Here is a 45051-nt window from a genome sequence, read left to right as displayed (position 1 = left end):
CTCCACCTCCCACCCCGCCACCTTCCCGGAGACGTAGCCTCCCGGCGTGCCCGTGAGCCGCGCCTCCACCTCCGGCGTCAGCCTGGGGGGCGCATGCGCGCAGCCGCCGCCCAGCGCCGCCAGCAGTCCTCCCGCCAACAGCGCCGCCGCCCTCCGGCCCGGCTTCATGAACCCGAGCCTCCCCGGGCCGCCGCCGCCTTCTCCTTCTCCACGTTGATTTCGGTGATGCCCTTGCTGTCGATGGACAGCAGGAACAGCTGCTTCACCGCCTCGCGCTTCTCGTTGAAGGAGGTGCGGCCGGTGGCACCGTCGAAGTCCTTCAGGTTGGCCAGCGCGTCACGCATCTCGCCGCGGGTGCGCGGCGCGCCCTGCTTCGCGTCGATGAGCTGGCGCAGCATGCGCGCCGAGTCGTAGCCGATGGCCTCCAAGAGGCCCGGGTCCCTGCCCGTCTCCTGCTTGTACTCCTCGCGGTACTGCTGCACGAAGCGGCGCGTGGCCGGGCGCTGCGAGTCCACGAAGAAGCCGTCCACGTACACCGAGCAGGTGACGAACTTGCCGCCGCGCTCCACCAGCTCCGGCAGGCCCGAGCGCCCCTTCGGGCTGCTCCACTGGTTGGCGCCGAAGAGCGTCACCGTCTTCAGCTCCTTCTTGCCCGTCGTCTTGCGGATGCGCTCCAAATCGCGCGGGTCGCACGCGTTGGTGACGATGTCCTCCACCGCCAGCGCGGGGGCCACGAGGCTGACGCGGCGCCAGTCGTCCGGCATGAAGATGGCGTCGAAGTCGACGATGGGCTCCACGCCGGCCTTCACCTTCTCCAGCGCCTTGCGGCGGCGGTAGGCGTCCAGGTTCTCCCCCTGGATGTCGCGCACGCCGCCCACGTAGTCGCCGCGGTCCTCCAGGTAGTAGCGGCCCACCAGCTTCTTGGCCTCGTTGGTGAAGGTCGTCTGGTCGTGCGAGTAGCGCTCCGCGCCGCGGATGGCGCCGCCGCGCGAGGTGACCTCGTCCCAGAAGGTGTCCGCCAGCTCCACGCCGTAGGGGATGTTCGGGTACAGCAGCGCGAAGCGCTTGTAGCCCTTCACGTTCATCGCGTAGTCGGCGATGGCCGTCGCCTGCGCGGAGTTGGTGAGCATGTTGCGGAAGACGTACGGACCCATGTCCGTGATGCCTTCCTGGCGGCTCATGGTCAGCAGGGGAATCTGGAGCTCCTCGGCCACCAGCGCCGCGCGCTTGGAGTCGTCCGCCAGCAGGGGCCCCAGCACGGCGATGGCGCCCTCGTCGAAGGCGAGCTGCTCCATGGCCTGGCCCGTCTTGTTGACGTCGCCCTGCGTGTCCTTCACCACCAGCTCGATGTTGCTGCCCTCCAGCCCCAGCTGGATGCCGCGCAGCACCGCCTCGCCAATGGGCTGGTAGCGGCCCGTCATGGGCAGCAGCACGCCCACCGTGCGCGGCTTCGCCTCCACCCGGCGCGTGGCGCGGGCCAGCAGCTCGCGGGCCTGCGGCGCGAAGGCGTGGTTGGGGGCCTGGGCGAGGAAGCGGTTCAGCGTCTCCTCCAGCCGCGTCCAGTCACGCAGGTGGTAGTAGACGCGCGCCAGCTTGAAGGTGATGACGGGCCAGGCGGGGTTGGACGGGGACAGCCCCTCCGCCACGCGGGCGATGTCCACGAAGTCCGCGCGGCCCTCCACCAGCGACTCCACGCGGGCCACCGCGGCGGCCTGGGCCTCGGGGCCCTGGGCGCGGCCGGCCTCCTCCACCGCCAGCGTCAGCGCCTGACCGTACAGGCCGGCACCCTCCGCGGCGCGGGCGGCCTCGGCCTGCAGCTGCGCCTTCTCGGCGCCCTCGGCGCGGTCGGCGAGGCTGGACAGCGTCTGGTACGCGTCGCGGTAGGCGCCCACCTCCATGGCGGCGACGGCCAGCTTGTGCTTGGCGTCATCCGCGCGGGGGTGCAGCGGGTTCTCGAAGAGCAGCTCGTTGAAGGACTTGCGCGCGTTGACGAAGTCCTTCGACTCGAAGAAGAGGACGCCGGCCTGGTAGAGCGCGTCCTGGCCCGCGGTGGTGGCGGGGTACGCCTTGCGCACCGCGAGGAAGGCCTCGGCGGCCTTCTTCTTGTCCGGCTCGGCCCGGGCCGTCTGCACCGTCTGGGCGAGCGCGGCGTCCGCGGCCGCGTCCTTCTTCGCCTCCACGGAGGGGCGCTTGGGGAACGGGTCTCCCGTGGGGACGTCTTCGCCGGTGTCTCCTCCGGCGGGAGGACGGGTGGACCGGTTGGGGCAGGCCGTCAACGACAGGGCCAGCGCGACGGCGAGCGAGCGGCGCAGGATGGGAAGGACGTCCATGGCAGGGCGGTGCATAGCAGTGGGGTGCGCCTCCGTCGACAACGGAGCGGGGTGAAGATTCCACCGGGAAACCCCTCCCCCGTGCACTGCCCGTACCCGTGCCCGCCCGGCGTGCGGGCGTTGGCTGCTTCACGCCCGCGCGGCCAGGGAGCCACGAGGCGTGGCCCCCGGCCCACAGGGCGTTCTCAGCCGAACAGCTCCTTCACCTTGGCGAAGAAGCTCTTGGACTGCGGGTGCGACTCCTCGCCGGCGGCCTCGGCGAACTTCTCCAGCAGCTCGCGCTGCTTGGAGGTGAGCTCGGTGGGCGTCTCCACCACCACGCGCACGTGCTGGTCTCCGCGCTGCTGGCTGTGCAGGTGGGGGATGCCCTTGCCCTTGAGGCGGAACACCTTGCCGGACTGGGTGCCGGAGGGGATGGTCATCTTCACCTTCCCGTCCAGCGTGGGGACGTCGATTTTCGCGCCCAGGGCCGCCTGGGTGAAGGAGATGGGCACCTCGCAGAAGACCTCGTACTCCTCGCGCTGGAAGAGCGGGTGCTCCTTGACGATGACGGTGACGTAGAGGTCTCCCGGCGGGCCGCCGCGGTCTCCGGGCTCGCCCATGCCGCCCAGGCGCACGCGGGTGCCGTTGTCCACGCCGCCGGGGATGGCCACCTCGATGACCTCTTCCGAGGGCACCTTGCCGCTGCCCTTGCAGCGCTGGCAGGGGTCCGGCACCACCGCGCCGGTGCCGCCGCAGTCACCGCAGGGGCGGGACACGGCGAAGAAGCCCTGCGTGTAGCGCACCTCGCCGGCGCCGCCGCACGTGGAGCACGGCCGGGGGCTCGCGCCGCTCTTGCTGCCGGAGCCGGTGCACGTCTCGCACTTCTTCGGGCGCGGAATCGTCACCTTGGGCCGGCAGCCGAAGGCCGCCTCCTCGAAGGTGATTTCGAGGTTGTAGCGCAGGTCCGCGCCACGCGAGCTCGTGCGGCGTCCACCCCGGGCTCCCCCGAAGATGTCGCCGAAAATCTCGCCGAAGATGTCGTTGATGTTGACGCCCTGGAAGCCGCCGCCCCCGGCGCCGCCGAACCCCTCGAAGGGGTTGCCCGCGTGGCCGAAGCGGTCGTACTTCGCCCGCCGCTCCGGGTCGCTCAGCACTTCGTAGGCTTCCGAGGCCTCCTTGAACTTGTCCTCGGCGTCCTTGTTCCCCGGATTGCGGTCCGGGTGGTACTGGAGCGCCACCTTGCGAAACGCGCTCTTGAGCTCCTGCGCGGAGACGTTCTTCTGGACGCCCAGGACCTCGTAATAGTCGCGCTTCTGCTGACCGCCTGCCGCTGGCATTCGTTACAACCCCTGGAAATTGCTGGTCTTTTCGCTGACGCGTGGAACTCTAGGCCACTATAACGCAGCGAAACGCACCAGCAATCCAGGGGGTGTGGATCAGACGGTCCACACGCGGTTGGCCGTCAGCTCCATGCGGGCCAGCCGACGCTTGAGCCCCGGGTCGACCGGTCCATTGGCGGCCCACTTCGGGACGACGAAGTGCAGCTCCGCGTTGTACAGCTTCGCGGCGCTGGCCAGCAGGCTCCAGCGGTTCTCCGCCAGGGGGTCGTCCACCATGTGGGGTGTGACGATTTCCAGGATGATGGGCGTGCGCGCGGAGTCGGACTGGCGGCAGGTGAAGTCGGGCCGGTGGTCTTCAATGGTGCCCGACAGGATGGGCGGTGGCATGAAGCCGGGGAGGCGGGCCTTGATGTCCGTGTACCCGATGGTCCGGAAGTACTCGGCCATGAGCCACAGCAGCCGCCGGCGCTCCTCGTCCTCCACCACCGGCTCGCAGCCCGGATTGAACAGGGCCTCTTTTTCGTTATTGGTTTCCATGGCTCCCATGAAGCTGTCCGCAGGGATGGAGGGGAGCAACGGAACTGGCCTGCTCGCCTTCGGTGGCCGGTGGCAGGGCAGGCGGCAGGGCATGAAGAAGCAACCGCCACTGGCCTTGGACGTCGCGGCGACTCGGTGACAGAGTCCGCCGCCGAACAGTGGCTCCCCGACCTTCTCCTCACGTCTACCGCCGACTCCTCGGCTACCTGCGCCCGTACCGCCCGCTGCTCGTGGCGGGCGTGAGCGCGTCCCTCGTCGCCGCGGCGGCCACGTCCGCGTACGCGTGGGTCGTCGGCCCGCTCCTGCGCGCCGTGCTCACCGGCGACCCCATCACCGTGGCCGGGGTATCGCTGCCAGGGGATGCGCTCCTCGAGCGGCTGCCCCTGCTGGTGGTGCTGGTGGCGCTGGTGAAGGCCACGGCCCAGTTCCTCCAGGGCGGGCTGATGCAGCGGCTGGGCCAACGCGTGATGGCGGACCTGCGCGGCTTCCTCTATGGCCGGCTGCTCGGCCAACCGCCCGCGTTCTTCGAGCGCCGTCACTCGGGAGAGCTGCTCACGCGCTTCACCTCGGAGGTTCCGATGGTGGAGTTCGCGGTGACCCAGGCGCTGACATCGTACATCAAGGATGGGCTGCAGATTGTCGCGCTGCTGGTCACCTGCTTCCTCATCGATGCAAAGCTTTTCCTCTTCACGTTCATCGTGGTGCCCGTCACCGTCCTGCCAATCAACCGCTTCGCCCGTTCTCTGAAGAAGGTGGCCGCGCGCTCGCAGCAGCGGCTGGGGGCGCTGACGGCGCTCACGGCCGAGCAGCTGCAGAACCTGCCGGTGGTGCAGGCCTTCGGTGGACAGGCGCGGGCGGCCGAGGCGTTCGACGTGGAGGCGGAGCGCTACCTGGCGGAGATGCGCCGCTCGCTCTTCCTGCGCGGCGCGGTGAGCCCCACGGTGGAACTGCTGGGCATCGCGGGCGTGGCCATGGCGGTGGCGTGGGGCGCGCGCGCGGTGGCGGCGGACCCGGCGCTGGCCGGGCGGCTCCTGTCCTTCATGGCGGCGGCGCTGCTCCTGTACCAACCCGTGAAGTCGCTGAGCGGCACGCTGTCGCAGGTGATGACGGGGCTGGTGGCGGCGGAGCGGCTGTTCGCGCTCGCGGACGAGCCGGCGCCGCCGGACGTGGGCGAGCCGGCCGGCCCGCTGTCGAAGGCGCTGGTGCTGGAGGGCGTGCGCGCCACGTACTCCGACGGGCGCGAGGCCTTGCGCGGGGTGGACCTGGTGGTGCCCGCGGGCGCGCGCGTGGCGCTGGTGGGGCCGTCCGGCGCGGGGAAGACGACCCTGTTCTCCGTGCTGCTGGGCTTTCTGCCCGCGTCCGGCGGGCGCGTGCTGTGGGACGGCGCGCCGCTGTCGGGGCTGAAGCCGTCGAGTGTGCGCGGCCAGGTGGCGTGGGTGCCCCAGGAGCCCGTCCTCTTCTCCGGGACGGTGCGCCACAACCTGCGGCTGGGGAAGCCCGAGGCCACGGACGAGGAGCTGTGGGAGGCCTTGCGGCTGGCGCACGCGGAGGACTTCGTGCGCTCGCTGCCGGGCGGGCTGGATGAGCCCGTGGGCGAGCGCGGCGGCCGGCTGTCGGGTGGACAACGTCAGCGGCTGGTGCTGGCGCGAGCCTTCCTGTGCCGGCCGTCGGTGCTGCTCCTGGACGAACCCACGAGCGCGCTGGACGCGGCGAGCGAGGCGGCGGTGGGCGCGGGGCTGACGGCGCTGATGAAGGGGCGCACGGTGCTCGTCATCGCCCACCGGCTGTCCACCGTGCGCGACGCGGACGTCATCGCCGTGGTGGAGGGCGGCCGGGTGGTGGAGGCCGGCACGCACGCGGAGCTGCTCGCGCGGCGCGGGCGGTACACGCAGCTGCTGGGCGAGGGCGCCGTCGCCGCGTGAGCACGGCGGGAAACCCGGCCTTGCCTCCCCGCCGCCGCTCTGACAGCGTCGGGGCCGTCCCATGCGTTACCGGGAGCCCCTGTCCCTCAACGCCCTGCTGCTCGTGCCCGCGCTGGTGCTCGCGGGCGTGGCGTGCGTGGCGGTGTCGGCCCGTCAGGTGACGCTGGCCGCCACGGCCACCGTCACGCTGCTGCTCGTCCCCATCGTCTTCCGCCTGTGGACGCGCACCTGGTACCGCGGCCTCGTGCTGCGGGGGCTGGGCGTATTCCTCATGGGCATGCACGTGCCCCTCCTGCTGGGCGGCGCGCTCGCCTATGGCCGCATCGGCTGCGCCGAGGGTGGGTGTCCCCGGCTCTACCTGCTGGGTGTGCTCGTGTCGCCCGTGGTGGGTGCCCTCTCCAGCGTCATCTACTGGCTGGTCGGTCGTCCCCCAGTCTGAATTCACAGACTTACCTGGAGAGACTACTCTCTCTGGAAATGCTCGTTCCTCTCCGGCTCCGTCTCGCGCCCGGGCTTTCCGTGGCGGCGGCCGTGCCCATCACGGTGTTGCTGTGGTGCTTCACACTCGCACCACTGATGCGCGGCTCGGTCGAGCTGGCGCGGACGGTGGAGGCCGCGGGGCCCTTCGCCGCGGTGGTGGCGCTGGCGCTGCTGGTGGAGCTGCCGCTGTTGTCGCTGGCGCTGGCGAGCACGGGCATGGAGCGGCGGGTGCCGCTGGCCGTCATGCTGAGCATGGCGACGCTGCCGTGGATGCTGGGCCTCTTGGGCACGGACGTGCTCGCGGAGCGGGCGATGGCGGCGCTGCCGTCGGGGGACGCGGTGGAGGCGGGGCTGGCGCGGGCCGTCAGCACGGGCCACTCCATGGCGCCGCGGCTGTTGGGCGCGTGGACCAGCGTGGCGCTGCTGCTGGGGCTTTCGCTGGGGCTGGCGCTGGCCCGGTTCGACCCGGGCTGTCTCCGGGCGGTGGGCGGGCCCCACCGCTCGCGCGGCCTGCTGCTGGCGAGCGGCGTGTGCGCGTCGCTGGCGTCGGTGGCGCTGGTGGGGGTGCTGGAGGCCCGGCACCTGTTCGAGCTGCTGACGGGGCTGGCCCGCGCGCCGGAGTCGCAGCGGCTGGAGCTGATGGCGGCGGGGCTGGAGGTGACGGAGCGCCTGCGCATGCTGCGCTGGGGCTGCACCGGCGTGCTGGCGGTGCTGGGCTTCACCCTCCTGGCGTGGCGGCCCGCGGGGAACCGGTACTCCCCGCTGGGGTGGTCCGCCCGGCTGGTGCCCGCCGCCGCGGTGACGGTGCTGCTGGTGCTGGACGCGCACCCGGTGCGCGCCATCGAGCGGCCGCCCGTGGCCATCCCGGCGGGCCGGGGGGCGCTGCCGCGTCAGCCCAGCAGGATGAGCACCAGCATGCCCAGGCCCACCAGCACCCCGAGCGCGAGCACGGCGAGCATCACCAGTCCCTCGGACTTGCGCACCACCGGCGGCGGCACCTCGTCCGGCAGCGGCTTGCCGAACGCGAGCTGAACCGGGGCCGGGGCCGGGGCCTCCGCGGGCGGCACCGCCGGCAGCGTGGGCTCCGACGGGCGCTGCGCGCCGTGAAAGAGCGTGACGCCCTCGGCCATCTCCAGCCCCTCGCGCGCCAGCGCCAGCACGCGCTGCATGTGGAGGATGTAACGGTCCTGGCCCGTGTACGTGCCCATGGCCATGGCCGCGCGGAGCAGCCGCTGCGGGACGAGCTGCGGGTCCGCCTTCACCACCACGGCGGGAGCCGCCCTGTTGCCACCTCCGGAGCGCTCCAGGCTGCCGGTGCGCACCCCCTGGCCGCTGGCCCAGATGTAGTGGTCCTCCAGGAGCGTCAGCTCCTGCCGCTGCACGCGCCCGTCCGAGTCCACCAGCGACAGCAGCTCCGCGCCGTCCGGACACAGGTGCCACACGGTGCGCAGCCCGTTCTCCCCGGGCGGGCCCTCCACCGCGTGCACCCGATAGAGCGCCTGCACCGCCGTCTTCAACGTCTCCACGGAGCTGTCTGCCATGTGAGGGCGGAGACTAGGAGCGACGGGCCGGAAACGGAAGACGGGCCGGCCCTCGGCTGCCCGGCTCCACACGCTCCTCCGGCGCCGGACGCCTTCCTAGCTTGAATGTCGGGGCTGGAGCGCGTGCGGCAGCGGACACCTCGTCCGGGCCGGGGCTCCCCCCGGGAGCACACCCATGGCCATCATCATTCCCGACAAGCCCATCGAAGCGCCCTTCACCCTGCCCGCCAACCGCCGGGAGGTGACGGGAGAGGACACGGACGCCTTCGTGCGGGGCCACGTGAGCTGGGACGGCTACGGCACGCACGGCGGCGGCCACGTGCCCGAGGACTACGAGTGGCCCTCCAACCCCAAGGAACACCAGGACGAGCTGATGGGCGAGTGGCCCCGGGAGCACTGAAGCCGCGTGCGCCCGCTCGCCCGCCGGGATAAGCGTTCACCCATGAGCCGCTCACGTGACAGAGGTGCCGACTTCCAGCGCCAGTTCGAGGGTGCCGAGACGCTCGACGGGCTGCTGGACCTGGCGGGCAGCGCGCTGGACAGCGCCGGGGTGCTCGCCCGCATGCAGGCCGCCCAGGCCGAGGGCACGCCCTACAGCGCCCTCATCCCCACCCTCTTCGAGGACGAGCCGCGCTTTCCCTCGCCCGACATCGCCCGGCGGCTGTACCAGAACCTGCTGGGCCTCTGGGATTTGGTGGAGGAGGGCAAGTCGGTGCGGCTGGACGACGGCCCCCGGCCACCCCGGCCGAAGAAGGTGAAGCCCACGCCGCCCACGCCCTTCCACCCGAATGAGCCCACGGCCGAATTCGTGGAGGCCGCGTGGCGTTATCTGGAAGACGACGAGAAGGCGCGCACGCGCCTCACGCATTCCTTCGAGAACCGCCAGGACGCGCTCCTGGGCGCGCTTGACGCGGCGGGGCTCACGGACGAAGGATACGGCGTCGCCCGCCACCTGCTCTTCGAGCTCTTCGCCATGCTGGAGCTGGGGTGGCCGCCGGGACTCACCCCCGTGAATCCGGCGGCGCTGGAGGCGGACACGGACGCTCCACCGGTGCCCCAACCGCTGCGGGACTACGCGGACGAGGCGCTCTTCGAGGCGGAGCAGGACGAGGAGCAGCCCCTGTCCTCCGGGGAACTGGAGGCGGTGCGGCGTCTCGTCCGTCGCGGACTCGCGGCGCTCTGGAGCGCGCGCAAGGGGAGATGACGGATGGCCAAGGACAAGGACGACAACGGCGGCGGCGGCTTCTCCGGGAAGCGCAACAAGTCGTGGCGCGAAATCGACGCGCAGCGCGGCAAGGGCAGCAAGTACCACTCCCGCCAGGATGACCCGGCGCAGCAGCGGCTGGAGCGCAGCGCGAGCTACCAGAAGTACAAGGCCGCCGCGGACGCCCTTTTCACCGGCGGCGAGCTGCCCGAGGGGCTGGCGAAGACGTTCGACCCCGAGGGCAAGCGCAAGGCCCAGAAGCAGGCCATGCAGAAGGTGACGGAGTCCGAGACGCGCGCCGACTGGGTGAAGGCCGTGGTGGACTACCTGGAGAAGTACCCGGAGATGCCCGAGGACGCGTACTTCCTCGACAGCCTGCTGGACCACCCGCGCGAGCGCATCGTCGACAAGGCGCTGGCGAAGCTGGAGGTGCTGGCCGAGGAGGGCAAGCTCAAGGCGAAGGTGCCGCAGAGCCTGGACCAGCGCCTGAAGTCCGTGGAGCTGACCAGCATGGACCCCGACATGCAGGGCCGCGCCAAGGCGCTGCGCGAGAAGCTGCGCGCCTAGAGGCCGCCTCGGGGTTTGACGGCGGGCGGCGGCACCGCTGGGGCGGTCCGCCCCGTGCGGTACACGAGCACCACCGCGCGCAGCCCGCCTTCTCCCGGCTCGTGCACCACGCGCAGTTCCTCGCCAGCGCGCGTGTAGAAGCCCGACTCCTCCTCCGCGCGGCGCCAGCCGTGTCCCGCCAGCGCGCGGGCATAGAAGGCGTCCACGTCCGCGCCGGAGAGGGGCACGTGGAAGGCGAGCGTCCGCGCGCCCTCCCCTCCCACGCGCAGCACCTGACGCGCGCCGGGGGGCAGGGGCGCGAAGTCTCCGTCGGCGATGGGCTCGCGGCGCAGCGAGTGGTTGGCCTCACCGAGGTACAGCGTGGTGGTGCCGTCCTCCAAGGGCTGCATGACGGCCGTGTACGTCACGCGGCGGCGCGCATCCACGGCGGTCAGCATGATGGCGCCGCTGGCGAACTGGGGCTGCTCCCTGCCCGGGGGCACATAGAGCCCACCGTCGCGGAACGCGTCCGCGAAGCGCTGAATCAACTCGGGCAGGCGCTCCTTCACGTGCACCGCGCGCAGGGCGACCGGGACGCCATTGGCGTCGACGATTTCGCTCGCCTCCACGTGCGCGAGGACGTTCAGCCGGGGCCACGCGAAGCGCGAAGGCGTGGCGTCCTCACCGGGGGAGGGCGCCGCGTTCGCCACCGAAGCGACCGAAGCCGCGTGACGTGACGCCGGGCGCTCCACCGGCGCGCCCTTCGCGGTGGCCTGGGAGCCCGCGGTGTTCGCTGCCCCGGGCGCCGCGCCGAGCAGGAGCACCGCCGACACCGCGAGCACGACACGCCTCACTGGGGCACTCCGAGGAAGTGGTTCTCCCGGTAGGCGTTGTAGCGCGGGCCGTTGGGCGCGACGAAGGGCGTCACCTCCCAGCGCGACTGACCGCCCGCGTGCGTGGGGCCGATGTTCTCCTCGTAGTCGTCCTCCGCGCCCCGGAAGCTCATGAAGAACTGGTCCTCGTTGACGGAGTCCGCCCCCACGACGTTCGCGAGCTCGGACCCGGCGCTCCAGGGGCCCCTGTTGGCGCGGTAGACGCGCTCGGCCCACAGGTAGTAGTCCCGGTTGGCGCAGGGCGCGCCATTGTCGATGCTGAGCGGGCAGGCCCGCCCCTCCTGCACACCCGCCAGCCCCCAGTCATCCAGCAGCAGCCCGAAGCGGCCGGGGCACCTGTCCCCCGACGCACGCCCGGCGGCGCAGACGGTGAAGGCCGCCGCCGCGCGCTGGTGCGCATGCCGGAACCGGCCCTCCAGGAACCCGCCGATGCGCGCGCCCCTCAGCCGTGACGACGCCGTGCACGCCATGCCCTGCGTGCCCACGTTCATCGCCGCGTCCAGGTCTGGCCCCGCCGCCGCCGGGGACAGCCCCGGCACCTGCCCGGGAAGCTCCGCGTCGCACCGCACCTGGATGGGCTGCGCCCTCGCGATGGCCTGCTGGATGGGCATGCCGGTGTCGCCCATCCGCTCGCGCCCGTCGAAGTCCCTGTAGCGCGTGGTGGCCTCCTGCTCCGTGTCCGCCACCGCCCCGCGCCGGCCCCACTGGCCCTCCGCTGGGTCATGCAGCACGCGTCCGGTGGCATCCCAGAGGGCGAAGTTGGCGGCCTCCTGCACCTTCAACGACAGCGCCCCCACCTCCGCGAAGTAGATGCCGAACACCAGGATGGTGACGAACACCATGAGCCCCAGCGCCGTCTCCACCAGCGACTGTCCCCGTGCCGCGCGCGAGCGCATCAGTCGTTCCCCCGGATGGGCCCGCCACCCCGGAAGCCCTCCTGCCTCAACCTTCGCAGCACGGCCGCATGGTCCGTGAAGCCCGCGCGTGACAGGCTCTCCATGGGCCTGTCGTCGACGGAGCCCTCCACGCTCACCAGCGTCGCGCGCCAGAAGGGGTTGAGGAAGTTGGGAGGCTCGCGCCAGCCGCCGCCCGCCGCCGCGGGCCGGGGCCGGTGGTAGTAGGCGATGCCCGCCGCGATGGCCACCTGGTTGCGCCACACGTCCTCACGTCCCGTGGGGCGCACGCGGCCCAGCGGGCTCGCGTTGTCGAACTCCGTGTGCTGCGCCTCGTTGAAGTACCGGAAGCGGAAGAAGAGGTTCCACGGGTCCGGGTTGTTGCGCCGCTGGGCGCTGGCGTAGTCCCGGTGCAGCAGCGTGTACAGCTTGGGCTGGCCGTAGTGGTTGGCCGCCCCCCGGTCCACCTCCGCCACGTTGTAGGCGATGGAGAAGGGCCAGATGCCGGGGCACGTCACGCACTCGCCCAGCGTGTGCGACTCGTGGACGGGCTCACCATTCTCCGCGGCCTGGCCCGGCGGCAGGCGCGCGCCGTACACGTGCTGGTCCTCGTGCGTCTGCCGCTCGTCGGACATCACCCACGCATCGCTCGCCAACGCGGGCACCGGAGGTTGCGAGCGGCACTGCGTGGGCACCACGGACCGACCATGGTCATGTCCCCACGAGTTGCGTCCGGAGACCGTCATGTACGTGGACGAGTCCATCGCCGCCGCGCTGTTGTAGTGCTGGAAGCCGGGGTTGTTGGCGGCGACGCCGGAGCCGAAGCCCGCGCTGCCTCCCGGCCGGTTGTGCACCCACGTCCAGCCCAGGCTGCCCATGGTGGCGTTGAGGCTGGCGCGCCCCGCGCCCCCGACGGGACACACCGCGCCGGAGCCCACGCCGCATGCCACCCCGCCGCCGCGCATCGCGTCCATCAGCGCGCCGTGCTCCGGCACCTCGTTGCTGCCGTTCAGCTCGGAGAAGGCCTTGGCGGCGCCCTCCGGCGTGGCCTGCAGCTCCGGGTTGGCGGCCTGGGCGATGCGCAGCGCGAGGTTCTGCCCCGCCACGTGGTCGGTCAGCAGCCGCGCGTAGATTTGGAGCCCGGCCCGGTACAGCGAGCCCGCCTTCCCCTGCAGTTGCTGCACCTGCTGGCCCGCGGCCATGTCCGCGTCGTGCCACTCCTGGGGCTGGATGTCGCCCGGGCACACCACGCGGTGCGCCGCGTACACCTGGCTGCTGTGGCTGATGAGCGCCTGGGTGCCGGCCATGGCCACCATGTGCGCCACCTGCGCGCGGTTCATCACCGCGATGCCGTTGAAGGTGCGCGCCGTGGCCACCGCCTGGCTGTAGGCCGCGGCGTCCGCCGCCATCTGGATTTCCACGCGCTCCTTGGCGCGCACGCCGAAACCCAGTGTCATCAGCACCATCAGCGTCAACAGCAACAGCGTCATCGCGAAGAGGACCAGCGCCTGTCCCCGCCGCGCGCGCGTCCTCAGCCGTGGGGATTGCATGCGGGACCTCCCTGGAAGTGCTCGGAGCGCACGGGCGTCATCATCCGCATCGCCGCGCTGACCTGGATGGGGAACACGTAGTGGCCCCGCTCGCTCCACCGCAACATGCGCTGGCCCAGGTCACCACCCGGCCACCCGTCCCGCCCCAGCGTCTCGCTCGTCTCGCCCCACCACGCCGCGCGCCGCTGCACCGGCATCAGCGGGTTGGCGGCCGTGTAGCGCTGGAGCGCGAAGTGGGCCAGGAACATGCGGCTCATCACCCAGTTCGCGAAGGGCACGCGCATGTAGTACCAGGCCACCATGCGGATCTCCAACGTGCGGGCCCGCAGCGCGCCCGCGTCGTCCGTGGGCTGGTCGAAGAGCACGTCCTCGCCGCCGTCCAGCCCCGCCGCCCACTCCGCGTCCGGCGACTCGCGCACGATTTCGATGATGGGCTCGTTGAACTCCTCGCGGGTGAGGGTGCTGCGCACGTGGAAGTGGTTGTGACGCCGCGGCGAGAAGGCCTCCACCAGCGCCTCGGCGCTGTCCGTGCGCGTCACCGTGGGCAGCATCGTCACCAGCGCCGAGTGCATCATCGGCAGGCACTGCCCGTGGTTCAGGCTGCCCGCGCGCACCGCCCGGTACGCCGCCACCTGGGCCAGGATGCGCGCCTGCAACATCATGAAGAGCTGCAGGGTGCCCAGCACCAGGAACACCACCAGGGGCAACGTCAACGCCGCCTCCACGGCGGCCTGTCCCGACTGACTTCCCCTACCTGGGCTGCCCCGGTGCGCCATGACGCCTCCGAATTCCCTGTTTCTGATTGATTGGGGAATCGGTCAAGTGGCCCAGCCCCGCGCGCTCACAGCGCCACTGTCGCAGGCGCAACCGGGCTGTCCGGACCCAGGGGCATGGCGGCCCCCGGTATCCACTGGCGGACGCTTGACGCGTCCGCGAAGGCGTCAGCGGTTGATGACGAAGCCACAGGCGGAGTCGAGCACCACTTTCGCACCCGCCAGGGCCTTCAGCAACCGCTCGTAGTGGGAGCGCTCGGCGTCGAGCTGCGCCTGCACCGCCTCGGAGGACAGGCCCTGGTGGGCGAGCGACAGACGCAGGCGCTCGGCTGCCGCGTCCCGCTCGGCTTCAATGGCCTTGCGCGCCCGGGTGGCCAGCTTCGTCAGCTCCGCCTCGGCGGCCTTCTGGCCCACGGGCACGGCCGCGTCCACGAAGGGGCCGAAGCCCGGGAAGGCGCGCGAAATCTCGTCGCCCTTGAGCGCCTTGCCCTCGGCCTCCAGCGCGGGCAGCACGGTGGTGTCCGCCTTGGGGCCGCTGTCGCCCGCCACCACCGCCACGTGCACGAGCGTGCGCTCCAGGAAGCGCGCCAGCTGGCGGCTGGGCACGCGCGCGCCCGGCGAGGTGTCCTCCGGCTCCGGCAGCTGCACGTGGTAGAGCAGCTCCACCCCGCGCGCCTTCAGCGGCCCGCGCTTCTCGATGAAGCGGAACGCGCTGCGCCCGTAGGGGCCGTCGCGCAGGAAGCCGAAGAGGGCCTCCACCAGCGAGTGGCCGGTGGCGAAGTACTCCAGTTCCTCCGCCTCCACCGCCGTGTCGCGCCAGAAGGTGCCCAGCACCGTCCGGTCCTCCATCACGTCGATGCCCGGCAGCCCGTCCACCTTCAGCGCGTGGCCGAACTGGAAGGCCACCTGGAAGGCCTCCACCTGCTCGTCCGTGTCCACGCCGATGCCCACCCGGCGCGCCAGCTCGGTGACGCTCTCCTCCAGGCGCTCGTCGAGGTCTCTCGCCACGCCCCACAGGCCGTCCTCGACGCTCGGCGCCTCGCCGTCCTCCTCGTCCTCGTCGGCCTCGATGCCCATGCGCTCCTGGGCGCGCTTCACCAGCCGCTCCACCGCGGGCTTGTCGAAGCTGCGCACGTCCAGCAGCGGGTCATACGCGCGCTTCACCTGCGCGCGCGCCGCCTCCACCTTGGCCTTCAGCTCCTGGGCGTACGCCACCCGCGCGTCGCGCGGCAGCAGCGCCAGCTCCGCCAGACGGACCTCCACGTCCTCCAGCACCGCGTCCAGGCCGCCCACCGTCTCGCCGAAGACGCCGACGGCATCCGCCAGCAGCATCAGCACGTCCGACGCCAGCGTGCCCGCCGGGTCGAAGACGTGAATCTCCACCGGGTGCGTCTGGCCGATGCGGTCCAGGCGGCCGATGCGCTGCTCCACCGTGGCCGGGCTCCAGGGCAAATCGTAGTGCACCAGGTGGTGCGCGAACTGGAAGTTGCGGCCCTCGCCGCCCACCTCCGTGCACAAGAGCACCTGGGGCCCCTCCGGGTCCCTGAAGCGCGCCACCTGCCGGTCGCGCTCCACCAGCGGCAGGTCGCCGTGGTAGCCCAGCGCCTCCACGCCCTCGCGGCCCAGCTCCGCCTGGAGCATGTCCAGCGTGTCGCGGCTCTCCGTGAAGACGAGCACCTTCGCCGCGGGCTCGCCCTTCCAGATGCCGCGCAGCACGCCGAGGAAGGCGCTGAACTTCGCGTCGCGCGCGGGCAGCTTCAGCGCGTCCGCCTTGCCCTTCAGCACCGGGTTGGCCTTCACCGCGCCCGCGAAGGCGGCGGGGCTGGACTCCAGCCGGCGCAGCACGTTGCCCAGCGGCGCGCCGCGCAGGGTGCCGGCCGCCAGCGCCGCCAGCGCCGCGTCGCGCACCTTCAATTCCTCCGCCGGCAGCTCCACCGGGTGCCGGTGCAGCCGGCGCGTGGAGAAGCCGCCCACCACCGCGCGGCGGTTGCGCACCAGCCGGTCGGAAAGGCTGTACGTCTCCGCGAGGTGCTGCAGGAGCGCGTCCCGGTCCTTCAGCGACGCCAGCTTCGCGTCCTCGGGGAAGCGCTTCGCCAGCGCCTGCACGGCGGCGGCCGGCTTGCCGCCCTCCATCAGCGCGCGCACCGCGGAGGACAGCTCCTCCTGGCGCTTGAGCCGCTCCTCGAAGCCCGCCACCGTGGGCGCCGTCGCCGCGTCGATGAGAGTGAGCAGCCCGTGGTACTCCGCCGGGTCCAGCTGCATGGGCGTGGCCGTCAGGAGCAGCAGGCCCCACGAGTTGCCCGCCAGCACCTTCGCCGCCTCGAAGGCCTTCTCGCCCTTGAGGTGGTGCGCCTCGTCCACGATGACGAGGTCCCAGAAGGCGTCCTCGGCGGCCAATTCGCGCCGGTGTTCCGCGCTGCGCGACAGGAGCTCCAGGCTCGTCACCACCAGCGGGAAGCGCGCCCACGGGGAGACGCCCGGCGCCTCCTTCAGGGACTGCTCGTACCGGTCCGAGTCCATCAGCGTGAAGAGCTGGTTGAACTTGTGGAACAGCTCCACCAGCCACTGCACGGTGAGGTGGCTGGGCGCCACGACGAGGCACCGGCGCGCCAGCCCCGACAGGCGCAGCGCGCTGAACACCATGCCCGCCTCAATCGTCTTGCCGAGGCCCACCTCGTCCGCCAGCACGAAGCGCGGCCGGCGCGCGGACAGCACGCGCTGCACCACGCCCACCTGGTGCGGCTTCACCATGATGCGGCTGGCCAGGAGCGCGCCCAGCGCGTCGCAGCGGCGCTCGTCGTCCAGCACCAGCGCCTGCTTGCGCAGCGTGAAGGCCTTCGCGTCGCCCACGCGACCCTCGCGCAGCGTGGACAGCAGGTCCGAACGCGGCGGCAGCGCGCGCACCTCGGACTCGGGCAGCTCGTCCTCCTCGCCGGTGTCCGCGTAGCGCAGCACGTAGCGGCGCAGGCCACGCGCGCCCGGCTCCTCGCGCACGACGAGGGCCAGCCGCCCCTTGTACGTCAGCACCGGCTCGCCCGGGGGCAGCGGGTACTGCACCAGCGCCCCACCCTTGGTGGACACCAGCACCGGCGCATCCTCGCGGGCCGGGAAGGAGACGAGCGCCTTGGCGCCCTCCTCCTGAAAAGACATCAGGTGTCCCACACCCCATTCGGGCTGCGGGAGGTAGCGGACCTTCGAACCTTCGACGAGGGACATGGGCAGCTGGGAAGCAAGGCCCCCGAAAATGGGGGGTACGCCTCATAACCCCGCGCAATCTCGTTGGCCATTCCGTGTACGCCTTCTGGCTCCCTCCAGGGCGACCAGGGTGGGTCTTTCGCGCCCCGTGGGAAATCACGACTCGCCTGGGGTCACTCCGCCCCGTCCACTGGGGCGATGTTTTCAATGCTTCACATCTGGAATGCTGGCTTCGCCTGCTGCACGCGTCTTCCGGTGCAGCTGGGGGGGAGTGCCACATGATGCGCCGTTGGACGTTCGCCCAGCGAGTGGGCGCGGGTCTGTCCGCCTGCCTGCTGTCCGGTTTGCTGCTCTTGGGGACGCTGCTGTCCGCGCTCCACGCGCAGTTGCTCACCGACGACGCCGCGGCGCGGGGCACGCTGCCGCAGGCCCTGCTCGCGGGGCTGCTGGGGCTGGCCGGCGTGGGCGCGCTGGGCTTCGTGCTGCACCGCGCGCTGGCCCCCCTGCACGCCCGGCACGAGCACAGTGAGCAGCAGTTGCAACAGCTCATGGATGGCGTCACGGACTACGCGCTGTGCTTCCTGGACCGCTTCGGCCGCGTCACCGCGTGGAGCGCCGGGGCCGCGCGCCTGTCGGGCTGGACGGAGGAGGAGGTGCTCGGCCGCGACGCGGACCGGCTCTACCCGGAGGACGAGCTGGCCGCGGGCGTGCCGCGGGCGCACCGGGAGCGCGCCGCGCGCGAGGGGCGCCTGTTGTCGGAAGGGTGGCGCCGCCGCCGCGACGGCTCGCGCTTCTGGGCGGAGACGCTGCTCACCGCGCTGCATGACGGGCGCGGCCGGCTGCAGGGCTTCGCCGAGGTGACGCGGGACATCACCGAGCGCCGCCGCATGGAGCGCGCCCAGGCCCTCTTCGCCGAGGCCGGCCGCGTCCTCCAGCCGCTGTCCGGCGCGCGCGAGGTGGGCGAGGCCCTCACGCGCCTGTGCGTGCCGGAGTTCGCCGACGCCTGCATCCTCTTCACCCCCGCCGAGGACGGCACCGTGCCGCCCCAGGCCGTGGCGTGCGCGCAGCCGGAGACCGCCCGCCGCCTGTGGGAGCCGCTGCTGCGCTGCCCCGAGGACGGCGGGGTGGGCCCCGCCAGCGTGGCGCGCACCGGCCGCAGCGAGCTGCTGCCCGAGCTGGACGCGGCGCGCCCCCAGCCTGCGCTGGAGGGCACCGCGTACGGCGAGCTGCTGGCCACGCTGGGCGTGACGTCCGCCCTCACCGTGCCCCTGGCCGTGGGCGGCCGCGTGCTGGGCGCGCTGTGCCTCCTGTCCACCGGCCCCCACCGCCGCTTCGGCGAGGTGGACCGTGCCTTCATGGAGGAGCTGGCCGCGCGCGCCGCGCTCGCGCTGGACAACGCGCGCCTGCTGGCCCAGGCGCAGGACGCGCTCGAGCTCATCGGCGTGGCCGCTCATGACCTGGGCAACCCGCTCAGCTCGCTGCAGCTGAAGCTGTGGCGGCTGCGCAAGCTGGAGGGCGCCCGCGAGCCGCGCATGCGCGACGGGCTGGCCGGCGCCGAGGCCGAGACGCAGCGGCTGGGCAAGCTGGTGCACAACCTCCTGGACCTGTCCCGCCTGTCCGCCGGCCGCATGGTGCTGGACACGGGAGCCGTGGACCTGGCGGAGCTGGCGCGCGAGGTGGCCGACCGCCACGTCGAGCAGGCCGCCGCCGCCGGCTGCGCCCTCACCCTGCGCGTGGAGGATGGCGCCACCGGCCAGTGGGACCGCGAGCGCCTGGACCGCGTCGTCACCAACCTCGTCGGCAACGCCCTCAAGTTCGGCCGCGGCCGCCCCGTCGAGGTGCGCGTCCACGCGGATGCCCACCACGCCCGCCTCACCGTGAAGGACTCGGGCATCGGCATCTCCCCCGAGGCCCAGCAGCGCCTGTTCCGCCGCTTCCAGCGCGTGCACTCCGGCGTCCACCAGGTCCCCGGCACCGGCCTCGGCCTCTACATCGTCCGCCAGCTCGTCGAGGCCCACGGCGGCACCATCCACGTCCACAGCCGCGCCGGAGAGGGCTCGGAATTCACGGTTGAGCTGCCCCGAGTTCCCTGCGCCCCCGCCTGCCTGCCCGCTGAAGCCGCGGCATAACCCTGAAGGAGGAATGCACCCCGGGTGGGGTTTCTATCTACCTGATAACACTGCGGGTTCGAACCTGGGTGAACTTTTCGCCCCAGAGTTGAGTAAGTCTGTCCATTGCAGATAATCTTCGTACGGCTAAAAAGGCTCGAACCGGGGAAACCCGGTAACGGGAGAGTCCCGGCCCGCCTCACCCCCCGGTGAAGGGCTACAGGGGCCACTGGCCAGGGCGCCAATGGCGGCGTCCTCTTCCGAACGTACGAGGAGAGTCACGATGGGCGCTCTTGGAGCCTCCCCGGCGGGCCGCGACGAGTCTGTCTCGCGCAAGGTCCCCTCCCTGGCCCTGGGCCGTGCAGCCGTGCTGTCGTCGCTTCTGGGCGGCCTGCTGCTCGGCTGCGGTGGTGAGGAGGTCGCGGACACGCCCGTGGACGTGCAGGCCCAGGAGCTGGAGGCGTCGTCCGAGGACTTCGGTGCGCCGTCCAACCGCCCGGTGGGGTTGGCGCTGGAGGTGGAGAACGGCGTGGGGCGCCCCCTGCGCGTGCGCGCGGGCGGCACCTTCTACGTGAATCAGATCGACATCCGCGCGGTGGTGAAGGCCACCACCGACGAGGGCCTGAAGACGCTGCGCACGAACAGCGACTTCGCCGGCCTGGGCTGGTTCGGCGTGCGTCAGGCGGACCAGGAGTCCATCGGCGCGCCGGGCCCGTACACCCGCCGCCGCTTCTACCGCGACGCGGCGTGGATGGACGTGACCAGCTTCTTCACCGTGGAGCCGGTGGACGCGTACGGCCGCCTCACCGGCTTGCCCGTCATCGTGAACGCCGGCGGCGAGTACCAGCGCCGCACCGAGCGCGACGACTTCTTCATCCGCCGCTTCCGCGCCATCCAGACGGCCACCGGCTGCGCCACCGCCACCGACTGCTCGGCCTCCACCAACTACGAGGAGGAGGCCCTCGTCGAGCTGCGCAACGCGTATGACCACGCGAAGGCGCAGAAGCTCACCTTCCGTTCCAGCACCCGCGCCCTGCGCCTGCGCTGGAGCCTGCGCCCGGCCGCTCCCTACGTCATCCCCGTGGAACAGGTGCAGAACCCCGAGTACGCCTATGGCTTCGGCATGGACATCACCCCCGTCACGCCGCCCCGGCCGGACGGCACCTATGCCCCAGGGTCCGAAATCACCTTCCAGCTCACCCTGAAGGACGGGGCGGGCAAGCGGCTGCACCCGGAGGGCAGCCTGCCGACATACAATGAGGTGGCGCCCGACGGGAACGAGGCCGGCATCAACTACTATCGGGCCTTCTTCGATGCGACGACGACGTACTACCGCCGCAAGCACCGGGAGCGGATGCTGATGACGCAGATCATCGGACCTGCGCAGGACATCCAGCCCATCCGCTCCATCGTCTCGATGGACGCCTTCCTCGACCCGGCCGTGGACGAGCAGGTCGTCGCCACCCCGGAGCGCGACGGCGTCTTCTCGCAGTTCGCCACCCTGCCCTTCGCCAACGTCCTCTTCCGCGGCGCCTTCTTCCCCACCGAGGGCCTGTGGGACCGGCCCAACTCGGACAAGTGGCAGTACACGATTCCCGCCAACGCCGAGCCCGGCACCTATCTCGTGACGGTGAAGGGCCGCCGCACCTACCTCGGCGAGGACATCCCCGGCTCGCGCACCATCGAAATCCAGGTGGGCACGACGCAGCGCACCCAGGCGCCGATGACCACCGGCCCCTGCAACAGCTGCCACAGCCAGGGCGGTGAGCTGTCCCAGGTGCTGCACGCCAACGACAACCGCGCCGCCTGCGCCGGGTGCCACGCCCCGCTCGCCTTCGAGCTGGAGGGCCCCATCTTCGTGCGCACCCACTTCATCCACTCGCGCTCGAACCGGTTCGACGCGCCCCTGGAGAAGTGCTCCTCGTGCCACCTGACGAAGGAGAGCATCCAGCGCACCAGCCAGGCCGCCTGCCTGTCCTGCCACAAGAGCTACCCGGACAGCCACGTGGCGAAGTTCGGTCCCATCGAGAGCATGTACGTCGGCGGCGGCGAGGAGTCGTTCCAGCAGTGCACCGGCGCCTGCCATACTCAGCACCCGGGCAGCGGCCTCTAGCCGCCCGCCCGTTCAAACCCAGGAGGTCCTTCATGGCTCAAGTGAAGATGCAGACGGCGCGCACCACGCTGAAGGAGCCGGATGCCGCCGCGGAGGACCTCCTCAGCCAGCTGGGTGGCGGCGCCGCGCCGAAGCTGGTGACGATGTTCGCCTCGCGCGAGCGCGATCAGCTCGCGCTCAACCGAGCCATCCGCGCCCGGCTGCCGCCCACCACGCGCCTCGTCGGCGCCACCACCGCGGGCGAGCTGGACAACACCGGCATCCACGAGGGCAGCGTGGTGCTGGGCGCGCTGTACGGTGACCTCGAGGTGGGCCTGGGCCTGGGCAGCGGCCTGTCCGTGGACGCCATCGGCGCCGGCGCCGCCGCCATCAAGCGCGCCTGCGAGAATCTCGGCGTGCGCCAGCAGGACCTGGACCCGCGCCGGTACGTCGGCCTCGTCATCGACGACGGCTTCCGTTACAAGAAGGAAGAGCTGCTGCTCGGCATCCTGGAGAAGAGCCAGACGCTGGTGCTCGTCGGCGGTGGCGCCAGCGACCACAACCGCGACCCGGCCCGCCAGTCCGCCCTCATCCACGTGGACGGCGAGGTGGCCAGCGACGCCGTCCTCGTGGCCCTCTTCCGCACCAACGCCCCCTGGGCCGCCCTGCGCTCGCACTGGTACGTGCCCACCGGCGAGAAGCTCACGATTACGAAGGTGGACGAGAGCCACACCCGCGCGCTCGAAATCGACGGCCAGCCGGCCGCGAAGCGCTACGCGGAAATCCTCGGCGTGGAGGACGTCAACCAGCTGGAGTTCGGCACGCCCCACGGCTTCGCCGTGCGCCCCACCGCCCTGCGCGTGGGCCGCGAGTACTTCATCCGCGCCGCGTGGAAGCCCCAGGACGACGGCTCCATCCTCTTCGCCAACCTCCTGGAGGAGGGCACCGAGCTGGAGCTCATGAAGCTGGGCGACATGGCCGGCATGACGCGCAGCTTCTTCACCGAGGAGCTGCCCCGTCGGGTGCAGAACCCCCAGGCCGCCCTCCTGTTCCACTGCGGTGGGCGCATGTGGTACGCCAGCGCCACCAACACGGTGGCCCAGCTGGCGGAGACCCTGAAGGCCGCACCCACCGCCGCTGGGATGAACGTGCATTTTGAAATCTACTCGGGGTTCCACATCAACACCACGCTGACCACGCTGGTGTTCGGGGCGAACTGAAAGCCATGCCCAACTCGGAGACTTCGACGGAGACCGCCACGCTGCTCCTGGTGGGCAGCGAGCGGGAGTGCCAGCGGGTGGAGGAGGCGCTCGCCGCCGCGGGCGTGGAGGTGAAGACGGAGCGGGCCACCACGCCGGCCGCGGTGGAGACCGCGCTGTCGCGGACGTGGTCGCTCGTCCTGTGCGGCTCCGAGCTGCCCGGCATGGGCTTCGCCCAGGTGCAGGCGGTCTGGCGCAAGCACGGCAAGGAGCTGCCCTTCGTCGTCCTGTCGCGCGACTGGAGCGAGGAGACGCTGGAGGCCAGCGTGCAGGCCGGCGCGCTCGACTACGTCCCCGAGGACCGGTTCAGCCGGCTGGTCCCCGTGATTCGCCGCGAGCTGCGGATGACGGCGGACCGCCGCCGCCACACCGCCACCGCGGAGGAATTGCAGCGCACCAACTACATCATGGAGAGCATCATCGACGCGCTCCCCTTCGTCCTCTTCGTGAAGGACGCGGAGACGCGCCGGCTCGTGGTGGTCAACAAGACCTTCGCGGATGCCTTCAACGTGACGAAGCAGTGGCTGCTCGGGAAGCTGGACCACGACTACTTCCCCAAGGAGCAGGCGGACTCCTTCATCGCCATCGACACCGAAATCCTCGAGACGAAGAAGATGAAGTCCTTCGAGGAGGTGGCCCGCGCCGACGGCGTGGACCGCATCTTCGCCACCCGCAAGCTGCCGCTGGTGGACGAGCACGGCCACGCCCGCTACGTGCTCGGCGTCACCGAGGACATCACCGAGCGCAAGCAGCGCGAGGAGATGTTGCGCGCGTCGCAGGCGGAGCTGCTCGCCGCCAACAAGCAGCTGGCCGCCAGCCTGGAGGAAATCAAGCGCACGCGCGCCGTGTCCGCGCGCTCGCTGGCGTCCTACCAGCAGCGCGCGCTGCAGATGGAAATCATCCGCCAGCAGAACGAGGACCTGGACCGGCTGGCCCAGGAGCTGGCGGTGGCCAAGCGCAACGAGGAGGAGCGCGCCCGCGAGGCCGAGGCCGCCGCCCGCCTCAAGAGCGAGTTCCTGGCCAACTTCAGCCACGAAATCCGCACGCCGCTCAACGGCATCATCGGCTACTGCGACCTGCTCATGCGCGAGGAGGGCAACCGCCTCACCGCGCACGGCCGCAGGGACCTCAACGTCGTCAAGACGAACGCCAAGACGCTGCTCGCCCTCATCAACGACATCCTCGACCTGTCCAAGATTGAAGCGGGCCGCGTGGAGGTCGTCACCGAGGACGTGGACGTGCAGGAGCTGGCCGACGAGTGCATGGCCACGGTGAAGGAGTACCTCAAGGGCAAGGACGTGGCCCTCACCACGCACATCGACCCGTCGGTGCGCGTGCTGCGCTCGGACGCGCTGAAGCTGCGGCAGATCATGCTGAACCTGCTCAGCAACGCCGCCAAGTTCACCGAGTCGGGCGAGGTGGCGCTCAGCCTCGTGCCCAACGGCGGCGAGGTGGTGATGACGGTGGAGGACACCGGCGTCGGCATCCCCGCGGACCAGCTGCCCTTCATCTTCGAGAAGTTCCGCCAGGTGGACGGCTCCACCACGCGCAAGGTGGGTGGCACGGGTCTGGGGCTGGCCATCGTCCGCGAGCTGTCGCGCGTGCTGGGCGGCACCGTGGCCGTGACGTCCACGCTGGGCCGCGGCTCCACCTTCACCGTGCGCCTGGCCAACGCGCTGGAGACGCCCGTCAGCGGCATGGTGTCCGTGCCCGTGGAGCCCGTCGCCGTGCCCGTGTCCGAGGTGGCGCAGCACGTGGGCGGCGTGGCCCAGCCGGGCGGCACCGTGCTGGTGGTGGATGACGACCCGCTCATCCAGCAGCTCGTGGCCGGCCAGTTGGAGCCCGCGGGCTTCAAGGTGGTGACGGCCGCGGACGGCATCTCCGCCCTCAAGCGCGCCCGCGAGCTGAAGCCGCAGGCCATCCTCCTGGACATCCACCTGCCCAAGCTGGACGGCTGGTCCGTGCTCAGCCAGCTCAAGGGCGAGCCGTCGCTGTCCGGCATCCCCGTCATCCTCATCTCCGTGGAGGAGCAGCGCGCGCGGGGCTTCTCGCTGGGCGCGTGCGAGTACCTCGTCAAGCCGGTGGAGCCGGACCGGCTGGTGGAGGTGGTGCAGCGCAGCCTCGGCCAGGTCGCCGGCAGCTCCACGCACGTGGGCGAGGTGCTGGTGGTGGACGACGACGCCGCCACCCGCGAGCTCGTCAGCCGCAACCTGCGCCGCGCCGGCTTCTCCACCAACGAGGCCCGCAGTGGCGAGGACGCGCTCCTGAAGGCGCGCGTCTCCCCGCCCGCGCTGGTGGTGTTGGATTTGATGATGCCCAACCTGGACGGCTTCGAGGTGCTGCGCCGGCTGCGCGCGGAGAAGCTCCAGGTGCCCGTGGTGGTGCTCACCGGCAAGACGCTCTCCCACGAGGAGGAGGCGCTCCTGCGCGACGGCTTCGCCGGCTTCGTGAAGAAGGGCGGCCACGCGCTGGAGGACGTCATCGCCCAGGCCAAGGGCCTCTTGCTCTCACAGCGGGCCGCCAGCGTGGGCAAGCTGCCGCGCATCCTCTACGTGGAGGACAGCGCGCAGAACCGCGACATCGTCCGCCGCTACCTCGGCGGGCTCTTCGAGGTCATCGAGGCGGAGGACGGCGAGCACGGCCTGGAGCGCGCCACCCGCGACAACCCGGACCTCATCCTGATGGACCTCTCCCTGCCACGCCTGGACGGCTGGGAGGTGACGCGGCGGCTGCGTGCCCTGCCGTCCGCGGCCAACGTCCCCGTCATCGCCGTCACGGCGCACGCGGGGCGCGAGTACCAGGACAAGGCGCACGCGGCCGGATGCACCGCGTACCTCACCAAGCCCCTTGATCGTGACCAGTTGCTCGAGATGATCCGCAAGCATCTAGGGAGAACCCATGGCTGATGAAAAGGCACGCGTCCTGGTGGTGGACGATGACCCGGACCTGCTCGACCTCGTGCAGCGCTCGCTGAGCGCCTATGGGTTCGAGGTGATTACGCACACCTCCGCGCTGGGCGTCTCCAACCTGGTGCGCCAGTCGGAGCCGGACTTCGTCCTCATCGACGTGAACTTCCCCGCCCTCAAGGGCGACAAGGTCGTCAACCTGGCGCGCCAGTACGCGTCGTCGAAGACGAAGTTCATCCTCTACTCCGCGTCCGACGAGTCCAAGCTGCGCTCGCTCGCGCTCGCCTCCGGCGCGGACGGCTACATCTCCAAGAGCGTCCAGGGCGAGGAGCTCGCCAAGCGCCTCCACGCGTTCCGCCTCAAGCCCCGGCCGCCCACGCCGCCTACCCCGGCGCCGGCCACCTGACGTCGTCCCCGTCCCCGGGCCGTGGCGGCCCGGGGACCGCCGTCCCACCTTCCGAAGTTCCCCCCGCCTCCGGAGGGCCTCATGCACACGGCTTCTGATTACAGTCACGCGGCAAAGTTACGGACCGAACTCTCGGCGCCCCTGTTCAACCCGCTGCTGAAGAAGTGGGTGGGTCGAGGGGAGCTGGACTACGAGGTCTACCTCAAGACACCGGAGCTGCTGTCCCTGCAGGTGGAGGAGGGGCAGCGCGTCGCGCACGACGAGCTGATGTTCCAGGTGGTGCACCAGGCGCAGGAGCTGTGGCTGAAGCTGGCCTCGCGCGAGGCCGTGGAGCTGGTGGCGGAGCTGGACGGCGACTCCCTGTGGGCGGCGTCCGCGCGGCTGGAGCGGCTGTGCCGGGTGCTGCGCACGCTGGGCACGGAGCTGGCGGTGATGGAGACGATGACGCCGGACACGTACCAGGTCATCCGGCGCAGTCTCGGCAACGGCAGCGGGCAGGAGTCTCCCGGCTACAACACGTTCCGGCACGCGGCGGCGGGGCTGGAGGCGGCGCTGGAGCGGCTGCTGGCGCGGCGCGGGCAGACGCTGAAGTCCGTGTACACCGCGGGCGGGCCGGATGACCTGAAGCGCATCTGCGAGCAGTTCGTGGACGCGGATGAGGCCTTCCAGGGCTGGCTGTACGCGCACTTCCAATTGGTGCGGCGGACCATCGGCGTGGACCGCGCGGTGAAGGCGCTGGACGGGCTGCCCACGCAGGTGCTCGCGGGGCGGATGACGCTGCCGCTGTTCCGCCAGCTGTGGGACGTGCGCGTGGAGCTGACGTCCGCGTGGCGGCGCGAGGGCGGTGTGGCCCCGGGTACCAGTCGCGAGGGCTGCATGCACGCGGGCGCGGCGGTGTACGCGGCGGCGCGGGCCGGTGGCTGCCCGGCGCATGCGGCCTTCCCGCCCGTGGAGCCGTGACGGGCTCGATTCGCCATTTCGGGCTTCGGCGGCGCTGCCTCGGCGCTGCCTCCGGCTTCTCGCGGTAGAGCGGCATCACCTCCGCTCGCCCGCACGTCCGCCAGCAGCTCCATCCTGGCATTGCCCATCCGCATCGGTGCCGGGCCGCCGCCACACACGGCGCCCGCGCTACGCCTCGGAACTGTTGGGCCGGGCTCGTCACCCGCGGCGCCCTCGTCATGCCTCGGGACTGGCGGGAGCGGGCTCGCCGCACACACCCTCGTTACGCCTCGGGACCGCCGAGCGTTGGGACGGGCTCGTCACCCACGGCACCTTCGTCATGCCTCGGGACTGGCGGGAGCGGGCTCGCCGCACACAGCGCCCTCGTTACGCCTCGGGACCGGCGGGAGCGGGCTCGGTGGAGATGTCGTCGGGATGCAGGAGGCGCCGCGCGCCGTGCTCCTCTGCTGCCAGTGCCTCGCCGGCCTCCTCCAGCGCCTGTCTCAGCTCCGCAGCGGCGTCCGCGTGGCCGTAGTCGCCGCGCTCACTCAGCAGTCCGCACACCCGGTCCTCCACCTCAGCCGCCGAGGAGAAGCGCTCGGAAGGGGCACGGCGTAGCAGCCTCGCGAACAGCGCCCGTACGGGCTCGCTGAGCTTCTCCGCCGCCCACGCCACATCCGCCGGCGTGAAGGTGGCGGCCCGCAGGACGATGTCGTCGATGCCCGGCTCGCTCCAGACGTCCTGCGCTCGCCCGATGGCGTGGCGCAGCCGCTCCTGCTCGGCCCCTGGCAGTGCCGTCCACATGTCTCGCGCCAGCAGGTCGGGCGGGTTGAAGAGGTGCCGGCCGGTGGCGAACTCCAGCAGCACCAGGCCCAGCACGAACAGGTCGGAGCGCGCGTCCTCGTCCTCGCCCAGGAGCGCTTCCGGAGACGTGTAATAGCCATCACCGCGAGGGCGCGGCAGCCGCACCGTGCGCCGTCCGGGCAGGTGCGCCGATGCGAGCCCGAAGTCCATCAGCTTCGCCTTGCCGCTCAGCTTCACGCGGATGCGCGTGGGGTCGATGGCCCGGTGGACGATGCGCAGAGGCCGGTTGCTCACGTCGCGCCGGCCGTGTGCGTGTGCCAGCGCTCCCGCCACCTGCGCGCCGATGTGGAGCATGAAGGACTCGGAGAAGTAGCGCCCGCGCCCGTGGGCCACCGTGAGGAGGCTCTCCAGCGAACGGCCGCTGACGGCTTCCATGATGACGTGCAGTGCGCCCTTCGTCTCTTGCAGCCCGTGGACGCGGGCGATGTGCGGATGCACGAGGAAGGTGGCGAGCTGCACCTCTTCCTCCAGCCGCTTGCGCGCCTCGTGCGTGCCGGGGGTGAGCGCCGGAAGGGCCAGCGTCTTGACGATGACCCGGCCCAGGTCCTCCCCGCGCTTGCCGCGTCGCCGGACCAGCCGCACGCGCTCGCCATGGAAGCCCGTGCCCAGGTCCTGCACCCACTCGTAGGCGATGCCATCACGACGAAAGAGGACGTTGCCCGGCGGAGATACCGGGGGACGTGAGAACACCATGAGGGCGGACTCCACCGCGCGCGCAGGTCGGGAGCAGCGCGCGAACATGGTGAAGAGGATGCCAGCAGGCTGGGGGGAAGCTGAAGGACGGCCAGGGGGGGACGCGGCGGCTGTCGCAATCCGATTGCGATTCCACCAAGGCCCGCCCGCGAGGCTGTGTTTGCAAAGCGCATTTACATCAAAGGCACACCATCACCGCAAAAGCGCGGAGCTGCCCGAACCGCCCGCGTTGAAGACACCCGGGCCGCCTCTCGCCCCGAAGCGTCCCGGGCCCACCCGTCTCAGGCGCGGCCTCCCCGGTGCCCGGGCCCCGCCCCGCCCTCGCGGAGCGGAACCTCCATTCCGGACCTGAATGACCCGGGAGCGACATGGTGGGGAAAGGACTTGAAGCGCTGGAGCCTCGACAGGCCCCACTCCGGCCCGCCCTCGCGGAGCGGAACCTCCATTCCGGACCTGAATGACCCGGGAGCGACACGGTGGGGAGAGGACTTGAAGCGCTGGAGCCTCGACAGGCCCCGCTTTGGAATGGACGTTCCGTCTGGGTCGCCTTGGATGGAATGATGCTCGGGGCACGCAGTCCTTCGCGGAATGGAATCTCCATTCCGGCGAGCGACATGGAGGGCCCCCAGCGATGGCGGCGGTCCGGCAGGCCACACGGAATGGACGTTCCGTTCCGGGCAGGAGCCGTTGAGGACGACAGGCCACGTGCCCCGGCGCATGAAGGGAGCGAGCCTGGTACGTCACTCGGAATGGAGGTTCCGTTCCCGACAGGCACAGGGGCTCGTCGGCCACTCGGAATGGACGTTCCGTTCCGGCGAACGGCGGCCAGCGGGAGCTGACGGGTCCACGCGGAATGGACGTTCCGTTCCGACGAGCGGCGGCCGGAGGGAGCTGACAGGTCCACGCGGAATGGACGCTCCATTCCGAGCTGGGGCTGAGGACGGGCCTGCCCTCGTCCCCCAGTTCCTCCGCGGACGCTCGACGTCTCATCTCGCTTCCGCGAGGCCAGGGGCTCCGCGGCGAACTCCTTCCGCGCCTGGATGCTCCGGGGCAACCGCTCCTGACTCCGGGCCTGGCCGAAGCACACGGGGACAGGCGCCGTTTGCTACCGTCCAACACAGGAGGACGTCACCGCGTGTCACCACTTCCCGGGTTGGTTCTGGCGCTGCTGTCACTGGTCGCCTGGACGGAGGCGGCGGCCCGGCCGCCCGAGGAGCGCACGCTGCGCGCCCGCCGCGTCGTCCTGTCCGGAGCCACCGTGGACGTGCGCGTGGCGCCCGGCGTGCCCACCACGCTGAACTTCGACGCGGACCTCGACCCGCGCTCCGTCGCGCTGGATGACTCGGTCCGCGTGAAGCTGCTCTCGGTCGCCGCGCGAGCCATCACCCTCGTTCCCTCGACCGAGCTCGACGGTCCGGTGACGCTGCGCGCGCGCTTCGCGGATGCGGGCCTGACGTTGGCGCCCATCTTCTCGCTGCGCGCGGACCCGGCGGAGGTGGACGCGCAGGTGATGCTCTACCGGGACACACGCACTCCGGAGTTGTTGCTGGCGCGGATGGCCGAGTTGGAGGCGCGCGCCGCCGCGTGTGAAGCGGAACTGGCCGCGCGGCGCGATGGCGCCAGCGCCACCGGGCCGGCCGCGATGGTGCTCGCGGGCAAGCTCGAGACAGGTGTCCGGGCCAAGAAGGGAATGTGCGTGACTCATGCCGGCACGGGCGCGCTGGCGTGTGAAGAGACCTGGAGCTATCTCGCGAAGGAATGGGTGGTGGTCACCATCCGACTGAGGAATCGGTCGGACCAGCCGGCGTGGAAACCAGGAAGACTGTGGCTGGTTGGGGAATCCAACCTGGAGCGCATCGAAGCGCGCGCTGTGAGCATGGCGGCTGAAGCACTGGAGCCTGGCTCGACGGGGACCCTCGCCGTGGAGTTCCCTCCTCCGCCGCAATCCCCTCGGCAGGCCTGGTTGCTGGAGCTACAGGAATCAGACGGCGCCCGCCCCTCCCCCATCGCGCTCATCACGTTTGATATCGCGGACGCTTCCGCACCGAAGAAGGACGGACCATGACGACGGCGCAACCCTTCGGATTCCTCAAGGCCGGCGCACGCATCGACTCGTTTCGCGTCGTCAAGGCGCTCGGCGAGGGCGCGAATGGACGGGTGTTCCTGGTGCAGCGCCGTGGGCGGCGGTTCGCCCTCAAGCTGGCCCGGCACCGCGAGGCCAGCGACGACGCGGCGAACACCAATGCGCGCATGATGCGGGAGCTGGGCTGCCTCATCCACCTGGAGCATCCGAACATCATCCGCGCCCGCGCCTGGGGCCGCTTCCCGGACCTGGTTGAAGACTCCTGCTACCTCGTGCTCGACTATGTGGACGGCTGGACGCTGGCCGAGTGGCTGGAGAAGCAGCGCCCCACCTTCAAGCAGGTGGCACACGTCTTCATCCGGCTGGCGGGCGCGCTGGAGTACATGCACCGGCGCGGCGTCTTCCACCGGGACATCTCCCTCTCCAACATCCTCATCCGGAAGGATGACGGAGAGCCCTTCATCGTGGACTTCGGCGCGGGCGACCACGTCAACGCGCTGGAGCTGACGGAGGGGCCCCTGCCGCCGGGCACCCACCGCTTCCGCGCCCCCGAAGCGATGAGCTTCTGGCGCGACAACCAGCGCAACTGGGGCGCGCGTTATGACTTCCGCGCGGCGGATGACCAGTACGCCCTGTCCGTCTGCCTCTACGACGCCCTGACGGACGCGCACGCGGCGACGGCCACGAAGGACCGCGCCGTGCCGCGCATCCCCGTCAACAGCCCCACGATGGGCCCGCCACCCGCTCCCCGCTCGGCCAACCCTCGTGTGCCCGAAGCCTTGAGTGCCCTGGCGGCCCTGGCCGTGGAGCACGACACGGCAAAGCGCATCCCCACGCTGGAAGCCCTGCGCCTCGCCTTGGAGAATGGGACCGGAGAGGGCGGGCCGGAATGGGAGGCTCCGGTCTTCGAGTCCACGCCGGCGGCTCCAGGTGTGGCGCTGGAGAGCCGCTCCGCGGCGGTGAGCACGCGGCGGCGCAAGGTGATGGCGGCGGGTGCGACGTTGGTCGCGGCCATGGCGGTCCTGGCCCTGCTGCGCGAGCCATCACCTCGGCCCGTGGCGCTCCGCGGCCCGGCGGCCACGAGCGCATCGCCTTCGAGAGCAGCCGACGCGCCACCTCCTTCCCCCGCGACTCCTCCCGCTGTTGAAGTACCTTCGTCATCCTCCGTGGCCCCTGACCGGAAGGAAGTCCCCACCGTGAGTACCCCCACGCCGCCGCCCCGCCAGCTCGCTTCGAAGAAGCCCAGGTCCACATCCCCCACCTTCACCCCGGAGTTCCTTGCCCGGTGCGCGGGGCTCAGCCTCGTCGCGGCCGCGGAGCTGGGCTGTCCGGGAGCCCAGGTACAGCCCGCGCGGAGTACATGCCCACCTGAGGCCAAGGAGATGATGCGCCGGATGGGCATCAATGAGGGCGAAAGCTTCTTCCTCACCCTGGATGAGAGGCAGCCTTCGGGAGAAGCCACGGCAGGGGAGTACCGCACCGGTCGATACATCGGCCTGCTCAGAGGGAATGGGGAGGTGTACGAGAAGGGTTGGCGCGTCGAGGGCCAGCTCTGGATCGATGGGCGGCGCATCGTGGGCCGCTACACCCGGTTGCTTCCTCCCACCGCGGCCAAGGACATCGAGGGCAGGCCCCTGCCACACGCGATTCCCGTCTGCATCGTCCTGGGTGAGGATGAAGAGGGTTTCGGCAGCCGGTATACCGCGCCTGGTTCCACACCCGGTGCCATCATGATCGCCCGCAACGTGATTGGCCGATTCATCTACGGCGAGTGGACGCAACCCTGATGGATGCACGGGGCTGCGTGGGACGCGGCCCCTCGCGCGTGCCATCTCGCCCGCGCGGCCCATGCGAGCCGCGAAGCCTCGAACCCGAGAGGTGTGCCATGAAGCCCGAGCCCCCGACGCACTCTCCGCGCGCACTGTTGCACCTGATCTTCAATGGCGCGCGTGCGGTGGATGCCGTGGAGGCCGCGCTCCAGCTCGGGCTCCTGGACGCGCTGGAGCCGGGCCCCGTCACTCTCGGTGAGCTGGCCTCGCGCCACGGCCTCATCCCCGGCCGGCTCTACAAGCTCCTGGACTGCCTGGAGAGCCTCGGCCTCGTGCGCCGTGAGCAGCCGTCCGATGCGCTCGAGTCCGCGCGCTATCAAGCCGTCCCCGGCCTGCGCGCGGCGGCCGAGGCCGTGCTCGGCCCCCGCTCCCTGGAGAAGGACCGCGAGAAGTACGCGTGGCGCGAAATCCACGGGCGGCTCCCCGAGGTCCTGCGCGGCGAGCACGCCATGCCCGCCGCCGCCTTCGACTGGCCTCCGCGCACGCCCGAGCAGGTCGCGGGCTTCGAGGCCAGCATGGCCGCGGGCTTGCCCCCCATCCTCGAGACCTTCCGCACCCACGGCCCCCAACTGTGGCCTGGCGGCACGCGCCTGCTCGACGTGGGCGGCGGAGACGGCACGCTGGCCGCGCACCTCGTCCGCGAGCACCCCGGCCTCACCGTGGACGTCTACAACCTGCCCGCCACCGAGCCCCTCGTGTCCCGCACGCGCGAGCGCCATGGCATTCCGCCCGAGCGCCTGGGCTTCGTGGGCGGAGACTTCCTGAAGGAGCCCCTGCCGCGCGGCTACGACGCGCTGTCCTTCGTCCGCGTGCTGCACGACTGGCCGGCGGACACCGCGCGCGCGCTGCTCCGGGCCGCGTGGGAGGCCCTGCCCTCCGGAGGCCGCGTCCTCATCTGCGAGGAGTTCCGCACCCCGGAGCGCCTGGCCGCGCAGTTCTTCTGGTCCTACTTCCTCATCGGCGTGGACTCCTGCGTCAGCCGCCTGCGCGAGGTGGAGCACTACCTGCGCGTGCTGGACGAGACGGGCTTCACCCGAGCCGCCGTCCTGCCCGGCCCCTTCGAGCTCGTCGTGGCCTCGAAGCCCTGACGGCCGGTCGCGTTGACGCGTCCAGCGCCGCGCGCTTCACCGCCGAAATCCTCGGGCTGCCCGAGCCGCGCGTGAGTGGCTTCTTCCACGTGCTCCTGCTCGCGGATGAGGCCACCCTGGACTACGCCGAGCTTCCGCCTTCGATGGAGTTCCACGGCCACCACGTGGCCTTCCTCGTCTCCGACGCCGAGTTCGACGCCATCCTCGCCCGCATCCGCGAGCGCGGCGTCGCGCACTGGGCCGACCCGCGCAAGTCCCAGCCGGGGCAGATCAACCACCTCCACGGAGGCCGCGGCGTCTACTTCGACGACCCGGAAGGCAATCACCTGGAGTGCATCACCGCGCCGTACACGCTCGAGTAGCCCCGCCGCCAAGTCCTGGCGCGTCACATCCCGGTACCCGGCACCCAGTCAACGATGTCAGGGCTTCATCGTACGAAGGGGCGATTCCAGCCCCTCCCCGGAGGGCACACGCTGACTGGAAGCCCGAGGCGCTCATGCTCTCGAAGGATCAGCTCGACCTGTTGCGGGAAATCATCTTCCTGGATGCCGACGCGGCCGCCGCCCATGCCGCGGCCCTCTTGCGCGTGGAGCCGCCCTCCCTGCGGCTGCGCCTGGAGGCCTTCCGCAAGGACCACCTCCACCATCTCCACGCCCTCAATGCCTTCCTCGTCCGCCACGGCCAGCCCGAGGTGGTGACGTGCCTGGAGGTCCGTCACGGCCCGCTGGTGGGCTGTCCTCCCGTAAAAACGAAAGGGCCCCTCCTGACGGAGGCTGCACTCACGGCCGTCGCTGGCTGCGAGCACCTCGTGGACCGCAGCTACGCGTTGCTGCTCCGTGAAGAGTGGCCTCCCGAGGTGGAAACCCTCTTGCGCTGCCACCTGGCAGAGGAGCGCGAGCACGCCCTCTGGCTCCGCGAGACGCTCGGCAAGCGCCCCTGGGCGTCCACCCTGGCCGCCCTGCCTTGAGGCCCCCCGCCTGTTCCCTACCCTGGCACGTACCGTGCAATCATCTCAGATGAAGCAGTGAACAACGTGGTGGTGACGCAGTCCGACAAAGGAGAGGGACTCCGCATGAAGAAGCAGGGTTCACGCAGGTCGGATGAGAGCGCGGGGAAGGCCGTCCGAGGGTTGGTGTCCCCGGCGGCGGGCTCCGCGGCCTGGACGCCCCCGGCGAACAACGGCGAGGTGCGGGTGCCGGTGGACGAGGGCGTGGAGCTGCAGGGCCTCCTGCAAGTCCCCCCCGCCGCCACCGGTGTCGTGGTGCTGGTGCGGGGCCATGGCAGCAGCCGGCGCGGGCCGCGTGACTTGAAGATGGCGCGGCTGCTCCAGGCGGAAGGCCTGGGCACGCTGGCGGTGGACCTGCTGACGGCCGCGGAGGAAGAGGCGAAGCGCGAGCGGGACTTGCGCTTCAACCTGGGCCTCTTCGCCGGGCGGCTGGCGGGCGTGGCGCGCTGGCTGCGGCGCGCGCCCCGGACGAGCGGCCTGAAGGTGGGCTACCTCGGCTCGTACACCGGCGCGGGCGCGGCCCTGGCCGCCGCCGCGCTGCGGCCCGAGTACGTGGACGCGGTGGTGTGCCGCGGCGGAAGGCTGGCCCTGTCCGCGACGGTGCTGTCGCGGGTGCGCGCGCCCACGCTGCTCATCGCCGGCGGCGAGGACACTTCCATGCTGGAGCCGCACCGCCGCGCCTTCGGCCTGCTGAACACGGAGAAGCGGCTGGAGGTCATCCCCGGCGCCACGCACCACTTCGAGGAGCCCGGCGCCGGCTCGCGCATGGTGGAGCTGGCCGGACTCTGGTTCCTCCAGCACCTGGGTGCCTCCCACTGGGAAGAGGCGCACGCCGCGTCCCAGGCGCTGGGCGGCTGACGCGCCGGACACCTTGGGCCCGCCGCTCGGAAAAGGCGGCGGGCCAGGGCAGCTGGGGATGGCTGCCCTGGCCCTCCTGGGGGGACAACCCCGGCATGGGGGACGGCGCCCGAGGCGCCTGACGCCGAGGTTCACATCAGGGTGACACCGGGCCGGGCGTGCCGATACTGGCCGGGAGTCGAATGCCCTGGAGGACATCCCCCGGTGCGCCTGCCGCACGGTGCGCGGTGGCTCAGTGCCCCGCCTTCGTCTTCGTCCTCGCGCGAGAGAGCGGCTTGCGGCGCGGCCGTGCCCGGCCACCTGTCCACTTCGGGCTGCCGCTCGCCACGCTGGCCCCGGCCCTGGTGAGCCTCGTCAGGGTGCCCGGCGGCGCCGACCTCTTCGGCATCCCCCGTCAGGTGGCCTGACGCGCGCCGGCCGCCGCTAGACGCTGGCCGGGCGCTGCACGCCCAACTGGCACGCCAGCACCGCCAATTGCGTGCGGTTCTCCGGCCCCAGTTTCTTGTAGATGCTGGTGATGTGGGCCTTCACCGTGCGCTCGGTGATGCCCAGGCACGCGGCGATCTTCAGGTTGTCCGCACCCGCGGCGATGTAGCCCAGCACCTCGCGCTCGCGCAGCGTCAGCTTGCCCAGCTCGCCCACCGAGGACACCTCCGCCTGTTGCTGGAGGCCCTGGAACGGCGACGACCACGCCAGCCCCGCCGGCATCAGCCGCTCGCCGCGGGCCACCCGCTGCACCGCCTCCACCACCTCGGTCAGCCCCACGTTGTGCTTCCACAGGTAGCCGGCAGCGCCCGAGGACAGGCACTGCTCCACCGTGTCGATGTCCTGGTTCGCCGACATCACCAGCGCCTTCACGCCGGGGTAGAAGTCATGCAGGCACTGCAGCGCCGACAGCCCGCTGGCGGCCTCTTCCCGCCCTGGCATCTCCAGCCGCAGGTCCAGCACCGCCACGTCCGGTTGCGCCTCGCGCACCCGCGCCAGGAACGGCGCCGTCTGCCCGCAGCTCGCCACCACCTGCATCCCCGCCGCTTCCAGCACCGCGACCAGGCACTCCCGGAAGACCTGCTGGTCCTCCAGGATGGCCACGCGGATTGGCTCTGCTCCCATGGCTGTCGTCCTCTCGAAGTCTCGTCCGCCCCGTGGCCTGCTTCGGGGCTTGGCTCACGGATTCAAGATGTAACCCCCGAGGGCGATAACGCACGAGTCTCCTTCACGGCAGGCGGGCGCTCGCTGTTCAGGAACCGATGTTCAGGAGACGTTCAAGGTTGCCTGAACATCAGGTGACGTTGCTGGTTCGTCACGCCGGGCGGGCAGTCGGACGAGCACGCGTCCCAACTCCCGCACCACCAGGCGCCGGCGCTCGGGTTCCAGCCCCAGGCGCACGCAGCAGCCCTCCGCGTAGAAGAGCAGCTCCTCTCCCTGCTGCCGGGCGAGCTGCCCCCACCGGAGGTCTCCCGCCGGCCACTGCTCCGCGGCTTCCGCCAGCCGCGCCAGCCGTCCCTGCACGGACAGGCGGGCCCGCGACGGCAGGGACTCCATCATGGAGGTCAGCGCGGAGTGCATGTGGATGGCGTAGGACATGGAGGTGGCACGGGAGTTCGGGGACCTGGCACCTGTACACAGGATGAGGTGGCGAACCTCCCATCGGAATTGGACCTGGGAACGAGGGGCCCCGACGTCCCACCGCGTCAATTCCATGGCCTCTCCGCCGGGTCCTGCCTTGCCGGGTCCCATCCGGTGCGTTGAGCGCGCATGGCCGCCACGTGCTGCCGCACCCGCGCGGCCTACCTCGCCCCGCTGGAGAGAGACCCGAACGAAGTCACCACGCGCATCTCCTCCATGCTCATCAAGCTCACCCTCCTCTTCCGGGACAAGGAGGTGTGGCCGGGCCTGGAGTTGTGGAACCGGGCCGCCGGCTGGATGTGGGGCTACAAGGAGCAGGACGTCGCGGGCAAGAAGCTGTCCGCGCTGGGGCTGCCGGGCCTGAGCGCCGACCTGCTCGTGGAGCAGAGCGCCCGGATGCGCAGCGGTCGCTCCGAGTGCGAGTCCGCCAACAACGGCGTCATCGAGGCCCTGGACCAGGACCCGGTGCACGTGCGCGCCCAGGTGATGCCGCTGCGCAACCCCATCGGCGAGGTCCAGGGCCTCCTCTACGTCGCGCACGACGTCACCGCCATGCACGGCCTGGAAGGGCCCTCAGCGCGGCCCGCAGCGCCTCGTCCGCGCCCTTCCGCTGTCCGGCGAAGAGCGCCTGGCTCGTGTAGCCGTGTCCCGTGCGGCACCGGAACCGCAGCAGGCCCTCGTCGTTCATCTCGAACAACACCCCGCCACAGTCCGGTCAGGCGAGGTGAGAGGGCTTCCCGTACCTCGGCGGCTCACCGACCACCGTGTCCTCTTCCGGCGTGACGGTCTTCACTTCCGCCTCCATCTGCTGGGAGGGGCGCTGGCGGCCCACCACGCGAGGCTTCACCGGCGTGACCACCAGCCGCTCCTGCAGCGGCCCCAGCTCCTTCAGCCGCACGCGGTGGGCCACCTGGACGTACTCCAGCGCGCTGCGGGGCATGTCCGGGCAGAGCGCGTCCGCCGGGTCCTCCACCACGGCGATGTCCGTTCTCCTTCGGCCCCCGCACCACCCGCACCTTCCCGGGCTCCACGAGGAGGTGTCTGTCATTGGGCGCCGCGTAGAGCGAGCCCGGCTTGAGCGCCTCGCCGTCCCTCGGGTGCTTCGCCGGCAGCGTGCTGGCATGCGTGAGGATGGCCGGCAGCACGCTCTCATGCCGTGGCTGTGGCGCCAGGTACGGCACCATCAGCACCATGCCCGGAAGGGTCTCCGGGCAGCTGCACCGCCACGGAGGTGAAGGCGTCCACTCACTCCCCCATGGAGCCCCCAATGACGATGATCTCGGGCGCCCGTCTCCTCATTCCATCCGCCTGAAGCCATGCACCGGGTGGCGCGCCACCCGCCCCTTTTCGAACTGCGCGGGTTTTGCGGGGACATTTATTGCGCTCGGGCGCTTTTTGATGCCGGGGGGGGTGGCGACACGCGCACGCGGGTGCGGGATACTTCGCGAGGGGCCCGCCCCTGGCGATGGCGTCAGGCGCGCGGGCGTGGACCCATGCCACACACTGATGGGGGAGGCGTCATGTCGGAGATGAAGATCCGCATCCTGGTGGTGGACGACGACCAGGACCAGCTCGCCCTGGCGGAGCGCACGCTGTCCGCGTATGGCTTCGACGTGCGCACGCATCGCTCCTCGCTGGGCGTGTCCAACCTGGTGCGCACGTCGGCGCCGGACCTGGTGCTGCTGGACGTGAACATCCCGGCGCTCAGCGGTGACAAGGTGCTGGCGCTGGCGCGCGCGCAGGCGCCCGCGAGCACCAAGTTCATCCTCTTCTCCGCCTCGGACGAGTCCAAGCTACGCGCGCTGGCGCGGGCGTCCGGCGCGGATGGCTACATCTCCAAGAGCGTGCAGGGCGAGGACCTGGCCCAGAAGCTGGAGGCCATCCACCGGAAGAGCCGCGTGGCCGAGCCCGCCTCGGCCGCCCGGTAGCGCGGGCGCCAGGGCGCCACGGTGACACCCCTCAGCCCCCCGGAGCGGAGCGCGGCAGCCACACGGTGAACGTGGTGCCCTCCGCCCGGGAGGAGCGCGCCTCGACGCGGCCCCCGTGGGCCTGGGCAATCTGCTGGACGATGAAGAGTCCCAGTCCCAGACCGGACTTCGGGCGGCCCTCGTCGGCGGCCTTCCGGAAGGGCTCGAAGAGGTGCGGCAGCAGCTCCGGGGGGATGGGCGCCCCGCCGTTGTGCACCTCTACGCGGACGGCGTCCCCCTCGTCGCGCAGCACGAAGTCCACGGGGATGTCCTCGGGGCTGTAGTCCAGCGCGTTCTTGCCCAGGTTGCCCAACAGCTGCGCGAGCCTGTCGGCGTCCCACGTCCCCTGGAAGCGCGCGCCCCGCGTCTGCAGCCGCAGCGTCCGCCGCGGATTGCCGGCCTCCAGCTCCTCCACCACGTGCTCGCAGATGGCGCGCAGGTTGGCCGGGCGCGCGTGGATGGGGATGCCGCCGCCCAGCCGCCCGCGCGTGAGGTCCAGCAGGTCGGAAATCATGCGGCTCATGCGCTCGGCGCTGGTGGCGATGCGGCGCACGTTGCGCAGGGAGTGCTCCACCCCGCGGTCGGAGCGCGTTATCGCGTCGACGGACAGGAGGATGGCGTTGAGCGGGTTGCGCAGGTCGTGCGAGACGATGCCCAGCAGGCGCTCGCGGAACTCCGCCGTCTGCCGCAGCTCCGCCTCGGCGCGCCTCTGCTCGGTGACGTCGGTATTCACCGCGACGGCGCCCACGATGGCGTCCCCGATGCGCACGGGAGCGGCGGCGCAGCGCACCACCAGGTCCTCCCCCGTCCGCAGGTTGCGGGTGCGGACCTCCTGGGTGATGGGCTGCCCCCGGAAGGCCCGCATGAAGGGCTCCTCCTCCGGCGTGAGCCGGTGGCCGTCCTCGACGGAGCGGTTCTGGAGCCGCTCTCCCAGCAGGGCCACGTTCTGGTTCAGCTCCTCCAGCGACTGGAAGCCCAGCATCTCCAACGCCGCGGCGTTGGCCTGCTTGATGCCGGTGGCATCGCCCACGTACAGGGCGTCCGGAATGCTCTGGAGGATGGCCTCGAGGATGGCGGTGCTGCGCGCCAGCGCCTCCTGGGTGAGCGCCTCCGCCCTGCGTCGCGTCCGCACCAGCTCCGTCACGTCCGAGGCGACGGCGATGACGGCCTCCACCCGGCCCTGGCCATCGCGCAGGGGCTCGTAGACGAAGTTGAGGTACACGTCCTCGGTGGCCCCGCCCTCCAGGCGTGCCAGCCGGGCGGGCAGCTCCGTGCCGACATAGGGCACGCCCGTGGCGCGCACCCTGTCGAGCAGCGCCTCGAAGCCCTGTTCCGCGGCTTCGGGCAACGCCTCGAACAGGGGTCTGCCGAGGACCTGCTCGGGACGGCGGCCCCAGATGCGGCACACGGAGGGGTTGGCCAGCTCGACGACGTAGCGGGGCCCCTGGAAGATGGCGATGCCCGTGGGGGCCTGGGTGAAGAGCGTCTGGAGCCAGGCGCGCTGACGCTCGGCCTCCACGCGGGCCCGGGCGACCTGGGCCAGGGACTCCTCCCGGGCGCGCACCGCCTCGCGCAGCTCCTGGTTCGTGGCCTGGAGCTCCTGGGTCCGCCGCAGCAGCTCCATCTCCAGGTTGCGGTTCTCCAGGGTCGCCGTGTGCGCCCGCTCCTCCTCGCGGTCGCGGACCTGGCGCATCAGGTGCGTCACGTCCTCCACCCGGTGGAGGAGGTAGAGCACCTCGCCTCGGGCGGAGAGCACGGGGGTGGTGGTGGGGCTCCAGTACCGCTCCTCGAAGCCGCCCCCTTCCGCCTCGGCGCGCCGGAGGTCGTACTTCTGTATGGCCATGCTGTCCGGCGCGCGGGTGGCCCGCGCCCGCTCGAGCGAGGCGCGCAGGTCGCGCCTCCCCGTGGCGCCCGGGTCCGCCGGGTTGTGGGGGAACACCTCGAAGAGTCCGCGGCCGAGGAGGCCCTCGCGGCTCGTCCGGGTGGCACGCAGGTAGGCGTCGCTCACCGCCAGGATGGTGAAGTCCGCGTCGGGGGCGAGGACGAGGTAGGCGCCCGGGCTCTGCTCGAAGAGCTGCTGGTAGTCGACGGGGGGCGGCGAAGGCATGGTGCTGGAGCGCACGCCGGAGGAAGGGACGTGCGCAGGCCCGTGAGCAACAGTGGGAGCGCCGCGCGGCCCCCGGCAACCGGCTCCGGGCCACCCGGGCGAGCGGCCGCCCGCCCAGGAAGCATCACGCGCCGCTTCGGGGCGCTCCCGGCTCCAGCAGCTCCGCCACTTCCAGGTAGACGCCGCGGAAGTCCCCGCTCGCGCCGATGAGCCGCAGGTTCTGCGCGAGCCCGCCGGTGGCGCGGAAGAACATCACCGCCTCCGCGGGCGGCTTCACCTTGAGGAAGCGCGGCGCGTTGCGCGCGAAGTGGTTGCGCAAATCCCGGGTGATTTCACACGTCGCGTAGTCGTAGGGCGTCACGCGCATGGGGCGCCCGGCGATGTGGAGAATCTCGCGGATGAGCTCCTCGGCCTCGGCGTCCGGCAGCTCGGTGGTGAAGCCCACCTCCCTGCTGAGGCCGAGCACGTCCATGGTCTCCAGCCGCATGGCCTGCAGGAACATGCGCTGGTTGGCGTCCACGAAGCGCGGGGTGAAGCGCTTGATGCTGCCGAAGTCGAGCAGGCCCAGCCGCCCGTCCGGCATCACCATGAAGTTGCCCGGGTGCGGGTCCGCGTGGATTTCCCCCGCGAGGAAGAAGGGCCCGTAGGTGGCGCGGATGAGCTGGCGCGCCACGCGGAATCTCGCCTCCGGTGAAGGGCTGGTGACGACCCAGTCCTTGAGCGTCAGCCCCGGCAGCAGCTCCAACGTCAGCACGCGGCCGGTGCTGTGGCTGGAGATGACCTCGGGGACGTAGAGGTCCGAAAGCTTCGCCACGCTCTGCTTGAAGCCCTGGGCCAGCGAGGCCTCGCGGCGGTAGTCCAGCTCCAGCAGCAGCTCGTCGCGGAACTCCTGGAAGTAGGCGGAGCCGTCCATCAGCTTCGACGCCTTGGACACCGTCTTCACCAGCATGCCCACGTTCTGGAGGTCGTGGGCCATGGAGTCGGCGATGCCGGGGTACTGCACCTTCACCGCCACCGGGCGGCCGTCGGGCAGCACGGCGCGGTGCACCTGGCCCAGGGACGCGGCGGCCAGCGGCTCGTGGCTGAACTCGCGGAAGGCCTTCTCGGGCGGGGCGCCCAGCTCCTCGCGCACCACGCGGGACACCTGCGCGGGGGACATGGCGGGGGCCTGGTTCTGCAGGCGGGCGAGCACCTGCCGCACCTCGGGGGTGAGCAGGTCCGGGTCCATGGAGATGGCCTGGCCCAGCTTCATCGCCGCGCCCTTCATCTCGCCCAGCGTGGAGACGAGGGCCTCCGCCGCCCCCTTGCCGAGCAGCTCCGGCGCGCCGCCCGCCAGCCGCTTCGCGCTGTTCTTCAGCACCTCCGAGCCCACCTGCATGGAGAGGCCCGCCAGCTTGCGCATGCGGGTGAAGCGTCCCTGCGGAGGCAGCGTATCGTCGGAGTTCGAGCCCATGGAGTGAGGTGGATTAACGGGGAGCCGCGCGCGGGACGCAAGGCGCGACGCCGTGTCCACCGTGCCCGGCCGGGCCACCAGGAGCCGAGCGTGCCTCCTCGGCTGGCCAGCAGCCGGGCGAGTCAGCCCGTACGGCCCCGAGGTGGGCACAGGAGGCCCGGCGTGTGCGGGTTCACCTCGGAGGCGGGCACAGCGGCCGTGCTGGCCGGGAGCCCGGCGCGTTGCCCACGCCTACCGGGGCGCCGGCGTGTTGCCGCGCAGCCGGACGCGGAGGGAGCGCCAGCGCTTGAGCCCCTCCAGGTCCAACGGGTCCACGCGCACCGCGGCCTCGTAGGCGGCGAGCGCCTCCTCGAGCCGGCCCACGGACGCGAGCGCGTCACCGGACAGCCGGTGCACGGCGGCGCGGCCGTCGCGCCCCGGGTTGGCGGCGAGGAAGCGGCGGCGGCAGTTCTCCAGCGCGGTGACGGTGAGGCCCGCGGCGAGGCAGCGCTCCACGCCCTCCGCGTTGCCCAGCGACGCGTCGTACTCCGCGCGCCGCTCCACGTGGCCAAGGATGTGGAAGGCCGCGGCCACCCGCTCCTCGGCCCGCTCCAGCTGCGCGCGCTGGCCCATGGACAGCTCGCGCGATTTCAGGGGCTCCAGCGCCGCGCGTGCCTTCTGCGCGGCGGTGCGCACCACCTCGTGCGTGGCGTCCCGGGGCAGCTCCAGCGCGGTGTAGTGGTCCCCCGACAGTCGCGAGCGGAAGCCCTTCAGCGAGCGCTCCGCGACGGCGTCCTCCTGCCCGGACACGGACACCGGCACCGGCGTGGGCGGCTCCAGCCGCGCGCCGGACTTCATCCGCACCAGCGCCTCCTGGAAGGCGGGCGAGTTGTCGCGCAGCTGCACGCCGAAGCCGGGCGCCATGCGCCACGCGCGCGCCTGCTCCGCGGTGACGTGGCGCACCACCTGCCCCGTGCAGGCCAATTCGCCCCCGGGCAGCCGCAGCAGCAGCCCCACGTCGGAGAGCAGCTGCGGCGGAGGCGCGTCCGAGTGCAGGAAGAGGCCGGCGCGGCCCACCCACTCGCAGCGCAGCTCCTGGGAGTGCGGCGTACCGGCCACGCGCACCCGCGCGGTGAAGGTGGCGGGCGCGGCGGGCTCGGCCACCGCGGTGAGCGACGCGACGAGGGCCGCGCGCAGCTCCGCGGCGCTGGCGTACCTGTCTTGAGGGCGCTTGGCCAGCGCGCGCAGCAGCACCCGCGACAGGGCCGCCGGCACGCCGGGCCGCACCTGGTGCGGCGGCACGGGCGTGCGCTGCAGGTGGCCGATGAGCACCTCCGCCGCCGTGCGCCCCGCGAAGGGCACCTGCCCGGTGAGGAGGAAGTAGCCCATGACGCCCGCCGCGTAGATGTCCGTGCGCGCGTCCACCGCCCCGTCGCCGCACTGCTCGGGCGCCATGAACTCCGGCGTGCCCAGCAGCATGCCGGCCTCGGTGGTGAGCTGGCCCGCCGGCCGCGACAGCAGCTTGGCGATGCCGAAGTCCAGCAGCTTCACCCGCTGCCGCCCCTGCGGGCCCGGCACGAGGAAGACGTTGGCGGGCTTGAGGTCGCGGTGGACGATGCCGTGCACGTGCGCGGCGCCCAGCGCGTCACACACCTGCGTCAGCAGGTCCACCGCCAGCGCCGGCTCCAGCGGCCCCTGCGCGAAGGACGCCAGGCTCTGCCCCTCCAGGTACTCCATGACGAGGTAGGGGCGCCCGTCGCGCGTGTCCAGGTCGTAGAGCGTGACGACGTTCTCGTGCTGGACGAGCGTCAGCGTGCGCGCCTCGGACAGGAAGCGCGCGACGAGGTCCGGGTCCTGCGCCAGGTGCGCGTGCAGCACCTTGATGGCCACCCGCTTCTGGATGAGGGCGTGCTCCGCCAGCAGCACCGTGCCCATGCCGCCACGGCCCAGCTCCTTCAGCAGCCGGAAGTGGCCGAGCTGCTTGCCCACGAGCTGGAAGGGCGTGGGCACCGGCGTGGGCGGCACCGCGACGACGCCGCCCGGCGCCGCGCCCGCGTAGAGCAGCGTGCCCCCGTCCACGGGCGTGTCCCGATGCGCGCGCACCCACGTGGGGCACTCGCTCAGGTCGGCATGGGCGGGCATGCAGGAACAGGTGGCGATGGCGGATTGGGCGTACACGGACTGGGGGTGCTTGGTAGTTGCGGGGAACAACAGGGCGGCGGGAACCAATGCGAGGTACGTGCCACGCGTGATTCAAATCCGCCCGCACGGGGCGTCCATGGCAAGGGGTTGATCTGGTTCGGATTTCGGACAGAGCCGGGAGCGCCTCTTCCCGGTGGGTCCCTGCATGCCCCCCCTTTCCAACCGCAGAAACTACAGCCAGCCGGTTGAAAACATTACCGCCTCCCTCCCTGCGGGAGGATGTTCTTCCGGCCTCCTGATAACGCGCTGGGTGCGGTTTGTTGGGCCGGAGACGGCGCTATTGCGCCTGGGGCCCCTGTAGCCGGGAAAGAGCCGGAAGCCGTGTGCGGTGGCGCCAGCTCCCCGCGGGGGCGCAAGGCGTGCGCGGCACGGACGGCGTGGTCCGGGTGGGAGGGGCTTC

36 protein-coding genes and 1 pseudogene are annotated in these 45051 nt (G+C 71.6%); 20 read left to right on the top strand and 17 right to left on the bottom strand.

What is annotated here, in order from left to right; translation table 11 throughout:
• Positions 1-164: 164 nt before the first annotated feature.
• The 3 genes from HG543_RS15535 to HG543_RS15525 all read right to left on the bottom strand — a co-directional run bounded on the left by HG543_RS15535 (position 165) and on the right by HG543_RS15525 (position 4189).
• Positions 165-2330: a penicillin-binding protein activator gene (locus HG543_RS15535; protein ID WP_246357049.1), complete on the bottom strand. Its 2166-nt coding sequence runs from the start codon at positions 2328-2330 to the stop codon at positions 165-167.
• Between the two features lie 185 nt (positions 2331-2515).
• Complete coding sequence (gene dnaJ, locus HG543_RS15530; RefSeq protein ID WP_169345544.1) at positions 2516-3649, bottom strand: molecular chaperone DnaJ; 1134 nt, start codon at positions 3647-3649, stop codon at positions 2516-2518.
• A 99-nt stretch (positions 3650-3748) separates the two neighbouring features.
• Positions 3749-4189 carry a hypothetical protein gene (locus HG543_RS15525; RefSeq protein ID WP_169345543.1) on the bottom strand — a complete coding sequence of 147 codons (441 nt, stop codon included), beginning with the start codon at positions 4187-4189 and terminating at the stop codon, positions 3749-3751.
• Between the two features lie 158 nt (positions 4190-4347).
• Between HG543_RS15525 and HG543_RS15520 the strand changes: the two genes are divergently transcribed.
• Together HG543_RS15520 and HG543_RS15515 are read left to right on the top strand one after the other, a co-directional pair.
• Complete coding sequence (locus tag HG543_RS15520) at positions 4348-6111, top strand: ABC transporter transmembrane domain-containing protein (RefSeq protein WP_169345542.1); 1764 nt, start codon at positions 4348-4350, stop codon at positions 6109-6111.
• A gap of 61 nt (positions 6112-6172) precedes the next feature.
• The gene (locus HG543_RS15515; RefSeq protein WP_169345541.1) at positions 6173-6550 is read left to right on the top strand and encodes a hypothetical protein; all 378 of its coding nucleotides are present in this window, start codon (positions 6173-6175) and stop codon (positions 6548-6550) included.
• A gap of 931 nt (positions 6551-7481) precedes the next feature.
• Here the strand turns inward: HG543_RS15515 and HG543_RS56800 are convergent.
• A complete protein-coding gene (locus tag HG543_RS56800) occupies positions 7482-8132 on the bottom strand; it encodes a hypothetical protein (protein ID WP_169345540.1) in 651 nt (216 codons plus the stop codon).
• A 175-nt stretch (positions 8133-8307) separates the two neighbouring features.
• On the opposite strand from HG543_RS56800, the gene HG543_RS15505 reads away from it, so the two are divergent.
• From HG543_RS15505 to HG543_RS15495, 3 genes are read left to right on the top strand one after another with little or no spacing between them, the layout of a single operon-like run.
• Positions 8308-8532, top strand: a complete 225-nt coding sequence (locus HG543_RS15505) for a hypothetical protein (protein ID WP_169345539.1) — start codon at positions 8308-8310, stop codon at positions 8530-8532.
• Positions 8533-8574: 42 nt separating this feature from the next.
• Positions 8575-9336, top strand: coding sequence for a hypothetical protein (locus HG543_RS15500; protein ID WP_169345538.1), 762 nt, complete (start codon positions 8575-8577; stop codon positions 9334-9336).
• Positions 9337-9339: 3 nt separating this feature from the next.
• Positions 9340-9903: a hypothetical protein gene (locus HG543_RS15495; RefSeq protein WP_169345537.1), complete on the top strand. Its 564-nt coding sequence runs from the start codon at positions 9340-9342 to the stop codon at positions 9901-9903.
• Here the strand turns inward: HG543_RS15495 and HG543_RS15490 are convergent.
• The 5 genes from HG543_RS15490 to HG543_RS15470 form a co-directional block, all read right to left on the bottom strand.
• Positions 9900-10736, bottom strand: a complete 837-nt coding sequence (locus tag HG543_RS15490; RefSeq protein WP_169345536.1) for a hypothetical protein — start codon at positions 10734-10736, stop codon at positions 9900-9902. The genes HG543_RS15495 and HG543_RS15490 overlap by 4 nt on opposite strands.
• The gene (locus tag HG543_RS15485; protein WP_169345535.1) at positions 10733-11671 is read right to left on the bottom strand and encodes a hypothetical protein; all 939 of its coding nucleotides are present in this window, start codon (positions 11669-11671) and stop codon (positions 10733-10735) included. Before HG543_RS15485 ends, HG543_RS15490 begins: the two co-directional genes overlap by 4 nt.
• Positions 11671-13218: a pilus assembly protein gene (locus HG543_RS15480; RefSeq protein ID WP_169345534.1), complete on the bottom strand. Its 1548-nt coding sequence runs from the start codon at positions 13216-13218 to the stop codon at positions 11671-11673. Before HG543_RS15480 ends, HG543_RS15485 begins: the two co-directional genes overlap by 1 nt.
• Positions 13200-13994: a TadE/TadG family type IV pilus assembly protein gene (locus HG543_RS15475; protein WP_169345533.1), complete on the bottom strand. Its 795-nt coding sequence runs from the start codon at positions 13992-13994 to the stop codon at positions 13200-13202. The genes HG543_RS15480 and HG543_RS15475 overlap by 19 nt, the downstream gene beginning before the upstream one ends.
• Before the next feature lie 165 nt (positions 13995-14159).
• Positions 14160-17207: a helicase-related protein gene (locus tag HG543_RS15470; RefSeq protein ID WP_169345532.1), complete on the bottom strand. Its 3048-nt coding sequence runs from the start codon at positions 17205-17207 to the stop codon at positions 14160-14162.
• Positions 17208-17464: 257 nt separating this feature from the next.
• Here HG543_RS15470 and HG543_RS15465 point away from each other — a divergent pair, with 257 nt between their 5' ends.
• From HG543_RS15465 to HG543_RS15440, 6 genes are all read left to right on the top strand, one after another.
• Positions 17465-19315, top strand: coding sequence for a sensor histidine kinase (locus HG543_RS15465; protein WP_169345531.1), 1851 nt, complete (start codon positions 17465-17467; stop codon positions 19313-19315).
• A gap of 223 nt (positions 19316-19538) precedes the next feature.
• A complete protein-coding gene (locus HG543_RS15460) occupies positions 19539-21407 on the top strand; it encodes a cytochrome c3 family protein (protein ID WP_169345530.1) in 1869 nt (622 codons plus the stop codon).
• A gap of 32 nt (positions 21408-21439) precedes the next feature.
• A complete protein-coding gene (locus HG543_RS15455; protein ID WP_169345529.1) occupies positions 21440-22606 on the top strand; it encodes an FIST signal transduction protein in 1167 nt (388 codons plus the stop codon).
• A 5-nt stretch (positions 22607-22611) separates the two neighbouring features.
• Positions 22612-25551: a response regulator gene (locus tag HG543_RS15450; protein WP_169345528.1), complete on the top strand. Its 2940-nt coding sequence runs from the start codon at positions 22612-22614 to the stop codon at positions 25549-25551.
• Complete coding sequence (locus HG543_RS15445) at positions 25544-25957, top strand: response regulator (protein ID WP_169345527.1); 414 nt, start codon at positions 25544-25546, stop codon at positions 25955-25957. Before HG543_RS15450 ends, HG543_RS15445 begins: the two co-directional genes overlap by 8 nt.
• Positions 25958-26038: 81 nt before the next feature.
• Positions 26039-26917 carry a tryptophan 2,3-dioxygenase family protein gene (locus HG543_RS15440; protein ID WP_169345526.1) on the top strand — a complete coding sequence of 293 codons (879 nt, stop codon included), beginning with the start codon at positions 26039-26041 and terminating at the stop codon, positions 26915-26917.
• Positions 26918-27283: 366 nt separating this feature from the next.
• Here the strand turns inward: HG543_RS15440 and HG543_RS15435 are convergent, their stop codons facing one another.
• Positions 27284-28453 carry a protein kinase domain-containing protein gene (locus HG543_RS15435; protein ID WP_169345525.1) on the bottom strand — a complete coding sequence of 390 codons (1170 nt, stop codon included), beginning with the start codon at positions 28451-28453 and terminating at the stop codon, positions 27284-27286.
• 1135 nt (positions 28454-29588) lie between these two features.
• Here HG543_RS15435 and HG543_RS15430 point away from each other — a divergent pair.
• The 7 genes from HG543_RS15430 (at position 29589) to HG543_RS15400 (ending at position 35724) form a co-directional block, all read left to right on the top strand.
• Positions 29589-30518 (top strand): DUF2381 family protein, encoded by a 930-nt coding sequence (locus HG543_RS15430; protein ID WP_169345524.1) that lies wholly within the window; start codon positions 29589-29591, stop codon positions 30516-30518.
• Positions 30515-32323 (top strand): serine/threonine protein kinase, encoded by a 1809-nt coding sequence (locus tag HG543_RS15425; protein ID WP_169345523.1) that lies wholly within the window; start codon positions 30515-30517, stop codon positions 32321-32323. Before HG543_RS15430 ends, HG543_RS15425 begins: the two co-directional genes overlap by 4 nt.
• A gap of 98 nt (positions 32324-32421) precedes the next feature.
• Positions 32422-33453: a methyltransferase gene (locus tag HG543_RS15420; RefSeq protein WP_169345522.1), complete on the top strand. Its 1032-nt coding sequence runs from the start codon at positions 32422-32424 to the stop codon at positions 33451-33453.
• A gap of 71 nt (positions 33454-33524) precedes the next feature.
• Entirely contained in the window at positions 33525-33815 is a 291-nt protein-coding gene (locus tag HG543_RS15415) for a VOC family protein (RefSeq protein ID WP_343073364.1), read from the top strand.
• A 134-nt stretch (positions 33816-33949) separates the two neighbouring features.
• Positions 33950-34420 (top strand): hypothetical protein, encoded by a 471-nt coding sequence (locus HG543_RS15410; protein WP_169345521.1) that lies wholly within the window; start codon positions 33950-33952, stop codon positions 34418-34420.
• Positions 34421-34525: 105 nt separating this feature from the next.
• Positions 34526-35317 (top strand): dienelactone hydrolase family protein, encoded by a 792-nt coding sequence (locus HG543_RS15405; protein ID WP_169345520.1) that lies wholly within the window; start codon positions 34526-34528, stop codon positions 35315-35317.
• A 227-nt stretch (positions 35318-35544) separates the two neighbouring features.
• A complete protein-coding gene (locus tag HG543_RS15400) occupies positions 35545-35724 on the top strand; it encodes a hypothetical protein (RefSeq protein WP_169345519.1) in 180 nt (59 codons plus the stop codon).
• 16 nt (positions 35725-35740) lie between these two features.
• Here HG543_RS15400 and HG543_RS15395 read toward each other — a convergent pair whose 3' ends face one another.
• Positions 35741-36427 carry a LuxR C-terminal-related transcriptional regulator gene (locus HG543_RS15395; protein ID WP_169345518.1) on the bottom strand — a complete coding sequence of 229 codons (687 nt, stop codon included), beginning with the start codon at positions 36425-36427 and terminating at the stop codon, positions 35741-35743.
• A 141-nt stretch (positions 36428-36568) separates the two neighbouring features.
• Positions 36569-36901 carry a hypothetical protein gene (locus tag HG543_RS15390; protein ID WP_169345517.1) on the bottom strand — a complete coding sequence of 111 codons (333 nt, stop codon included), beginning with the start codon at positions 36899-36901 and terminating at the stop codon, positions 36569-36571.
• A gap of 171 nt (positions 36902-37072) precedes the next feature.
• On the opposite strand from HG543_RS15390, the gene HG543_RS15385 reads away from it, so the two are divergent.
• Complete coding sequence (locus HG543_RS15385; RefSeq protein WP_169345516.1) at positions 37073-37726, top strand: PAS domain-containing protein; 654 nt, start codon at positions 37073-37075, stop codon at positions 37724-37726.
• Here HG543_RS15385 and HG543_RS55330 read toward each other — a convergent pair.
• Positions 37659-37919, bottom strand: coding sequence for a hypothetical protein (locus HG543_RS55330; RefSeq protein WP_246357047.1), 261 nt, complete (start codon positions 37917-37919; stop codon positions 37659-37661). The two genes, HG543_RS15385 and HG543_RS55330, sit on opposite strands and share 68 nt — an antisense overlap.
• 61 nt (positions 37920-37980) lie before the next feature.
• Positions 37981-38127 (bottom strand): annotated as a pseudogene (locus HG543_RS57000) (chemotaxis protein CheB); the annotation flags it as partial.
• Between the two features lie 336 nt (positions 38128-38463).
• On the opposite strand from HG543_RS57000, the gene HG543_RS15375 reads away from it, so the two are divergent.
• Positions 38464-38871, top strand: coding sequence for a response regulator (locus HG543_RS15375; RefSeq protein ID WP_169345514.1), 408 nt, complete (start codon positions 38464-38466; stop codon positions 38869-38871).
• A gap of 31 nt (positions 38872-38902) precedes the next feature.
• On the opposite strand, the gene HG543_RS15370 is transcribed toward HG543_RS15375, so the two are convergent.
• The 3 genes from HG543_RS15370 to HG543_RS15360 form a co-directional block, all read right to left on the bottom strand.
• Positions 38903-41017, bottom strand: coding sequence for a PAS domain-containing sensor histidine kinase (locus HG543_RS15370; protein WP_169345513.1), 2115 nt, complete (start codon positions 41015-41017; stop codon positions 38903-38905).
• A gap of 124 nt (positions 41018-41141) precedes the next feature.
• The gene (locus tag HG543_RS15365) at positions 41142-42470 is read right to left on the bottom strand and encodes an ABC1 kinase family protein (protein WP_169345512.1); all 1329 of its coding nucleotides are present in this window, start codon (positions 42468-42470) and stop codon (positions 41142-41144) included.
• Between the two features lie 231 nt (positions 42471-42701).
• Positions 42702-44591, bottom strand: a complete 1890-nt coding sequence (locus tag HG543_RS15360) for a serine/threonine-protein kinase (RefSeq protein WP_169345511.1) — start codon at positions 44589-44591, stop codon at positions 42702-42704.
• Between the last annotated feature and the right edge of the window lie 460 nt (positions 44592-45051).

Source organism: Pyxidicoccus fallax (genome assembly GCF_012933655.1).
GTDB lineage: Bacteria > Myxococcota > Myxococcia > Myxococcales > Myxococcaceae > Myxococcus > Myxococcus fallax.
The sequence above is the reverse complement of the archived record's forward strand: the minus strand, read 5'-3'. Positions and strand labels throughout refer to the sequence as shown.

Excerpts from the sequence above, each read along its gene's own strand:
- HG543_RS15515 (WP_169345541.1), top strand. The coding sequence starts at position 6,173 with ATGCGTTACCGGGAGCCCCTGTCCCTCAACGCCCTGCTGCTCGTGCCC.
- HG543_RS15370 (WP_169345513.1), bottom strand. The coding sequence starts at position 41,017 with ATGCCTTCGCCGCCCCCCGTCGACTACCAGCAGCTCTTCGAGCAGAGC.
- HG543_RS15425 (WP_169345523.1), top strand. The coding sequence starts at position 30,515 with ATGACGACGGCGCAACCCTTCGGATTCCTCAAGGCCGGCGCACGCATC.
- HG543_RS15455 (WP_169345529.1), top strand. The coding sequence starts at position 21,440 with ATGGCTCAAGTGAAGATGCAGACGGCGCGCACCACGCTGAAGGAGCCG.
- HG543_RS15410 (WP_169345521.1), top strand. The coding sequence starts at position 33,950 with ATGCTCTCGAAGGATCAGCTCGACCTGTTGCGGGAAATCATCTTCCTG.
- HG543_RS15360 (WP_169345511.1), bottom strand. The coding sequence starts at position 44,591 with ATGCCCGCCCATGCCGACCTGAGCGAGTGCCCCACGTGGGTGCGCGCG.
- HG543_RS15390 (WP_169345517.1), bottom strand. The coding sequence starts at position 36,901 with ATGTCCTACGCCATCCACATGCACTCCGCGCTGACCTCCATGATGGAG.
- HG543_RS56800 (WP_169345540.1), bottom strand. The coding sequence starts at position 8,132 with ATGGCAGACAGCTCCGTGGAGACGTTGAAGACGGCGGTGCAGGCGCTC.
- HG543_RS15440 (WP_169345526.1), top strand. The coding sequence starts at position 26,039 with ATGCACACGGCTTCTGATTACAGTCACGCGGCAAAGTTACGGACCGAA.
- HG543_RS15420 (WP_169345522.1), top strand. The coding sequence starts at position 32,422 with ATGAAGCCCGAGCCCCCGACGCACTCTCCGCGCGCACTGTTGCACCTG.
- HG543_RS15475 (WP_169345533.1), bottom strand. The coding sequence starts at position 13,994 with ATGGCGCACCGGGGCAGCCCAGGTAGGGGAAGTCAGTCGGGACAGGCC.
- HG543_RS15445 (WP_169345527.1), top strand. The coding sequence starts at position 25,544 with ATGGCTGATGAAAAGGCACGCGTCCTGGTGGTGGACGATGACCCGGAC.
- HG543_RS15505 (WP_169345539.1), top strand. The coding sequence starts at position 8,308 with ATGGCCATCATCATTCCCGACAAGCCCATCGAAGCGCCCTTCACCCTG.
- HG543_RS15460 (WP_169345530.1), top strand. The coding sequence starts at position 19,539 with ATGGCGGCGTCCTCTTCCGAACGTACGAGGAGAGTCACGATGGGCGCT.
- HG543_RS15375 (WP_169345514.1), top strand. The coding sequence starts at position 38,464 with ATGTCGGAGATGAAGATCCGCATCCTGGTGGTGGACGACGACCAGGAC.
- HG543_RS15480 (WP_169345534.1), bottom strand. The coding sequence starts at position 13,218 with ATGCAATCCCCACGGCTGAGGACGCGCGCGCGGCGGGGACAGGCGCTG.
- HG543_RS15395 (WP_169345518.1), bottom strand. The coding sequence starts at position 36,427 with ATGGGAGCAGAGCCAATCCGCGTGGCCATCCTGGAGGACCAGCAGGTC.
- HG543_RS15435 (WP_169345525.1), bottom strand. The coding sequence starts at position 28,453 with ATGGTGTTCTCACGTCCCCCGGTATCTCCGCCGGGCAACGTCCTCTTT.
- HG543_RS15365 (WP_169345512.1), bottom strand. The coding sequence starts at position 42,470 with ATGGGCTCGAACTCCGACGATACGCTGCCTCCGCAGGGACGCTTCACC.
- HG543_RS15465 (WP_169345531.1), top strand. The coding sequence starts at position 17,465 with ATGATGCGCCGTTGGACGTTCGCCCAGCGAGTGGGCGCGGGTCTGTCC.
- HG543_RS15500 (WP_169345538.1), top strand. The coding sequence starts at position 8,575 with ATGAGCCGCTCACGTGACAGAGGTGCCGACTTCCAGCGCCAGTTCGAG.
- HG543_RS15470 (WP_169345532.1), bottom strand. The coding sequence starts at position 17,207 with ATGTCCCTCGTCGAAGGTTCGAAGGTCCGCTACCTCCCGCAGCCCGAA.
- HG543_RS15525 (WP_169345543.1), bottom strand. The coding sequence starts at position 4,189 with ATGGAAACCAATAACGAAAAAGAGGCCCTGTTCAATCCGGGCTGCGAG.
- HG543_RS15495 (WP_169345537.1), top strand. The coding sequence starts at position 9,340 with ATGGCCAAGGACAAGGACGACAACGGCGGCGGCGGCTTCTCCGGGAAG.
- HG543_RS15385 (WP_169345516.1), top strand. The coding sequence starts at position 37,073 with ATGGCCGCCACGTGCTGCCGCACCCGCGCGGCCTACCTCGCCCCGCTG.
- HG543_RS15485 (WP_169345535.1), bottom strand. The coding sequence starts at position 11,671 with ATGCGCTCGCGCGCGGCACGGGGACAGTCGCTGGTGGAGACGGCGCTG.
- HG543_RS15450 (WP_169345528.1), top strand. The coding sequence starts at position 22,612 with ATGCCCAACTCGGAGACTTCGACGGAGACCGCCACGCTGCTCCTGGTG.
- HG543_RS15535 (WP_246357049.1), bottom strand. The coding sequence starts at position 2,330 with ATGGACGTCCTTCCCATCCTGCGCCGCTCGCTCGCCGTCGCGCTGGCC.
- HG543_RS15405 (WP_169345520.1), top strand. The coding sequence starts at position 34,526 with ATGAAGAAGCAGGGTTCACGCAGGTCGGATGAGAGCGCGGGGAAGGCC.
- dnaJ (WP_169345544.1), bottom strand. The coding sequence starts at position 3,649 with ATGCCAGCGGCAGGCGGTCAGCAGAAGCGCGACTATTACGAGGTCCTG.